Below are 41,454 nucleotides of genomic sequence, written 5' to 3'. Positions count from 1 at the left end.
TGAAAAACAAAAAGGCTAATCAACAAAGATTAACCTCATATATTGTTCTTCATAAGTATCACTTCTGAAAGTGCCTAAATAGCATTGCCTCAATGCAATGCAAGTAACACACATAAATACAAAAATATGAAAAAAAAATGCAAATGGAAGGGTTTTCCCCCTTCCATTAGAAGGCGTTTGCAAATCGTTAATCTGAGCCTTTTGCTATCGCTTTTCTTAAATGTGCATGCATCGGCCGAATTGCTGGCGCAAGGGGTCGATCTTAACGTGAAAGGCGTTAAAGTAAGGGCGGCTCTGAAGGCCCTAAAGAAACAGACGGGCTATTACATCATGTTTAACGAAAGCGATATTGCCAAAAACCTGACGGTGGAGGTTAATATTGAGAATGCCAGCCTTGAGGAGGCACTCAACAGTATCCTCGATGGTCTGCCCTTGCAATACAGTATTATTGACGACTATGTGCTGATTAAGAAAAAGGCCATGGTGAAGGCTCAAGCCAGTTCGCAGCCCGAGCGGGTGAGTGTCAAAGGGGTGATTCTTGATGAGGCCGGTGAACCCGTACCCTTTGCTGCTATTCGCCTGAAGGATACAACCATTGGTACGATGTCGAATGTAATGGGCGAGTATGAGTTGGAGTTCGATAATACAGGCGATGTGACCATTGAGGTTTCAAGCCTGGGTTTTGAGTCAAGCTTTACGGCTTATACCGGACAGGAAGTGCTGAATATAAAGCTCGAATCATCATCGGCCGGCCTCGACGAGGTGGTTGTGGTGGCTTACGGTGTGCGTAAGAAGGGAACCATTACCGGTTCGGTATCAACGGTGAAATCAGAAAAGATGGAGAATATACCCGCTGCCAGTTTCGATCAGGCATTGCAAGGCCAGGCACCCGGCCTGATGGTAACCTCCAATTCGGGTGAGCCCAGTAAGGCGGCTACCTTCCAGATCCGTGGTACTAACTCACTAAGTTCCGGCACATCACCCCTGTTCATTCTTGATGGGGTAGCCATTAGTAGTGCCGATTTTAATGCGATCAGTCCTGGCGATATTGAGTCTGTGTCGGTGCTGAAGGATGCTTCATCAACCTCTATTTACGGGGCACGTGCAGCCAATGGTGTGGTGGTTATTACTACTAAGCGTGGTCGTTCCATGGATGGTGGACGCGTTACTTTTCGCGCGCAGGCCGGTTTCTCGCAGCTAGCGCAGAGCGACTGGCACATCATGAATACAGCCGAACGTATTCAATATGAAAAAGAGATTGGACTGGATGCCGGTCAGGATTACAATGCGCTGAGTAAGATAGATATTAACTGGTTGGATATGGTGTTTAATGATTCTGCCCCCTTACAGAATTATGAGCTATCATTTAATGGCGCTACCGAAAAAACCAATTATTTTGTATCGGGCGGTGTTTACGATCAGGAAGGAATTGCCGCTGGTTCTCACTTTAGCCGCTACAACTTCCGCGCTAACCTAGAGACCCGTGCCAAAGAATGGCTGAAGCTGGGTACTAACTCCATGGTGGCTTATGAAGAGATTGAACAGGCCGATGATGGGCAGTACGCTTTGTATACCCCCATTTCAGCAACTCGCTTTATGTTGCCTTACTGGAATCCTTACCGTGAAGACGGTAGCCTGGCATCCATTAATGATGGCAGCTGGAAGGGAATTGGAGAGAACCCACTGGAATGGATGGAAAATAATCCCTTGCGTTATAAAAAATACAAAGCCATCACTACTTTCTTTGCTGAAATAACACCCATGGAAGGGATGACCATCCGCAGTTTGGTAGGTGCCGATTATTCGCATTCAACGGGTTTTATGCAGTCGTTCCCCAGCTATAAGCCTAATAATGGCTATGGCCGTGCCGGACGTAACTCAGCCGATGCTTTGAATCTGACCATTACCAATACCATCAACTATCGTTTCCGCCTAAAAGACATCCATGGTTTTAACTTTATGCTTGGGCAGGAAGGTGTTGATTACCGTTCCGAGAGTTTTCAGGTAGTTAGCAGTGGTCAAACCAACGATCACCTTACCAATGTATCATCGGGCACCCGCGCATCTTCATGGGGCGATTCCATGGGCGAGTACAGCTTCTTGTCATTCTTCGGGCGTGGCGAGTATGCACTTAACGATCGTTATTTTCTTGATTTCTCGGTGCGTACTGATGCTTCATCGCGCTTTGGTAAAGACGGACGCTGGGCTACATTTTGGTCGGCCGGTTTAATGTGGAACCTGCATCAGGAGGATTTTATGAAGCAGTTCCACAGCTGGTTAAGTAATGCTCAGGTATCGGTAAGTACTGGTACTTCGGGTAACTCGGCCATCCCCAACTACGATCATCTGGCACTGGTAGCCGGAGGTATTAATTATGGTGGTGATGCAGGTATTGCACCGCTTCATCGTGGTAATGAGCTGATGGGTTGGGAGAAGTTGTGGACCAGCAACGTGGCTTTGCGTTTGGGCTTTTTTAACCGTCTGAACCTGGATGCTGAATTTTACAATAAGGAAACCACCGACATGCTGATGGAGGTGCCTGTTTCAATGACGGATGGTGGCTTTGGTTTCCGCTGGGATAACGTGGGTACAATGATTAACCGTGGTGTAGAGGTGAACCTGAACGCCGACCTGATCCGTAACAACCATCTCACCTGGAATGTAAATGCCATGGTGTCGTACAATAAAAATGAGATTACGGAATTGTATAACGGGCTGGATGAGTATGAGATTTCGAGCTCGGGTACCAAGTTTGTTGTGGGACATGCGGCCAGTGAATTTTATATTAATCGCTTTGCCGGCGTTAATCCGGCTAATGGCGATGCACTATGGTATGATAAAGATGGCAACATTACTACCGAATACCGCGAGTCGGATAAGGTGATGGTAGGCAAGAGCTATACCGCACCCTGGCAGGGTGGTTTTGGCACAACGCTTAGCTGGAAAGGACTAATGCTATCAGCCCAGTTTAGCTGGGTGGCCGATCGTTATATGTTTAATAACGACCGTTTCTTTGAGGAGAGCAATGGTTTGTATGCTGCTTATAACCAGTCGAACCGTTTGCTTTACGACCGATGGAAGAAACCGGGTGATATGACTGACATACCTCGTCATGGTGTAACACCACAGATGGACTCCCGCTTCCTGGAAGATGCCTCTTTCTTGCGTCTGAAGAATGTGATGTTGAGCTACAGCCTTCCCGAGCGATACCTAGATGCTACTAAATTTTTCAAACAGGCCAAGGTGTATGTGCAGGGACAAAACCTGTTTACTTTCACTGATTTTACCGGTCTAGATCCGGAATCGTCATCCAATGTGTATAAGGCACAGTACCCGGCATCACAACAATTTACATTTGGACTGGAAGTGACTTTCTAAAATAATATATCAGGAACGATGAAAAGACTTAAATTATATATTCTATGTATTGGTATGGCCTTGTCGGCGGCTTCCTGCCTCGATAAATATCCGGAGCATGCCATACCGGAGGGAGAAGCCATGACCACTGTGCATGAAGCCAATCAGGTGGTGATTGGCATTTATGCAGCTTTTAAAAGCCCGGCTTTATACAGTGGTTATCTCACCCTGTTGCCCGACTTGCAAACCGACCTGGCCTATGCTGTACAGGGGTATTCTAATACTTACGGTGATATTTGGCGTTGGGACATATTGGCCACCAACACCCAAGTGTCAGCTGTTTATCAGCAGCTATATACCGTTATCGGACGTTGTAATTTCTTTTTAGAAAATATAGAAAAAGTAGCATCCAATACACATGATAATGCTGATTTGGCGACGCTTGATAGTTATAAGGGAGAAGTGTATTTTGCACGCGCTCTGGCCTATTCCGAGCTTATTAAGATGTTTTGTAAGGCCTATGATCCGGCCACTGCAGAAAATGAGTTGGGTGTTGTTTTGGTGGATAGCTACTCTAATGCAGGTCGCCCTACTCGCGCCTCTTTAAAGGAGTCTTATGCGTTTGTATTGAACGATCTGGAGCTTGCATCCAATTACTTACAGATGGATCTGTCGGGTGATGAGACCCTTTTCAATACCGGCTATTTCAACATTGGTACCGTTAATGCCCTTTATGCACGTACATACTTGTATATGCAGGATTGGGAAAAGGCAGTTGACTATTCAAGCCGCGTAATCGATAGCAACAAGTATTTCCTTTCGAGTGTAAATCAGGCTTCGTCAGATCCCAACTTCAATGCCTATGAGTACATGTGGCAGTACGATGCGGCCACTGAGATTATCTGGAAGGTACACTTTGAGGTGAACTCTTTTGGAGGAAGCCTGGGACGGATTTTCTTTAATTTCGATTTCCGCTCTTACAAACCGGACTACATACCGGCTACTTGGGTGTTAAATTCTTATGAATCAGCAGACCTACGCTACAATGCCTTTTTTGCCATGGCACAAACAGGTTACAGTCACGGTTTGGTTCATCCTTTAGTAGTTAAGTATTTTGGTAACAGAAATTTTGTAGCCAACAATATCTTGCATGTGAATATGCCCAAGCCTTTCCGCCTTGCTGAGCAGTATCTTATTCGCGCCGAGGCTTATTGCCATATGGGTACTGTGGGTTATGGTAAAGCTGCGAAGGATATTACCACATTGCGTAATGCACGCTATGCTTCTTACGGTTCCACCTCGCTTAACGCCGATAACTGGCAGCAGGTAATCGAAGAGGAGCGCGTGAAGGAATTGTACATGGAAGGTTTCCGTTTGCAGGATCTTAAGCGTTGGGGAATGGGATTTGAGCGTAAAGCACAACAGCTGACTGTAAATCCAGGTAATAACCTTAAAGTGGAGGCTGATAATCCTTTGTTCGTGTGGCCTATTCCGCAGCATGAACTGCAATCACCTGATGCCGACATTCAACCCAACGAGAGTAATAAATAATGTATACCGATAAACTGATAAAAATGAAACAAATAGTAGCAGTATTTGCGTTTATCGCTACGCTTATTATTGCCCTGCCATCCTGCGATGGTACGGCCGACCGGGTTACCTATGACGGGCCGGAGTACGTGATGTTTTCCGACACTTTAACTTACTTCCCAGTGTCCGACAGTGAGACCTACTTGCATGTGCCCATCGCTTCAACCGTGGCTAGCGACCGGGATCGTACCTATGCCGTTGAAATTGATGATGAGAATAGTAGTGCCGTGGAGGGGATTCATTACGAGCTGGCCTCCAACTCGGTGACCATCAAAGCGGGGGAGCGTGCTGCTGATTTGAAGATCAGAGGCCTGGTTGAGAATATTAGTGAAGACGATGAATTGTCCATTTCATTCAAGCTGATTGTGGAAGACGCCGTTAGATGGGAGGAGTATGGTACCCGCACTCGGGTGCAAATGCTCAAGTCCTGTCCTTTTGATATGGCGGCCTTTACCGGATATTGTAAGGTCACTTCTACCTTCTTCCGCGAGTACATGGGAAATACAGATTTTCGTTTGGTGCACTCTGATATGCTTAATGTTGAGGATAACAGTATTGTAATTCGTGATTTCTTCTATAAGGGTTATGATATAGAAATAAGTCTTGATAGCAGTAATCCATTGGAGCCTTTCGTATCTATGGCACCTCAGGTGTTAGGAAGCACGGCCGAGGCCTTTGGTACCATACATGGTAATGGTAAGTTGATGGTGGCACCCATTCCTTCTTATATATCTTACTATAACGTTTGTCAGCGTTTTGTAGTGCAGTATGCAGCTGTTTATGTTGATGATGTGGGTACTGTGGGTAACTATGTTAACGTTATCGAATGGATCAGTGATGAAGAGGCTGAGCGCCTGAAGAAACAAGGATATTAAAAAAGAAAGTTGTAACAGATGAAGAATATTAAATTTTATTTGTGGTTTCTGATTGCTTCTGTCGCGCTCATTACCTGGGCTTGCGATGATGACAGTGATGAAAGCACGCCCATTTTTCCAACGCTCCAGCAGGTAGCCGGTGATGTGGGCGAAACAAAGGCACTTAGTTTTGAGGCTAGTAACGATTGGACTTTGACTTCTTCGGCTCTTTGGTGTCGTTTTGAAGAGGAAGGGCAAGCGCGTTATAGCTGCTCCGGAAAGGCCGGGTCTGCTTCGGTGAACATTTATATTACGAATGAGGCATCGGCGGTGCATAAGGACTATAAAGCCGAACTGACCTTGATAATGGGTGGCGAGGATGCCGTCATTTTTGAAGTAACACGCCCACAAACAGGTTACGAATTGTACGCTTACAATGCCGATAAAACGGTTAAGTACAGTGCTGAGCATCCTTTTGTGCAGGATTATTCAGGCGACAGCGTGCTGCTGATCAGTGCCAATGCTGATTGGGTGCTGGAGGCAATGCCCGCATTAGATTTCTCAATGACAAATTCCTATGCTGAAGCCGGTCAGGAAGTGGAGATAAAGCCTGATCTTGCCACCGGAATCGAATACCGTAAATCTGCCTGGGAGGATGTACTTACATTTAGAAATAAAGAAGGTGAAGTAATGGCTGAGTTGCCGGTACGCTATGATGGTATGCCAGCCGATAAAATAGAGTTTAGCAACGAGAATGCAATTGGGCATGCAATTACCTTTTCGCACGATGGTGGCAGCTATAACCTGTTGGGGCAGGATGCACCCGCTCCTATGCCCTTGAGTGTTATTGCTCGCAACGATCAATATACCGCAGTGTATGTTGATTACATTGAAGGGATGAATGAGATGACCTGGGAGTATGAATACACCTTCACCATTATGGATGAGGCTGATAGCTGGATTTTTGTGGATGACGACTCCAAAGGCAATATGGATGTGTATGTCTCGCCCAACCCGGCTGATATTCGCAATGCTTTTTTAATGATATTTCCCAATGCTGTGTATGAAACCGTGAAAGCCGATTTTGCCAACCAGGTGCTTTCTACCAGCGAAGGTATCGTCTATGAATATGTGCAATATCTGGCCGGTCGTTTTAGTCAGTCTGCTAATCCCTCATTAACAAACGGCTTTGATGTTACCGATGGTAACTTCGAACCGCTCTACGATGCAGGTGGTGCAGTAATTGAGACCATCAGTTATATGGATGCTATTGGCGATATGAGTGAGGCAGAGCTGATTCAGAAATACGGTACAAGCAATGTTTCTATACTATCGTTACCCTTGGGCATAAGCTATGATTATATCATTGCTAAGCCCCGCGGATTTACCGGTTATTATATCATGTCCAGTGGTTTTGATGTGTGGCAAAATGTGGAAGTATATGGTGCTATGCTGGATGCCGAGATTATGGGCATTGGGCCTGATGTAACAGGTCCTACCATGATGGGTGTTCAGTTCATAGATCCGGAGCAGGGTTCGGTGTATGGCGTCCTTTTAATTACACGATATTAAAGTTACTGTCGGATGCCCGCAACGGTGTGTGGTATCCGACATCAATAAAAAAATAAATTTTAGACCTATGAAATCTAAAATAATGAGTATAAAAGGCCTTGTGTTATTCGGCTGGTTAATGGCACTGTCATTGACCTTCGGTGCTTGCTCCGACGATGATGTCGAAAGTTTGCAGGCCGAGTATGGATACGCTCAGTTTAAGCTTTTCAAGAGCGGTTCCTACTTAAAATCGAGTGCAATAGAAAGCAACAGGCTTCAGTATTTGGGGGAGGCCGAAAAAATGAAGATAGTACTGCTTAACAATCAGGATGGTAGTGAGGTGACACAAACTGTAAGCCTGCGTGCCATGGGCGGTCACCCGGAATTGGGTCTGCGCAGCGATAAGCTGAAGCTGATGGCCGGAGACTATGCCGTGGTAGGATTTTTCCTTTATAAAGCAGAGGGGCAGGAGCTGAAGCCTATCTTTTCGGGTGAGCCCGAGGAAAAAACTGTGCTTGGGGTTACCAAGGGAGGCTTAACGGTGCAGGATATTGTGGTAAAAGTAGTGGAGCGAGGCAGTGCCTCATTCAGCCTGAAGAAGAACATTGTTGCGGAGGCCAAAGCGGCCGCCAATGCGGATAAATATCAGTTCTCGCAGGTGCGCTACGCCACCCTTTATCTTGAGAATCAGTTTAACAAGGCTAAAAAAACACTGGGTTATCTGCCGTTTAGTTATCAGCAGATGTACAATGATGAAGGAGTGCTCACTGGGGTGGCCAAAAGCGATTCTATCCTTTCGCTGAAGGCCGGACAGTACAAAGTGCTTTCGTATACTTTATACGATGCAAACAAAAGAACTCTGGATGCTGACATGCTGTTGGATGAGACACTTTTTGAAGTTAAAGACAATGCGCACACAGGTGTTGATGTGGCTGTAAATATACATCGCAGTGCCGCCTATATTCAGGATTACCTGGCCTTACGCCAGATATGGGAAGCATTGGATGGACCCAACTGGAGCTACGAAGATCAGCAGTTTCCCGTGGGAACTAACTGGGACTTTAATAAAGAGATTGACCTGTGGGGACAACAGCCCGGTGTGGGGCTTAATGCCAAAGGACGTGTTGCAGTGCTTAACCTGGGTTCTTTTGGCGCTCGTGGTAAGGTGCCGGCTGCTATTGGTCAGCTTACTGAGCTTACCGTTTTAACGCTGGGTACACACTCCGATCCTGTAGGTGGTAATATGCCCGAGCAGTGGGAAGGCGAAGTATCGCCGGCGCAGAAGTTGGCCTGGCGCAACGATTACTACAATCGCTTTATAAAAAAGGATGTGAAAGCTTCCTTCTCTGAGCCGCTTCGTTTTGGTTTTGAGCTAATGGGTGATAATACGCCTGCTGAGGCACCGGCCAACGGCATGCCTTCTATCTCTACCAAAGATGTGGTGACGGGCACCTTGACCAATGGTATCACGGGTGTGTCAAGTGAGATATCAAAGCTTACCAAGTTACAGCAGCTTTTTATTGCCAATGGTAAGTTCAGCGATTTTGATCCGGGTACAGACTTTTCGCTGATGATCGACCTCACCGATGTGGAGTTGTACAACTGTCCTTCGATGACGGCACTTCCTGCCGCTTTGTTCACCATGCCCAATATTGAACTGCTTAACCTGGCTAATAATCCGCAAGTGCCTGCGGCCGCCTTTGAAGCAGGACTCGATCAGTTGGCACAATCGCCTACGGCGGCTAAGCTGCAGATTTTATACCTACGCAACAACCGCCTGACTACTTTGCCTGGCAGTATTCGTAATTTCAAAAAGCTGGGTAAGCTCGACTGTGCCTACAACGAGCTGGTAAGGATTCCAGCATTCGGTAAGGAAATTAATCTGGTGCAGCTTAATATGGATCATAACCAGATTACTGAAATTCCTACTATTGATGGCTATTACTGTGGTTATGAGGATGTGGAAACCTTCTCGTTTGCCCATAACAAGCTTACTGTGTTCCCCGATATTTTTAATGCGCGCAGCATGTTCACCATGGAGTCGGTAGATTTCTCATTCAACGAAATCAGCAGCATCGAAGGGGGCGATAGTTATAATGGTATTAGAGTTACTACCCTTGTACTTGCGGGTAACCGTTTATCGGCATTTCCCGCGGAATTTGCTTCCAGCAATTCAACCATTAAAATGCTTAACCTGCGTGGCAATGGCATGAAGACATTCCCCAAAGGGGTGCTCAGTGGTGAAAATAGTTTCTTTTTGGAGTCATTGGATCTTACGTTTAATGAACTAACGGAGTTGCCTAGTGATTTTAATGCAGTAACACTGCCGTATCTCTATGGCATTGATCTGAGTCATAATCGTTTTGATCATATTCCGCGTGGCCCGCTCAATGTATCACGTCTTACGGTGTTTGCTTTCCGAAATCAGCGCGATGCCGACGGTTTGCGTATCATGCGACAGTGGCCTAAGGGTATCAGCACTTGTCCGAGTCTGCGTGCCCTTTATTTAGGTGGTAATGATCTGCGTAAGGTTGACGATACCATCTCACCAAACATTTACATGTTCGAGATTAAAGATAACCCCAATATCTCCATTGATATTTCAAATGTGTGTCCGTACATAAGAGCAGGTTATTACAATCTGATTTACGACCGTACACAGGATATCAGAGGGTGCGATTACTTAGATCTTATCTAAAACGATTATCTAAAGAAAAAAATATAGCAGATGAAACGATTCTTAAAATATGCTTTCGGCCTGTTGTTAGTGTCTTGTCTGGTCATCGCTTGCGATGATTCGGATGATAACGCCATCTCAGGTTTTTCGATTGATACAAGCGAGCTGACCCTGGGTGCCGAGGGAGGTACGCAGGTAATTAAAGTAAGCTCAGGCAGTAAATGGGTAGTAAGGGTTAATCAACCCTGGATTAAGGTAGTACCTTCCAATGGCTTTGGTAATGTGGAGTGCGATGTGGTAGTTGATACCAGCTTATCCAACGAGATAAGGGAGGCACAGATCACTTTTTTACCCGCGAATCAGCCGGTGCAGGATGTGGCCGTGCATCAAACCGGCTTTGGTAAGATGATTGGCCTAAGCACCCAACAGGTGGAAGTGGCCAATATGGGAAAATATGGGAAGCGATATTTTGAAATTGACGTTACAACAAACGTCGATTTTAAAGTAGAGATTCCCTATGAATCACAGAGCTGGATTAAGCTGGAGAAACAACCTGATGTGACACTCGATTATGGAGCGCGTCCACAAACGACAAAGGTTCGTTTTAACTGGGAGATGAATACTGAGCCGCAAGCCCGTGAGGTAGCCATCAACTTTGTGCCGGTATACGAAGAGGACGTGCTAGAGCAGGAGGTTGTACTGAATGTAATGCAGGAGGCTGCACCGCTTATTGAGGATAACCGTGCCGGTGACTCGCTTGCTTTAATCATTATCAAAGAAAAGCTCAACGGTATGGTCAGTTGGGATATGACTGATAAGATTGACTTTTGGGATGGAATTAGCGTGTGGGAAAAAACAGATGAAGGGGTAAGTCCTGAAATGGTAGGTCGCGTACGCCGCTTGGATATGCGTCTGATTAATACTAAGGAAGGCCTGCCCATGGAACTGGGTAAGTTGCGTTACCTTGAGTCCCTGGTGATCTATGGTAATGCTAACCGCCATATCTTGCCCGATCGCTTGATGATGGGACCTGCGCTGGCCGAGTTAGAGTACCTGAAGCATCTTACGATTGGATCCTATGGCATTACTGATATCAATCCCAATCTGGAGTTGACAAAGCCTAAGGCAACTTTAGAAAGCTTAAACTTAACTGCCAATAACTTTACTTCGCTGCCTTACTCCATTAGCAATTACAACTTTCCAAAGCTTATTGCACTGAATTTGGGCGGTATGCGTCGTTACGATACAAAAAAAGATCTGCGCGATGATGTATGGCAGGCTAACTGGGGAATGCGTATTCCGGCATCTCAGATTACTAGACTGTTTGAGTGGGAAAAACTGGAATATCTGCACCTTTCGTATGGCTATATCTATGGCGAATTGCCGGATATGAAAGGCTGGAATGCCAAATACTATACAGCTGAGCAAATAGCGGCCAATGATACACTCAATAGTGCATCAGAAGCCAATAAGCAACGATTGATGACCGAAATACCTCGTGTGTTACCCAATATCAAAGAGCTGGCATTAAACCTGAATTTCCTCAGTGGTAATCTGCCTGATTGGTTGCTGTACCACCCGCGACTCAACGATTTCCTTCCTGATATGAAAATTTTCACCCAGGAGAATGGTTACGACCGTAACGGCAATGTGCCACGCTTTGATAATGCACCGGAAAATATGGAGTATTTCTATGAATTTTATCCGGCAGCAAGGCCTGAATATTTAGAATAGACGCTTAAAAATTAAAGAAATGAAACAATATATTTTATTATTGTCTGCCCTAATGCTGGTTCTTGTAGCTTGCAGTCGCAGTACTATAGATGATGACCTGAAGTCACTCGAACAGGAGGCAGCACCGATCATTAACGTGCCACAGGGTGCCATTAAAGGTGAAATATTGGTGAAGTTTAATGGCACTGCGACCAGTGCTTTTGAGAAGGTAGCCCTTAAATCAGCCGGTATCGGCCTTAAACACTCAGGTCTTGAGGAGGTTGATCGGGTACTTACCCAAATTGGAACACGACAGCTTAAGCGTGTATTTCCGGTAGATAAAAGCAAGGAGATGCAAACCCGCGAAAAGGGTCTTAACCGTTGGTATGTGGTGCATTTTGATGAGGCTGCCGATCTGCAAAAGGTAGCCCGTCAGCTGGCCGGCATGGAAGGGGTTGACAAGGTTCAGTACAGTCACCCAATTCGTCGTGCTTACAATCCCGAGCAACGTGCTACAGGCATGCAGCCTGCCACCAAGGCAGCGCTCAAGCAGAGCCGTGTTGCCGGCTTTAACGATCCTGGCCTGGCTGCTCAGTGGGGCTATGTGAACAATGGCCGTCTGTTGGCCGATGGAACCACCAATCAGTATGGCGATGAGATTGTTCAGGCCATTCAGGGTATGGATGTAGGATGTAAGGAAGCCTGGGAGCTTTGTACCGGTGATCCCTCCATTATTGTGGCGGTGCTTGACGAAGGAGTAATGTTCAATCATCCGGATTTGAAGGCCAATATGTGGGTGAATGAAGGGGAGACCTTCGCCTCCGATGAGGATGCTGATGGCAACGGCTATGCCGGTGATCGTTATGGTTTTAACTTTGTAACCGATCGTGGTTTGATTACCTATAACGGCCCTATGGATACAGGACACGGAACACACGTGGCCGGCACCATTGCTGCCGTTAATAATAACGGAACAGGTGTGAGTGGCGTCGCAGGAGGTGACGGAACCGTTAATAGTGGTGTTAAAATCATGTCCTGTCAAGTGTTTGATAACAGTCGTAGTGTGTCGATGTATCAGGAGGCCATGGCCATAAAATATGCGGCAGATAATGGGGCTGTCGTGTTGCAGTGTAGCTGGGGATACAACTCCGGCTTGGCCAACCCAATTGAATATATGCCCGGTTTTACCAGCGATGAGCAATGGCTGGAGAATGCACCGCTGGAAAAAGAAGCACTAGATTATTTTATTCATAATGCCGGATCGCCCAATGGTGTGATTGATGGTGGTATTGTGGTATTTGCCAGTGGTAACGAAAGTGCTGCGATGGCGGGTTACCCAAGTGCTTACCCCGATTATATCTCAGTTACCTCATTGGCAGCAGACGGTACTCCCTCGTGCTTTTCTAATTATGGGCATGGAGCAAGTATTGCAGCACCCGGTGGTGATGGCGATTATCATCTTTGCGATGAAGGTAAGATATTATCAACCGTTCCGCCCTTCGAAGGAGAGTATTACGGATACATGGAAGGCACATCTATGGCCTGTCCACATGTATCAGGCGTAGTGGCCTTAGGTCTGTCTTATGCCGCTCAGTTAAATCGTCACTTTCGGGCCGACGAATTTCGCAATATGGTGATGAATGCAGTATCAGATGCTACTTTGGAGTCGTATTTTGCCGATACCAAGACTTATTATATTAACTATGCTAATTATGGTTTTACAGCACCCATGCAGATGCAGCCCGAGTCATACAAGGGACAGATGGGTGCCGGAATTATTAATGCTTACAAACTTTTGAAAGCCGTTGAAGGAGCTGGTGTAGAAATGAAGGTACCCAATGTACTGGTGGCTGTCGAAGGCTTATCACGAATTAATTTTGCCCGCTATTTTACGGGATCTCAGGGGCTTACTTTTAGTTGTAGGGTAACAGATCAATCGGTAGCAACGGCAAGCACTGATGATCAGGTGACTTTTTCTTTCTCCGGATTAATGATTGGTTCCACCATGGTTACGGTGAAGGCCAGCGATGGTCGGGAACAAACTTTTTACATCACTGTGCGCAATGGTGATGGATGGCTTTAATGCATTAGGATGAAACGATTTGTCGCATATATAGGCATGATTATATTACTGGGTGCTGTGTCCTTTGGGGCACAGGCCCAGGTAATTGACCTGGCTGCCCGCGATGCCGCTATGCAGCCCCCTTTGCTCAAGCAAGGACGTTTGTTGAAGCTTAGTCAGAACACGTGGGAGCTTGATACCATCCATCAGTCCGACGAAGCACTGACGCAGGCTTTTGAATTGACCAATTGTGGCGACAGCAGTATGCTCATTGCCCGTGTGGATGCCTGTTGTGGTTGCCGTGTTATTAGCTATCCTGAAAAGGCCATAGCGCCCAAAGGGAGTGCAGAGTTGGTCATATTGCTCAATCCGGGTAAAATGAAGATGGATTTTAAGCGCGATATATGGGTTTATGCCGGGCTTTCTGATCAGCAGCCGGTAGCGCACCTTTCCGTTAGAGGTTATGCCAAGGAAGCTAAAGCCTTGTGTGAGCTGCCTAATAATTGATAAATCAAAACAGTACAAACTAATTAAAGAGATAAAAATGAAGTTTCTTATCAATATATTCGTCGTGTTTGCCCTAGGCCTCGGCTTTGTGTCGTGCAGCAACGACGATGATGAAGTATTTGTAGATCCAACACTGGATGTGAACTATGCTAATATGGCCGGCACCTGGCGCCTGAGTGAGTGGAACGGCGAGAAGATGGACGGTGATACCCGTTATTATTACATCACGCTGGATCGTTTTGAAAATGGGGGTACTTATCGCTATGAGATCTACACCAACCTAAACAGCTTCGTGTCGGAGCACATCACCGGTACTTATCAATTGGGCGAGACCGAAGATATGAAGCCCACTATCAGTGGTACTTTTGATTACACCCTTACGGGCGACGATGCCTGGCTGTATGACTATCTCATTACCGAGCTGTATGAGACATCAGTAAAGTGGACTGCGACCGATGATGCTGAAGAAGTGCGTGTGTATACCCGCTGCAGCGAAGTGCCTGCCGACATAGTGAACGGCATACAATTCTAGAAGATTAATAGAAAAGCCGCTTGCAAGGCTTCAATGATCGTAAAAAGGCGTACCATGGGTGCGCCTTTTTTAGTAGATGGCAGTATTATTATTTAAGTTTGCATAACCTTATATAATATTGTCCGTATCCAAAAACCATAATACCTCTACTTATCGCTTGAGTTAAAGATTTTATTTGATTGAAATGAGTATCATTATTAGTTCTGAAAGTGCTGAAAAAATAAAAGAAGGGAACGAGGCAGAGTTTAAAAAAGTATATACTCGAACAGCAGAAAATCTTTATAATTTCATTTTATCTTATGTGAAAGATGCTGGTGAGGCAGAGGAATTACTGCAACAACTATTTGTTAAGTTCTGGGAGAAAAGATCAGGCATTGATCCCAACAAAAACGTATCCTCCTTTTTATACAAAGTGGCTGCTAATCTTGTTTATGATCATTTAAGGCAAATTAGTGTGGCAAGGGAATTAATCGATGTTGATGAAATAGGTTGCGATGACGTGGCGCACAATGATTTGATGGAAAATATCGATCATTCAGAATTGCAGCAGCAAATATTTGAAATTGTAGAGCAACTGCCAGAACAACGAAAAAAGATATTTATCCTTAGTCGTAGGGAAGGTCTTTCACATGACGAGATTTCCCAAGAACTTTCTATATCACGCAGAACGGTGGAAAATCAAATTTATCGTGCCCTGCAGACTATAAAGAAGGAATTAAGCTCCAATGAAGCATGGAGCGACCTACTCACCTTTGCTTGTTTATATTATAATTTTATGGCTTACTAAAATTGTAACTTTAACTTTTATTGTTGACTGGTTTTACTTTTTGTCAATAAACAGGGGCAGATTTCATTATTTTTTGCAACTAAGCATCAACCATTAAGATGTTTTTTAAAAAAAATGTAAAAAAATGTCATTTCCGCGTGAGTAGTTGAGTCCTCTTTCACGTATTAAGTATGTAACAGATGCTAAACATGCTTAATGATGAAGGATAAAATTAGATTTTTACTCAAGCTTTATAAGGAAGGAAATTTAAAGCGTGATCAACTTCAGGAGTTGAGTGATCTATTGAAAAAAGATGACTTGGCTGATGTTTTTGAACAAGAGTTGTTCGAAGATTTAAGCAATTTTACTTCTTATAAATCATCTAAAGGTATCGACTTCGATACAACTTACGCAAAAATTCGAAAGCGAATACGCCCGGTTATTACCTTGCCTGTTTCCAAAATTAAGTTAGCTGCCGTGGCGGCTTCTATTATTGGGTTTTTGCTATTGTCATCTGTTTTATTGACGAATACTGGCTTTTATTTTGGCGACAGCATGGAAGTTTTTGCTCAGGATGAGACTAAAGAAATTATTTTGCCTGATGGGACAACAGTTATCATTAATAAGAACAGTCATCTTAAGTACGAAAGGGGTTGGTTAGCTACAGAGCGTAAGGTGAAGCTTGTAGGCGAGGGTTTGTTTGATGTTGTACATAATGGGCAGCCTTTTGTTGTTGAGGCAAATGATACAAAAATAAGGGTGTTGGGAACCTTGTTTAATGTTTATGCTCCCAAAGACCATCAGATATGCGAAACAACCTTACTTGAAGGTAAAGTAGCAATTCGTGTAAAGGAAGACTTACCTGAATCAAAAGATGTGTTTCTAAAGCCCGGCGAGCAATATGTAAATGATATTAGCGGGAATCGCCGATCGTTGAATATTGTAGATGCTAGTTTATATTCCAATTGGAGTCAACCTCAAATTCGTTTTGAAAATCAATCTTTCCATAATCTTCTTTTGGTATTGGAGCGTCGTTTTCAAACTTCATTCACAGTGAAGGATGAATCTCTTTACCAATGTCATTTCGATGGAGTTGTACGAGATGAGTCTTTGACTGAAGTATTGGAAGTTATAAGTATGATTTTACCAATAAACTATACAATCATGAATGATCAAACTGTAATTATCGATAAAAATGAATAGAAGAAAGGGGGCGTTAAAGTAAACGGCCGATGGTACCAGCATCAGCCGTTAATGGTTAAAGAATCCAAGGGTTAAATGTATTTGAATTAATTAACACACAGAGAATACTAAGTTATGAAAAAAAAACCAAATTGTTTATCCTTCCTAAAAAGGGGAAGGCAAGCTGTATGGCGTATTTTAAATGTATCGCTTCTGCTACTTTTGTTTACGCAGTTTCAGGCAGGAGCAACGAATAGTTTAGACAAAACAAAAGTGTCACTGTCGGTAAGTGATGCGCAATTACTTGAAGTTTTAAATTTGTTGGAAGATCAAACGAATGTATCTTTTTTCTTTCAGCGCGAGCAATTGGACCTGAACCGTTTGGTTACCATTGCCGTGGAGGATGTGGACTTAAATGAAGTCCTGAATATTTTGTTCGAAGGGCAAGCCGTTGATTATAATCAGGTTTCAAGTAATCTGGTGGTTTTAAAACCTTCGCAAGCGGCTTCCAACAGCCAGGAAGGGCAGGAAGTTGTAGAAATAAAAGTGAGTGGTAAGGTAACGGATGATAAGGGTGAACCAATACCCGGCGTTAGTATTGCCATTAAAGAAACAACTTTAGGAACTGCTACCGATATGGATGGACGCTACACGATTAAAGTGCCTGTTAACTCCGTTCTGGTTTATTCTTTTATTGGTATGAAACCTCATGAAGTACGTGTTACAAACCAAAAAGTACTGGATGTAGTTTTACAGAGCGGTGACGTGGATATCGACGAGGTAGTAGTGGTTGGTTTCGGAAAGCAGCGCAAAACCAGTGTTGTATCTTCTTTAAGTTCTGTTAAACCTGGCGATATTACTGTACCTACCCGTAACTTAACCAACAGTCTTGCCGGTCAGGTGTCAGGTCTTATTGCTGTACAACGTTCGGGCGAACCCGGGTACGATAATGCATCTTTTTGGATTCGTGGTGTGAGTACCTTCGCAGGGGGGACAAATCCCTTGGTTTTGGTCGATGGTGTACCTCGTAATATGAACGATATTGAGCCTGACGAAATTGAAACCTTCTCGGTATTAAAGGATGCTGCTGCTACTGCGGTATATGGTGCGCAGGGTGCAAACGGTGTTGTTTTAATTACCACCAAGCGTGGTGGTGTTGAACGTGCCAAAATTACTTTCCGTACCGAGCATTCTATTTCAACCCCCACACGTCTGCCTGAGTTTGTCGGTTCAGTAGATTATATGAACTTGTATAATGAGGCTATGACGAACGATGGCGAATCGCCATTATTTAGCGAAGAACTTATTGACAAATATCGTAACAATGAAGACCCGGATCTTTATCCAAATACCAATTGGTTGGATTTGATGCTTAAAGATCATACTTCAAACCACCGTTATACATTAAATGTAAAAGGTGGTACCGAGAGGGCTCGCTATTTCGTTTCCGGAGCGTATTATAACGAGTCAGGGTTATTCCAGCAAAACCCAACCGATAAGTATGATACAAGTATTGGGTTGAATCGCTATAACCTTCGCTCTAATATTGACCTAGACGTAACGCGAACTACCCTTGTTAAAGTGGATTTGGCAGGTCAGTATCTTGAAAACACCTTTCCGGGCACCGGTACACCGCAGATATTTAGGTCAATGCTGATTACACCTCCGCACGTGTTTCCTGCATACTATAGCGATGGTGTTATTGCGACTTATCCACAAGAGCGTGATGCCAATATGCGTAATCCCTGGAACCTATTAATGCATTCGGGCTATGCCAAAGAGTGGCGTACATCCATGCAGTCTAAGGTTGGGGTTAACCAAAAACTTGACTTTGTAACCAAAGGGCTTTCGGCAAAAGTGAATGTAAGCTTTGACTTTGACAGTAATTTTTACTCGCGTCGTACTTTTAATCCATCGCGTTACCATGCTGATAGTCGTAACGAAGACGGCAGCCTGAACTATACACAAGTTGTTTCCGGACAACCCGATTTATCCAACCCAAATACCAGCTCAAGCAATACGAAGCATATTTATATTGAGGGAGCCGTTAATTATTCCCGTACCTTTGATGATATGCACAAGGTAGGTGGTATGTTATTGTATCATCAGCGCGAATCACAACATGCCAATAATGCGCTTCCTTTTCGTAAGCAGGGTGCCGTAGGCCGTTTTACCTATGGTTTTAGCGACCGTTATTTTGTAGAAGCAAACTTTGGTTTTTCGGGTTCTGAAACTTTTGCCAAGGGGCACCGTTTTGGATTTTTCCCATCGGTAGGGGCTGCCTATTATATTTCTAACGAACCCTTCTATCCGGAAGGCTTGCGTAAGATCATTAGCAACATGAAACTGCGTTACTCTTATGGTATTACGGGTAATGATAATACTGGGGGTGAACGTTTTCTGTACCGTGCTACCTTTACCACAAATGGTCCCGGTTTCAGTCAGGGGATTGGTGATAACGGAGGTACTAACACAATTGGGAACGGAATCTATGAGAACCGATTTGCTGCACCATACCTTTCATGGGAAATTGAAACCAAGCAAAACGTGGGTGTTGAAATGAGCTTTATGAATAATAAAGTGAATTTGATGGTGGACTATTTCAACTCAGAGCGTAGGGACATTCTGCTGCAACGCCGCACTGTATCACAGGTGGGTGGGTTTCGTTCAGACCCATGGCAAAACTATGGTATTGTTAAAAACCATGGTATTGATGCGTCATTAGATGGTAAAAGGAGTTTTGGCGATTTTACAGTGGGCGTGCGCTCCACATTTACCTTCGCACGGAACAAAATTGTTGAGTATGACGAGTTGGAACAGCCTTACCCATGGATGAGCGTTACCGGTACGCGTGTAAATGAAAATACGGTTTACATTGCTGATGGCTTATACACTGATAATGATTTTATTATCGGCACCAATCCCAATGGTACAAATAACTACACCTTGCGCGACCATCTGCCTCAGCCTACTTTAGGTGGTATGATAGGACCGGGTGATATTAAATACAAAGATATTAACGGTGATGGAATTATTGATGCCTATGATAAGGTACGAGGTGTAGGTAACCCAAGTGTGCCAGAAATTGTTTATGGTTTTGGAGTATCTCTTCAATACAAGGGTTTTTATGCCAATGCCTTTTTCCAGGGAGTGGCCAATACCTCTGTGCGTTTGGGAGGTGCAACACCGGAAGGATGGTATCCCTTTGCATGGGGTGTAGACCAATCTAACTATCGCACCTTTGCATTGGATAGATGGACTCCTGAAAATCCAAGTCAGGATGTGTTAATGCCCCGTTTACATCGCAATGGATCAGCCAATGCCAATAATCAGGTGCCAAGTACCTGGTGGTTGAAAGACGGTTCCTTTTTACGATTTAAAAACCTGGAAGTGGGTTACAACTTCAGCAAAAACGATCTTCGCTTCCTGCGACTTGAGCACGCTCGTTTGTACGTGATGGGGCATAATATTGCCTTGTGGGACGATATTAAACATTTCGATCCTGAGTCGGGTAACTCAAATGGAGGATTAAATTATCCATTAGCACGCACTTTTACAGTAGGTTTAGATATAACATTTTAGAGAAGGAGATTAGAATATGAAAGCAAATAAGATAATAATTTTAGTATTCGCACTTTTCACTTACTTAAGTGCATGTACTGATTATCTGGATGTATCTGACGAGTTAGCAGATGGATTACAGGATTTGGATCAGGTATTTGATAATGTGGATTATACCCGTCGTTACTATGCCAATGTATTTACAGGTATTCCGGATTATTCCGGAATTGTGAGTGCGGGTGGTTTCTCTAATCCGTGGGCCGGTATTTGTGATGAAGTACACCCCGGTTATGGAGATGCTCGTAATTACGTGATTGCAGATAAAAACGAATCAACGGTTAAGTTTCACCGTTGGGGGCATGCTTATAAATTGATTCGTCAGGCAAATATATTCTTATCTCGAGTTAAGCCCATTGAGCCTGATGGGCCTCATGCGGCTGATTTAACCGAAGAGGAAGTAGCAGAAATGAAGGCGAATGTGCGTTTTATGCGTGCTTATTATCACTATCTTCTCTTTGAACAATACGGATCTATTCTTTTGGTGAAAGATCATATTTTTGATGCCAATGAAAATCTGGATATCCCCCGTGCACCGCTTGATGAGGTAATTAATTATATCGATTCAGAACTTTTAGCTGTAGCTGAGGAGCTCGAACAAGAGCCCATTGAGGATCAGCAATATCTTGCCTTGCCTACTAAAGGGGTGGCTTTAGCTGTAAGAGCTAAGCTATGGATGTATGCCGCCAGTCCATTGTTTAATGGAGGATATTCTGAAGCATTACGTGTTATGACACCTTATGGTGAGTCTGGCCAGGATGTTAGAATGTATCCCGATTATGACGCAGAGAAATGGGTAAAGGCAAAGAATGCCTTGAAAGATTTTATCGACTATGCCGATGCCGGACGTTATGCCCTCTATGATACGGATAACCCCATGGAGGATGTTTATGAATTATTTCAGACTTATAACGAGGAAATAATCTGGGCGACAGCTAATAATAACTGGGGTGGTATGAACGGTGATGCTTTTGACAGACGTTGTACTCCGCGCAGTGAGCCCAATGGTATTAGCAATATCGGCATTTATCAGGAGCTGGTGGATGATTTCTACATGGCAGATGGTCTCCCAATTAAGGATGAAGACTTTTTACCGGGGTCACCACTTTATTCAGAAGAAGGGTTTTCTACTGTTGATGGTGACGAAATATTTAATATGTGGGTGAATCGCGAACCTCGTTTCTATAATACAGTATTTTTTCAAGGGCGTCGCTGGCATATTTCTGATAATGTTATAGAATTTCATTTTGGTTCTGGCAATGACCGTACCGGGCAGCATACAGAGACAGGTTATCTGTTGTATAAGCGCTTTAACCGTACGGTTCATAAGCGTCATCCGGGAGTTGCTGCTCAGTTTCGCCCTTCAATTATTTTCCGCTTAGCCGATTTTTATTTGCTTTATGCCGAGGCATTGAATGAAGTTAATCCGGCTGATCCTAATGTATTGGACTATTTGAATCGCGTAAGAGAACGTGCCGGATTACCTGCTATTGAAACTCTAAATGCGTCGATTGCAGGGGATAAAGAGCTACAGCGCTTAGCCATCATGCGCGAACGCCGTGTTGAACTAGCCACCGAAGGACAGCGCTATTTCGATATCCGTCGCTGGATGATCGCTGATCAGTTATTGGGGCAACAAAACAGAGACATGCATGGCATGAATATGGCTGGCGATAAATCCAACTTCTTTAAAAGAACCAAGATGCAGCGCAATATTTTTAAGCGTAAGATGTATTTGCAGCCTATTCCTTTTCATGAAATGCAAAAGTCAGATGGTGCACTGGTGCAGAATCCAGGATGGCGCTAGAGATAATGTGGTGATTTATTAAAAATTATAAACTATGAAAAATCTATTATATTATACATTAACGATCTTTCTGCTTGCAAGTGCCTTTGGCTGTAAGGACAATTTCGACGCGGAGGGAATGGCACCCGGTGTCCTTTCCATTGCAACGCCGGGCCTGAAAAAGATCGTGTCCTACGATGTTGGAGAAACTTATTCTGAGCCAATTTGGATTTCAGTAGGTGGCCTTGAGAATGGTGACAGTAAGGTTTTGTTTACAATTCAGCCTGAATTATTGGATTCTTTAAATGATTTTGAGGGTAAAAACTTTGAAATATTGCCGGAGTCTTGTTACTCTTTGTCTGATGAACCAGTGGTAATTCCGGCTGGTGAAAGCAATGTGCAAATTAATTTGGAGTATTACCCTGAGGAAATTCTCAAATATCAGGCATACGGAGATGAAAAGTTTGTTTTACCCATTGTTATGAAAGAACTTGATGGTTTTTCGATTGTCGATGGTAGAAATGAAATGTTTTTAAACTTCGTTGTTTCTGAGCCTAAGGTGAGAATTTTAAATGCTGGTATGTATGAAATTGACGTAACTGCCGATAACCTAAGTTCTATGGATGTCGCACTAGGTGTGGAGTTCACCAATAAATGGGATATTCATATTAATCTTAATGTAAGCCAGGAGCTCGTAGATGCGTACAATACCGATAATGGAACCTTTTACTCATTGTTGCCCGAAACGATGTATACGGCACCGGAAAGTATCGACTTGCCCAATGGAACGAAAGAAGTAATAGCGGCTTATCAGTTGCATAAGGATAAGATTATGCCAGGCAACTATATGATGCCTTTTAAAATTGCTTCGCTCGAAAGTTCACTGGATGGTGAACCCACCGATGTCATAAAAATTGAAGAAGATGATGAGTTATACTACACCTTTTCTTTAATGGGCGACCTTCTTCCTAAAGCCGCGTGGACGATTGAGTCATTTACTACTCAGGAGCCTGCGGAAGGACAATGGGGCAATGGAGGTTTGGCCATTCATTTGATTGACGATAATCCAAGAACATTTTGGCACAGTGCATGGGCCGGTGGTTCCGATCCACTGCCTTATCAAATTACAATCGATATGGCTAAGGAGTGTCTGATTTCTCAAATAGAAGTATTGCCACGGGGTGGTAGTACCAACAATCCAATTTACTTATTGGACTTTGAAACCAGTATTGATGGTCAAAACTGGGAGTTTGTTGGACGTTTCGATTTTGAAAATACAACCGAGCCGCTTGTATATGCTGTAAAGGCAACCCAGGCACGCTATATTCGTATGATTGTTCCCGATTCGGGTGGTAACCAAACTATTGCCGCTATCCGAGAGTTAAGTGCCTACGGTAAGGAGCTGTAGCTCTTAAAAATTTAGTCATTTTATTGTGGAGGCTGTCTCGAAAGAGGCGGCCTCTTTTAATATGCACCACAATCATCATTAAATAATCTCATCATGCAGACGGACGGTTTTACACTGTGTTTTATCATAGCATAAGTTGAGAATATGCTTTACTTTCGTAGTTTGGCCTTGCGTGAATAGTACGTACGATAAAGGCTGATAAGCCGAGTTAAGATACATTCAAATATTATATATGCAGATGAGAAAAATACCATTACTTCTTTTATTGTGTGTTTACACAACAAGTATTTTGGCGCAGCGCCAAACCGATTGGGCCACCTGGAAGATGGCGGGGGTGCAGCAGCTGGCTAAACCGGCCTTTGCCGACCACAAAACCGTGGACAATCAGGAATTTAAGATGAGTGATTTGCTGACGAAGACCCAGATTGGAGAGGGGCAGGAATGTAATCAGTTGCCAAGTATTACTGTGGCATCGGATAGCCTGGTTCCGGGCATCAATGCGCCCCATCAGTTAACACGTTTGTGTGCTTATATCAGCAGCGATCGTTATACCAAAGCCAGCCTGTCGGTAGTCAGCAACGGACTTTTTGAAGTTTATCTTGATGGAAAGAAGGTAAAGACCCAGGCTGCAGTTGCAAAGCAGGTGGTTAACACTGATCTTACCCTGTTACAGGGTAAGCACCATTTAATGCTTAAAATGCTGAGTGCCGACAGTACACTTACTCTGGCAACTTCACTTAAAGCTACGGGTGATACCACTGCCAGTATTCGGTGGAGCCTCGATCCGACGCGTACTATGAGTATAAATGATGTGATGAACGGGGATTATGTGCAGTCAGTGCAGGTGTCGCCCTCCGGCAGATATGCTTTGATTAATGAGGCAGAGGTGCTGGCTGGCAGTGGCAAAAACATTAGCACTAAGCGCCTCTATGATCTCACTAAGCAAAGTACTTTGCGCTTATTTCGTAACGGTGATCTTGCGGGGGCGCAGTGGCTGCCATCTACAGACCGTATCTCCTATACGGTAAAACGTGATGACGTAACCGACGTGTATCTTTATGATGTGGCTGCCAACACAGAAGAAAGGGTAGCTGCCGGACTTAAGAATCTGGGTCACCTAAACTGGTCACCCAACGAAGATTATGCCATCTTTAGCCATGCCGATAAGGCGGATAAGGCCGGTGACATGAAAAGGATATTTGGCAATGATGATCGCCTGCCCTATTTCCGTACCCGTTACTTTCTCTACAAGCTCGATTTGGACAGTAAGCTGGTGAAGCGTATTACCTTTGGGCATCTCAGTACAAGCCTGCACGACATTAGCCCCGACGGTAAACACCTTCTTTTCTCTACCTCGCAGCGCGATTATACGGCTGTACCTTTCTCGCGGCAGAACCTTTATCAGATGAATATTAATACACTGGCGTTGGATACCTTGTGGAAGGATAAACTTTATGGGGGTACTTGTCAGTATTCTCCCGATGGGAAACAGCTTTTGGTAAGCGGTTCGCCAGAGGCCTTCGGAGAACTGGGTGTAAAAGTAAGCACCGGCCATCAGCCCAATGTCTATGATACGCAGTTGTACCTTTTCGATTTAAAAACCCGTGAAGCTCGTGCCTTAACGCGTGATTTTGATCCTGCCGTAAAACAGGCTTCCTGGCACGATGAGAATACCATTTATTTAACGGCTACCGATGAGGACTATGTGAAGTTGTATCAGTACGACCTGAAAAAAAATCGTTTCACCCCATATAACTTGCCCGTGGAGGTGATTAGTCGTATCGACATGGCACAAAAGGCACCGGTGGCGCTCTATAAGGGTACTAGCATCAACACTCCCGAGCAGCTTTATGCGCTGAATCCTAAGAACAGCAAAAGCACACGCATTAGTTTCCCCAAAGAAAATCTTTACAAAGATATACAGCTTGGGAAAACCGAAGACTGGAATTTCGTAAATAAAAATGGCACCACCATAAAGGGTAGCGTTTATTATCCGCCCAACTACGATGCCGCTAAGAAATATCCTGTAATCGTCTATTACTACGGGGGTACCACTCCAACGTCACGTACTTTTGGTGGTCGTTATCCTAAAAATATATGGGCCGCTGCCGGCTATATGGTTTATGTACTGCAGCCCAGTGGTGCTATAGGTTTTGGGCAGGATTTCTCATCGCTGCATGTGAATGGCTGGGGACGCGATGCCATTGATGACATTATTGATGGCACCCAACAGTTTTTGGCGGCGCATCCTGCTGCCGACAGCGAAAATGTAGGATGTATTGGTGCTTCCTACGGTGGTTTCACGACCATGACCCTGCAAACACGTACCGATATTTTCAAGACGGCCATATCTCATGCCGGTATCAGTGATATTACCAGTTATTGGGGCGAAGGCTACTGGGGCTATTCCTACAGTGCAGGCGCCACAAAAAATAGCTATCCCTGGAACCGGAAGGATATTTATGTGGAGAATAGCCCGCTGTTTAATGCCGATAAGTTCCAAAACTCTATCCTCTTGCTGCATGGCACGGCTGATACCAATGTGCCGGTGGGTGAGAGTCTTCAGTTTTATGCTGCCCTAAAGATACTGGACAAGGAGGTGGAGATGGTGCTGATCGATGGCGAAAATCATATCATTATGAATTATCATAAGCGTCTGAAATGGCACAATACCATCATGGCCTGGTTCGATATGAAATTGAAAAACCAAGGGGAACAGTGGAAAACCCTTTACCCCGATAAGAATCTATAAGATTGAAATACAAACTTGTTAAAAAGGGAATGAGCTACGGCGAGTTCCCTTTTTTGGTCTAATGTTGTGACTTGCAATTTCGCATAATTACTTTATTTTTGATGCGCTAAAATCCGTTTATATCCTATTATCAGCTAATTATTCTATTGTGAGACCATGTGTTCTTTTTTTACTATCCTTGTGTGTATTTCTGCCCATTAAGGGGCAGCATCTTTCAACGTATTCCCGCTCATACTACAGTACCTCCAATGGCCTTACCCAAAATGAGGTGACCTCCATTGCCCGCGATAAATACGGTTTTATGTGGTTTGGCACGCGGGGAGGTCTTAATCGTTACGATGGTTATACCTTTAAGCAGTTTAAACCCCAGGAAATTGGGCAGGGTGGTTTATCCGGAGCTTCCATAGAAACTTTACGGGCCGATGGTGAGGGAAATATTTTAATTGGAACTAAATCGGGCGGTTTCTGTAAATACAATAGCCATACTGAGCAATTTGAGCCGCGCCGGAATGATGGCCATCAGCCTAAGCGGCTTATTGCCTTGCACGAAGATAGGGAGGGCAACCGGTGGTTTGGTGGGTGGTACAGCGGACTGTGGTGCCAGATGCAGGGCACGGATAGCTTAGTTCAGCTGATGGATAATGAAAAAGTGTCGTCCATTGTACAAACTACCGATGGCACAATATGGTGCGGTACTGGCCTTGGGTTAATTAAAGCAGTGGATGGTAACATAACACAACCCCTGGCGTTAGAGGGTGACCTCACAGAAATTATTGTGGATGAACAGGAGCCTTTTCTTTGGCTGGTGGGATGGGAAACGCATCTGATACGTTATAATTACCTTGATAACACTTACCAGCAATTCAAGTCATCGGATCCTTCCTTTACCCTGAAAGATGCTTATTCGCTTGAGCAATTGGATGATGGAAATATTCTTGTCGGCACCTGGGGACAAGGACTCTTTCTGTTTGATAAGGAGATGCAGCAGTTTCATAAGATTAATATCGCGCCAGATAGGGGATTGGGCGCTCGCCTGGATTATGATGTGATACTGGATATTTTTGAAGATGATAAGGACAATATATGGCTGGGTACCGATGGCGGTGGTATCGTGCATCTGTATAAAAAGTCAAATTTTAATGTGCTGCATATTGAGACAGCCAATAATGTTCTTAAGTGCCATATTAATGCAGTTTATAGTGATGATTCAAGCCGATTGTGGCTGGGAACTAAGGGTAATGGGCTTTTTATCTCAACAAATAACAAGGTTTTTCGCCCGGTTGGTTTCGCTGAAGATGATGCGACGATAGCTGCCCAATCACTGGTGATAAAAGCCATAGTAGGTGATGAGCAAGGGCGTATTTGGGTGAGTGCCGATGAAGGATTGTTTGTGGTTGAGGAAAGCAGGCAGGGACAGCCTCAACTAAGTCCGGCGGCAAATCGCTTCAGTAGTCCCGATCTGGAAATGGCTGAGAAGGTGCAGTCATTGTATTTCGACGGTAATAATTTGTGGTTGGGTACGCAGCAGTGGGGGCTCTATCATTTTCAAAAGCAGCAGGAGATTTATCAGTTGAAGCAACATTTTAGCCGTCGCAATGAAGATGCTTACCTTCCTGAGAATCGTATTACCGATATATTTAAATGGAAGGAAGCGCTATGGATTGCCACCTACAATGGTTTGTTTAAGTATGACAGTAATCGGGGGACTTTTAGCTCACTCAACACCATGTTGATAGCCGATAAGGGACTCTTATGCGATATCGTGCTGTGTACACATATTGATGACCATGATCAGCTATGGCTCGGCACTCCTTGTGGACTCAACCGCCTCACGCAGGTTCATGCCGATAGCTGTGCGCTCCGTTATTATGGAAAAGCCGATGGTTTTATTGATGATTATATCAACAGCATACTGGAGGATGAGCAGGGGCGAATATGGATCAGCACCAATGGCGGATTATCGGCACTTGATACCGTGAAGGGACAGGTGCTTAATTTCGATAACGCGGACGGAGTGGGAGTTTCTAACTTCTCAGAGGCAGCCTGCTTTAAAGCAAAGGATAATACTCTCTTTTTTGGAAGCTCTGAGGGTGTTACTTCTTTTGTGCCCGCAGATATTGGGATTAATAGAGCCCGCCCAAAGCCTGTATTCACCGCTTTTAAAGTGCTCAATAAAGAAGTATCCGTGGCCGACGATGGTTTGATTAACGTTTCCTTAAATGCCATCAAAAGGCTGGAGCTGACTCATGTTGAGCGGGAGGTGTCTTTTCAGTTTGCTGCCCTTGATTTTAAGGCGCCGCATAAGATACAGTATGCTTATCAAATGGAAGGTGCTGATGATGAATGGAAGATAATTGGTCCGCGTCGTTTCTTATCTTTTAGCAATCTAAAACCTGGTGATTATACACTACGCCTGAAAGCTACCAATTCCAATGGTGTTTGGTCTGACCAAATAAGCAGTCTGCCCATCGTGGTTCACCCTCCTCTGTGGAAAACATGGTATGCTTTGCTCCTCTATCTTATCATTATTATTTTGGTTGTTATGCTAATTATGAAGTTTCAGTTGCAGATGGAACGGCTGAATAATACGATCAGACTAGAGAAGATTAATGCTGAGAAAGAGCATCAGCTCACCGAGTATAAACTTAACTTTTTTACCAATATTTCGCATGAGTTACGCACGCCGTTAACGCTGATCACTGCTCCTCTTGCAGAGTTAATGGCCAGGGATTTAAAAACCACTCCCGTGAATTACATAAGCAATAAGTTGGGTTTGATAAGTAAAAATACCAGACAGCTGCAGCGTTTGATCAATCAGCTGATGGAGTTTCGTAAGATAGACACGGGTAAAATAAAGCTGTGCGTGTCATCATTTGATGTGGTGCCTTTTGTGAACGATGTATTGGCTAAGTTTAGGGGGATGACCGAAGTATCCGCTCAGGTGCTGAAAATCGATATTAAGGTCGGCATGCAAGAGGTATATGCCGATCAGGAGCGTTTGGAGCTGATACTCGATAACCTGCTGTCCAACGCTTTTAAGTATTCAGGTAAGCCCGGTAAAGTTGGGTTTCACCTGGAAGTGAAAGGTGAGTCACTGGTGATGAGTGTGACCAATGATGGTGAGGGCTTGTCAAAGACAGAGATGAGCCATGTGTTTGAGCGCTTCTACCAGGGGGGCACAATGCGTTTGGGTGTCGGATCGGGTGTGGGCCTCGCCCTGGTTAAGTCCTATGTTGATCTGCACCATGGAAGCATTGAAGTGGATAGCCAGAGGAATGAATGGACGCGCTTTACCTTGACTTTACCCTTGGGGAATACTCATTTTGCCACCGATGAGGTGAAGCTTAGTGAAGAGGTATCAACCAGGCAGCAGCCCGTGCATGAGGCAGTGGCCCAAACTGCCGTTGATTTGCCATCCTTGAAGTATAAATCGGAAGGACATACTATTGTGATAGTAGAGGACAATGAGGCCGTGCGAAATTATCTGCTGGAGCTTTTGAGTCAATATTATCAGGTATTCGTTGCTGCCGATGGCATGGAAGGTTTCAACTGTGTAGTGGAGCATCAGCCTGCCCTGGTTATCTCCGATGTGATGATGCCTTGTATGGATGGTTATGAACTGTGTGCCCGCATAAAAAAGGATGAACGACTAATGCACATTCCGGTGCTGTTGCTTACCGCCAAAGGTTTACCTGAGGATGAACTCTATGGCGCAAGAACGGGTGCCGACGCCTACCTCACAAAGCCTTTTAGTCCCGAGTTACTTCTTGAGAAAGCACGGCAGCTCATTGCCCTGCGTCAGCAGCTAAGCGATAAATATGCCAAACAAGTGCGGCTCGAAGCTTCCCAGATAGATCTGTCGAATACCGATGCTGTTTTTATTGAGAAAGCCTTGAAGGCGGTAGAGCAAAATATGGATAACCCCACCTTTGACAGCGAACAGCTGGCCGTCATTTTAGCCATGAGTAGTTCAACGTTCTACCGGCGAATCAAAAAAGTGACCGGGCAGACACCACGCGATTTTATCATGGGTATTAAAATGAAAAAGGCAGCACAATACCTGTTGGAAACCAATTTTACTGTGACAGAAATTGTGGAGAAATTGGGCTATCAGGAAGTCAAAACATTCCGTCGTCATTTTAAGGAGGCCCATGGGCTTACTCCAAGCGAGTATCGTAAAAAGTAATAAATGTCCTTAAATGTGAAATTTACTCTCGCTTCTGTTTTTTATTTTGTTGCTTGAGTTGTCCTGTGTATTGGGCTGTATCATAGTGTTTAATATTTTCTCACTGCATGCCAATGTCCCTTTTTTGATAAGAATTTCCCTGCAATAATTCATGGTTTATGCCTCTTCTTTGAAGTTATTGGTCCCTTGCTGACAACATTTATTAACAACCTTGCCACTGTAAAAGTTAATGAATTCTTATGTCCGTTAAAAAACAGCAATCGCACCTTTTACATAAGCGAATGAAGCAACTAAAGCGCAATATGTATTTACTCTATTTACTATTGATAATTATAGTAGGCAGTTTGCTTTATAGTCTTGTTTGCTGATGAGGTGTGTAAAAAAGTTTACCCAAATGACTTACAGAATGATTAAAAATTAAACGCATGAAAACAACACGCAGAAGATTGAAACAGTTTCTGGCCTTTGTGGGACTTGTAATGTTTATAACATTCAGTTCGTATGCACAAGGGCTAAGTATTTCCGGTAATGTGAAAGACAAGGCCGGCGAGCCTGTTCCGGGAGTAACGGTGCTGGAGAAAGGCACAACAAACGGTACCATCACCGATTTTGATGGTAATTATGCTTTCACGCTTCAGGGCGATGATGCAGTATTGGTATTCTCTTTTATTGGAATGAAAACCACTGAAGCAGCTGTCGCTGGTCAGTCGCGCCTTAATGTGGTGCTGGAAGCTGAAAACATTGGCATGGATGAAGTGGTAGTGGTGGGCTACGGTTCTCAGAAAAAAGTGAACCTAACAGGGTCGGTTGCCGCTGTTAAGTTCGATGATGTGGTGAATACACCGGTGGCCAACACAGCCAATATGCTGCAGGGTCGCTTGCCCGGAGTAGTACTTACCAACAATGGGGGTCAGGCCGGTAAGGACAGTCCGCAGATTCGCATCCGTGGTATTGGTACCCTTAGCGATAACAACGACCCCATGGTGTTAATCGATGGGGTGGAGAGCACCGTGTCGCAGATGTCGCAGATTGGCCCTAACGACATAGAAAATGTATCGGTACTAAAAGATGCCGCCTCTGCCTCTATCTACGGGGTGCGTGCTGCCAATGGTGTGATCTTAATCACCACCAAGCGCGGGCAGAATCAAAAGCCTACCATTAGCTATGCCGGTAGTGTGGCTATTCAGCGCCCTACAGTATTGGCCGATTATTTGAATAGCGCCGACTGGGCCGTCGCTTTTAACGAAGCCAAGGGTGCTGATATTTACACACCTGAAATGATTCAGAAGCTAAATGACGGATCTGACCCTGATAATTTTGCCAATACCGATTGGCTGGATGAGATGTTTCGTACGGCACCCATGCATCAGCATCACCTGTCGATGCGCGGAGGTAATGAGCATACGCGTTATATGTTTTCTACCCAGTACAGCGACCAGGATGGTATAATGCTGAATACCGGTAGTAAACGTTACGGTTTTCGCTCTAATATCGACTCGCAGGTAGGCATCCTTACTTTTGGGCTAAACGTGTCGGGTAGCAAGCAAGATGTTCAGGAGCCCTTAACGTCGGTGTCCGGCGAGGGTTTGATGCGCATGATTACCTGGTTTACACGTCCTACCGTGCCGGTGAAATATAGTAATGGTCATTATGCCTATATGGATGGTACCTCCTTGTCGCACACTATTTTCAAGAATCCTATTCATGATATTTACGCGGGTAACAAAACTCAGGAGCAGACGCATTTCGACGGTAAAGCTTTTGCAAAGGTCGATATCCTGAAAAATCTTAGTTTCAGAACTAACCTGGCGTATAAACTATACCGTCAGGATGTTTCAGCCTTTAAGCCTACCAGCAAAAAGTATGATGTTAATGGCAATGTGCTGGCCGAGGATAAGACCAACCGATTAGCAGATTCGTATGTAAAGACTTCTACCATATTGAATGAGAATGTTTTCGATTATCAGGTAGACCTTGGCGAGCATGATCTAACTGTTATGGTGGGGCACTCCACACAGCAGTCGCGCACCGATTTGGGATCGGCTTCCATCGAAGGCTTCCCAACTAACAATATTTATGAACTCGACGGAGGTTCTGTTAACCCTACAGTGTCAGGCTCGGCCTACGAAAATAGTTTGCAGTCCTTCTTCGGACGCGTGGGCTATAATTTCAACTCAAAATATCTGTTTGAGATGAATATTCGCCATGATGGTTCTTCGCGTATGCCCAAAGCAAACCGTTATGCTACCTTCCCATCTTTCTCAGTGGGCTGGAATATCGACCGAGAAAGTTTTATGGAAAACCTCGATTTCCTTACAGCCTTGAAGCTGCGCGGTAGCTGGGGTAAGTTAGGTAACCAGGAAATTGGTAACTATGCCTATATGCAGTCGCTGATTGTGGGAGCCAATTATTATTTTGGCGATAACCTGGCCGCCGGATTGAAAAAGCCTAATATTGCCAATGATAAACTGAAGTGGGAAACAACAGCCATTACTGATATTGGTTTGGATGCCGCCTTCTTCGATAATAAGCTTACCCTTACAGCCGATTGGTTTAATAAAGAAACTTCTGACATCCTACTGCGCCTGGCCATGCCACCATCATTCCTGGGCGCTTTGTCAGCACCCTATCAAAATGCTGGGGTAGTGCGCAACCGTGGTTGGGAGCTGGCGGCTAATTATCGCGAAATAAAAAACGACTTTAGTTGGCAAGTGGGTTTTAACCTGTCATCGGTAGATAACGAGATTGTTGATAACAAGGGGATTGCCGATTATGGTTTTAACACCGTGAATCGCGAAGGATATGCTATTAATTCTTATTACGGACTGAAGTCTTTAGGTCTTTACCGCACCGAGGCCGATCTGCAACGCACTACTGTTGTTGATGGAGTTGAAACCGTGATTACCCAATATGGTAATGCACCGCAACTTGGCGATATTATGTATGAAGATGTGAACGGTGATGGTAATATTAATGACGATGACCGTATGATTATCGGTAATCCATTCCCTAAATTTCAGTATGGTATTAACCTGGGCTTTAGCTATAAGAACTTCGATTTGAGTATGTTTTGGCAAGGTGTTGGCGGTATCGACCGTTATAACTGGGAGCAAACCACCCTGTCCAACGGCGGTAACATGACTACCCGCTGGCTCGATCGCTATTCGTCTGATAACACCGACGGATCCATGCCACGCCTGGGTGAAACCAATAACGATAAGTATTCATCATTTTGGCTCACCAAGGCCGACTACCTGCGTTTGAAGTCGCTGGAGATAGGTTATAATTTTAAGCCTGAGCTACTCAGTGGATTAGGTGTGCAGTCCTTACGCGCTTATGTGGCCGGTTCGAACTTATTAACATTTACCAGCCTTGATAATTTTGATCCGGAAAAGACAAGTGGTGATATGCGCAATGATGTGCACCCGAATACACAGACTTTCTCCTTTGGTGTAAATGTTTCATTTTAAAGACTATTAAATAATGAAAAGACATAATTTATTATATTTCGCCCTTTTACTTTCGTTAATCAGCTGGAGCTGTAGCGATGATTTTCTGGATAAAAAATCACTGACGGGCTCATCGAATGAAACCTTCTGGCAAACACCCGAAGATGCAATGATGGGACTGGCGGCCTGTTATGATGGCTTGCAGAATGGTTTTCTGTATAACGGAGGCCCCTGGGAAAATGGCTTTTTCTTTATGGATGCCATGACCGACAACGGTGGTCACTTTAACTGGGACGGCTGGATGGCCGGTTATGATATCACCAATGGTATTCATACGCCCAGCAGTTGGCAGGTGGGTGATTTCTGGAAGGCAAGCTATGAAGTTATTAATCGCTGTAATGCGCTAATAACTCGCATTGAAGGTATTGATATGGATGCTTCAAAAAAGGCTACCTATAAGGCAGAAGCGATTGCTATTCGAGCCCTTATGTATCTGAATCTTACGATGACCTATCAGGATGTACCTTTTCTAACACAGGATCGTGGTATGGATGAGGCTGAGACTGGCAAAACAGATCGTGCTACCATTGTAGATGCCATCATCACAGACCTCAAAGAGGCCGCCGATGCACTACCTGTTGAGCCCGAGAGTCGCGGACATATTACCCGAGGAGCTGCCTGGAGTCTGCTGGGCCGTGTTGCGCTCTACAATGAAAAATGGGAAGTAGCCATTGAATATTATAATAAGGTGATGACGCTGGGCTACGACCTGGCCGATGATTATGCTGCTTTGTTTACTCGTGAGGGTGAGGCTGATAATGAGGTAATATTTGGTGTGCGCTTCGAGGGCCCCGGACTAAAAGAGGGATCATCTTTTGCTGCCCACTGGGATACACCATTGGAAGCCATCAATGGATCGCTTGACCTGGCCAAAGCCTACCATTGCACCGATGGATTGCCAACCCACCAATCGCCGTTGTATGAAGAAGGAGAGAATGACTTGCAGAATAACCGTCCCGACGCCCTGCGCTACAATAACCGCGACCCACGCTTAAAGGCGACTTTATTTGTGCCGGGCATGAAATGGGGCAATAACACTGCTGAGTTTTATGGTGGTGCGGCTGCTTCACGGTCAACGGTTTATGTTTATAAATATTTTGATCCTTTTCAATCTTCAAGTGATTCATGGGATAGTGGACAGGATTTTTATGTCATCCGCTATGCTGAAGTGTTACTGTCACTGGCCGAAGCCATGGTGCAGAAAGGAGACTATGTATATGCCGATGTAACCCACCTTATTAACGAGGTGCGTGCCCGTGTGGATATGCCATCGGTGGAAGAAGTGGAGGGTACAGCGCTCGATCGTGATGCTTTACTGGCCTTGATTAAGCACGAGCGAAGAGTAGAGACCGCTTTTGAAGGTTTGCGTCTGTTTGACCTGTATCGCTGGAAAGAGCTAAAGCAGGCGGTGGATAATATTGAAGCTGAGCGCAGCCTCTTTTCGGGTATCCACCAATACTTCCTTTATGAGCAGCGTAACTACCGTGGCGAGAAGGAATATGTTTGGCCCATTCCTCTGGCTGAAGTAGACGCCAATAAAAATATTGATCAACATCCGTTGTGGAAATAATAACATCGAATTGATGAGTGGTTAAGTATGTGACTTATCGGATGACTATAGACATAGTCGTCCGATAAGTATTTAATACATTTTCATAATGCCACCAATAGTTGATCCATCATCCTTAAGCGTTAGTTCTTATTAAAATGTATTGAATGAAAATAAAATTAATTAATCTCATTATTATGTGCTTTGCAGCACAGCTTGGACTTGCTCAGACAAATCCTTACAAGCCCGATGTCAGACCTGCACCACAGCAGGTAGATGGTAAGAAACTTGTGTGGCACGATGAGTTCAATATCCCCGGTAAACCTAAGTCTGATAACTGGTCCTACGAGGAAGGATTCGTTCGAAATCGTGAGTTGCAGTGGTATCAGCCTGACAATGCTTTTTGTGCAGATAATCGTCTGGTACTCGAAGGGCGAAGGGTGAATAAGCCAAACCCTCAATACGGATCGGATAAATTACCCGATTGGGCTCGTCATCGCGAGAATATTGAATTTACATCCGCCTGTGTAATCACAAAGGATAAGCACAGCTGGAAATATGGCCGCTTTGAAATACGTGCCAAAATACCTACCGAGCTTGGCTCCTGGCCGGCCATCTGGCTGCTTGGTATCAATCCGCAAAAGGGATGGCCCGACAATGGCGAAATTGATATTATGGAGTTTTATATCAAAAATGGCTCTCCATCCATCTTAGCCAATGTGGCCTGGGGTACAGGTCAAAAACATGTTGCCAAATGGGATGAGTTTTATCAGGCTATATCTTTTTTTACCGATAAAGATCCTGATTGGACCAATAAATACCATATCTGGCGCATGGAGTGGACACCTACTGCCATTGAACTTTACCTCGATGATTACCTGCTGAATCGCACATCACTGGACGAAACCATTAATCCGGATGGATACCGACCCTTTACCGAAGAGCAATATCTCCTGCTTAACCTGGCCCTGGGATCCAATGGTGGTGACCCCACCGACACTACTTTTCCTTTACAGTATGAAATTGATTATGTTCGTGTATACCAGGATGCCACAGGTACCTATAATGGTAAGAAACAAGATGAGGGTAGAACCAACGAGGCGGTCAAGGCCTGTTGTACTCATTAAACAAAAAGATAAAGGCTTATTCTTGGATCAATACTAAGGATAAGCTTCTTTTTTGCATTTTATTGATTAGGGAGGCCAGTACTAAGTTTGGTAAGTCCCATGTTAATTAACCATCTATGGAAGAGTCTTTTATTAAGTGTCTTGTGATAAAGAGCAGTACCGTAAAATATCTTGAACGCTCTACCAGGTTTTGTTAAAGGAATTATTATTTAACACGCTGAACAAAAATGGTGTAATGATGAGGTAAAGGATCTGTGTTGCGAATGGATTTATGGGGCTAATATAAGAATGCTAATACTATTTTATTTACTTTTCGGTTATCAATAAATGATTTTTAGATAATAGTTGGTGATTTTTGTATCCTTATGGAAGTAATTGGCGTATAGTGTTTTTTATATTAACAAAATGTAATAACATTCACGTTTTATTTAAAATTACCATGATGCGAAAAATAGCTGCTTTTGGATATATTGCTATCCTCGTTTTACTATTGTTTACCTCTGGCTTACAGGCGCAAACCGCTATCGCTCCAGCTTCAGGTGATGGATCACAATCTAATCCATATCTCATTACATCTCTCGAAAACCTCTACTGGATCAGTCAAAATGAGGACACATGGAATAAGTATTTTTTGCAAACAGCAAACATTGATGCAAGTCCGAGCCATAGTTGGCATCCGTATGATCATGACAATGACCCGGGCACCGCGGATGTTCCCATGGGCTTTCCACCCATTGGATATTTCAACTTTTCCTCTGTGGCTTTTATGGGTCATTATGATGGTGGCGGTTTCACCATAAGTAATGTGTATATGCATAACCCTGATGCCTATGCTCTTGGTTTATTCGGAAATACAAGAGAGGCCTCTATCACCAGGTTAGGTCTTAATGACCTTATCATCATTGGTGGAAATTATGTAGGGGGTATTATAGGCACCGCGAACAAAACCGATATAAGTTATTGCTATGCTTCGGGCGAGCTAAAAGGATATGATTGTGGACTTTTGACAGGTGAATTAAATTACTCTAACATAACCAACTGTTACGCACGGGGTAATATTGCTGAAGGTAGATCGGACGGCTTGTTAGCATCGGGTTCTCAAAGCCAGATAACCAATTGCTACAGCGTGGTTTCTTCCTCAACCAACAATTCGCCTCAATTATCGGGTAGTGTATATTATAATATTATAAATTCGTTTTACAATACAGATGTCGCCGGAGATAATCTTACTTTCATTACAGCACGGAGCACATACGACTTGCAGCAATCTTGTACTTATCTGGAAGCAGGATGGGATTTTATGCACGAAACTATCAACAACAGTAAGGGCATTTGGGGAATGAATCCATTGGTAAACGATGGCTACCCCTTTTTATGGTGGCAAGGGTTTGAAAGTACAGCTAATCTAGATGATTGCTGTTTTTATCCTGAGCTGTCTATTCAAGGCGACGGGACAGTAGAAAATCCATATCAAGTAGAAAATGCCTGTCACCTGAAATGGATCTCGCAAAACCCGGGTGTATGGGATAAACATTTTATTCAAATGTGCTCAATTAATCTTAGTAAATCTCAGACATGGAATTATGGCGATCACGATAACAACAACAAAACCCCACTGCTTCCTTTGGGCTATCGACCAATAGGGGAATACATAAAGAATAGCAATGGAACCATAACAGCCAATGGCTTTAGCGGAGTATACGACGGACAGGGATTTACAATTGATTCAGTATACATTTATCGTCCGGAAGAATCTAATATCGGATTTTTTGGACTGATTAAGTCGGGACATGTTAAAAACCTGGGCCTTACTAACGGCCGGGTGGTAGGAGGCAGTAGCACGGCCATTTTTGCTGCCAATATCGCAGAGGCAAGTGTGGAAAACTGCTTTTCGGAAGGAAACGTGACAGGCGGAACTGCTTACGATGGATTTGTGGGCGGTTTTGTCGGATACGCAAAGTGGAATGCATCTATTTACAATTGCTATGCAAACTGTAATGTGTATTCCGATTTCAGCGATATTGGTGGTTTTGCGGGTTGCTTTGGAGGTTCTGAATTGAGTCATTGTTATGCGCTGGGCAGTGTTCAAGGAGAATCCATCGTAGGTGGATTTGTGGGTTTTCTGAGCACAACCATCAAAAATTCTTATGCCCGAACCACCATCAAAGCCGCCTCAGCTTCTTCTATTGGTGGCTTTGTGGGGTGGGGACATACCGATGGACTCACCGAGCATTGTTATAGTGCCAGCACCATCGAATGCCCCGAAGGTGCCAATGTGGGTGGTTTTATTGGGTCACGTACTGAATTTTCCATGCGCAATTGTTTGTTTGATAACACCATTGCCGATTACTCTAAAGTAGGTGATGGGATAGCCTACAGTTCCGAAATGATGAAGAACATGTGCACTTTTACTTCAAAGGCATGGGATTTTGCCGGGGAAAGTGAAAATGGCACACTTGATCATTGGAAAATAAATCCGGAGTTTAACAATGGATATCCATTTTTATTATGGCAGGATGGAATGCACACAGGTTCATGCAACCCATCCTGGGTCAACCCGGTGAATCCTGAACTAAGCATTGATGTATATCCAAATCCAGCCGCCTCGGTAATTAATGTAAAAGGATACCAAACTCCATTCACTTATGTTATTATTGATATGAATGGACGAGTTCAGCAGGAAGGTTCTGGTATAAAAGATATACCAATACATAACTTGTCAAATGGTACTTACACGCTGGTTGTTTCGGATAGCAATAATAGTAGAAGTACGATATTTATTAAAAAGCACTAACTAATATATCTACGGTCGGTTTCAGCGCATGCAGAACCGACCGTAGTATTTCTAATTGATTGATCTTCTTGTAGTATGGCAGTATGCCTAGATTATGGTTTGCCTCCTATTACTATTTAACTGTGATCTCTCCGGCTTAGTTATTATTACAGTTTCTTTTTCGGTGTTGATAGATTTCACGTTTCATCTTTATTAAAGCTACCTCTATGAATCTCAAGTCATCTACCCATTTGGTCAACTTATAATATGCATCTATCAATACAGAGCAAGCTCTCCTGTCAAATCAATTAATTTAGCATTCGCTAATCAGTTATAGACACCCAAGGGGAGAATCATAAGGGGTGGAATCAAAAAAAGGAAATTGTAATGATTAAACATTTAGGTACGGCTGTATTGTGTATGTTTTGATTGGTTACTTGATGAATAATTAGATTCTCGCGTAATAAATTGAATCGATTGCATGTGCTGTATAAATGATAACTCGGTGTAAATAAGATTTATTAATACTCCATTACAATAATCCGAACTTAACAAGATAAATATAAACCAATTTTTAGCTATGAAAAAAAATTACGTACTAACGTTATTGCTAATCTGCTCATTGGCAGTAAAAGGGCAATATACTCTAACGATTGATGATGTAGACTTTGATGCTGCCACCGGTACAATAATAAAATACTATGATACCGGTGAATTTCAGATTAAAATTCCAGATAGTTTTAGTGGAGTAGAAGTTAGAGTAATCGGGGATAATGCTTTTGCTAAAGCTGATGCCGGGCCTTTAATGAAAGTCGTTTTTCCAAATACTATTACCTCAATAGGGAATAGTGCATTTAGAGATAATACTAATTTGCAATATATGACATTGCCCACTTCGCTAAGCACTATTGGGGCGAGTGCTTTTTATCGCACGGGTATAAGAAGTCTTACCATACCTAATTCTGTTGTTACACTTGGGAATTATGCTTTTGGACATAGCAATTTAAGTAGTGTTACTATTAGTAATTCTATTACTGAAATTGGCGACGGTGTTTTTACTTTTAATCACTTAAGTAATGTTACCATTCCTGCTTCAGTGAATAGGATTGGAAATAACGCATTTACTTCAAATGAGTTAACAAGTATAATCATCCCCGCTACAGTTACTTTTATTGGGAAAGGGGCATTTTCTTACAACAAATTAACCAGTGTCACTATTCCTTCTTCAATAACTACTATTGAGGAAGCTGTGTTTCATAGCAACCGTCTTACTAATGTTACCATTCCCAATTCAGTAACGTCTATCGGAGATAAGGCTTTTTACAGTAATGATTTTAGTCAATTTACTATTCCCAATTCGATATCATCTATTGGTGCTCAGGCATTTGATTATAATGATAATCTGACTGTAATAGACTTGCCTGCAGATGTTTTAGGATTTAAAAATGAAGTGTGGAAGGATCAAAATAGTAAGATCGTTACTGAGATGACGGGATTTTATAGTAGTTATGCCGTGTATGGTGATGCTGTAGTTATCCACACTGTTACATTTGTAGATTATGATGACACTTTGATTGAATCTGTAAAGGTAGAACAAGGATCCTCGGCAGTTGCTCCAGCAGACCCGATACGTGCTAATTTTGCTTTCATAGGCTGGGATGCAAGTTATGATAATGTTGTTGCCGATATGATTGTGAAAGCTATGTATGAACCAGGTCATTCAGTTGTTTTTAAAGATTGGGACGGTGAGATACTAAAGAGAGAGGGAGTTCCTCATGGCTCATCAGCCACGGCCCCAGCAAATCCAACACGTGTTGGTTATACCTTTACGGGTTGGGACATCGCATTTGATAACGTTACGACAGCATTAACCGTAGCGGCTCAATATACGATTAATACCTATAGCGTGCGTTTCGAAGATTGGGATGGCAGTGAGCTAAAAACAGAAAGCGTAA

General features: G+C 43.8%; 21 protein-coding genes. All 21 read left to right on the top strand.

The genetic code is table 11. The features are described 5' to 3' along the window. Window positions 1-126: 126 nt before the first annotated feature. Window positions 127-3,378, top strand: a complete 3,252-nt coding sequence (locus ACRD7A_RS15105; RefSeq protein WP_430812797.1) for a TonB-dependent receptor — start codon at window positions 127-129, stop codon at window positions 3,376-3,378. A gap of 18 nt (window positions 3,379-3,396) precedes the next feature. After that, window positions 3,397-4,908, top strand: a complete 1,512-nt coding sequence (locus ACRD7A_RS15100) for a RagB/SusD family nutrient uptake outer membrane protein (RefSeq protein ID WP_430812796.1) — start codon at window positions 3,397-3,399, stop codon at window positions 4,906-4,908. Window positions 4,909-4,931: 23 nt separating this feature from the next. Then, a complete protein-coding gene (locus ACRD7A_RS15095) occupies window positions 4,932-5,822 on the top strand; it encodes a DUF4984 domain-containing protein (protein WP_430812795.1) in 891 nt (296 codons plus the stop codon). Window positions 5,823-5,840: 18 nt separating this feature from the next. Next, the gene (locus tag ACRD7A_RS15090; RefSeq protein ID WP_430812794.1) at window positions 5,841-7,373 is read left to right on the top strand and encodes a DUF8477 domain-containing protein; all 1,533 of its coding nucleotides are present in this window, start codon (window positions 5,841-5,843) and stop codon (window positions 7,371-7,373) included. 67 nt (window positions 7,374-7,440) lie between these two features. Beyond that, the gene (locus tag ACRD7A_RS15085) at window positions 7,441-10,050 is read left to right on the top strand and encodes a DUF4458 domain-containing protein (RefSeq protein WP_430812793.1); all 2,610 of its coding nucleotides are present in this window, start codon (window positions 7,441-7,443) and stop codon (window positions 10,048-10,050) included. 30 nt (window positions 10,051-10,080) lie between these two features. Beyond that, window positions 10,081-11,763: a hypothetical protein gene (locus ACRD7A_RS15080; protein ID WP_430812792.1), complete on the top strand. Its 1,683-nt coding sequence runs from the start codon at window positions 10,081-10,083 to the stop codon at window positions 11,761-11,763. Between the two features lie 19 nt (window positions 11,764-11,782). Continuing rightward, on the top strand, window positions 11,783-13,825 hold the full coding sequence (locus ACRD7A_RS15075; protein ID WP_430812791.1) for a S8 family serine peptidase: 2,043 nt from the start codon (window positions 11,783-11,785) through the stop codon (window positions 13,823-13,825). Window positions 13,826-13,834: 9 nt separating this feature from the next. Further along, window positions 13,835-14,311: a DUF1573 domain-containing protein gene (locus ACRD7A_RS15070; RefSeq protein WP_430812790.1), complete on the top strand. Its 477-nt coding sequence runs from the start codon at window positions 13,835-13,837 to the stop codon at window positions 14,309-14,311. A gap of 37 nt (window positions 14,312-14,348) precedes the next feature. Then, window positions 14,349-14,843, top strand: a complete 495-nt coding sequence (locus ACRD7A_RS15065) for a hypothetical protein (RefSeq protein ID WP_430812789.1) — start codon at window positions 14,349-14,351, stop codon at window positions 14,841-14,843. 184 nt (window positions 14,844-15,027) lie between these two features. Next, a complete protein-coding gene (locus tag ACRD7A_RS15060) occupies window positions 15,028-15,630 on the top strand; it encodes an RNA polymerase sigma factor (RefSeq protein WP_430812788.1) in 603 nt (200 codons plus the stop codon). A 195-nt stretch (window positions 15,631-15,825) separates the two neighbouring features. After that, window positions 15,826-16,812, top strand: a complete 987-nt coding sequence (locus tag ACRD7A_RS15055) for a FecR family protein (protein ID WP_430812787.1) — start codon at window positions 15,826-15,828, stop codon at window positions 16,810-16,812. Window positions 16,813-16,926: 114 nt separating this feature from the next. Further along, on the top strand, window positions 16,927-20,373 hold the full coding sequence (locus tag ACRD7A_RS15050) for a TonB-dependent receptor (RefSeq protein ID WP_430812786.1): 3,447 nt from the start codon (window positions 16,927-16,929) through the stop codon (window positions 20,371-20,373). 16 nt (window positions 20,374-20,389) lie between these two features. Further along, window positions 20,390-22,216: a RagB/SusD family nutrient uptake outer membrane protein gene (locus ACRD7A_RS15045; RefSeq protein WP_430812785.1), complete on the top strand. Its 1,827-nt coding sequence runs from the start codon at window positions 20,390-20,392 to the stop codon at window positions 22,214-22,216. 34 nt (window positions 22,217-22,250) lie between these two features. Further along, complete coding sequence (locus ACRD7A_RS15040; protein WP_430812784.1) at window positions 22,251-23,603, top strand: BT_3987 domain-containing protein; 1,353 nt, start codon at window positions 22,251-22,253, stop codon at window positions 23,601-23,603. A 238-nt stretch (window positions 23,604-23,841) separates the two neighbouring features. Then, complete coding sequence (locus tag ACRD7A_RS15035; protein ID WP_430812783.1) at window positions 23,842-26,355, top strand: S9 family peptidase; 2,514 nt, start codon at window positions 23,842-23,844, stop codon at window positions 26,353-26,355. A gap of 148 nt (window positions 26,356-26,503) precedes the next feature. Then, on the top strand, window positions 26,504-30,541 hold the full coding sequence (locus tag ACRD7A_RS15030) for a hybrid sensor histidine kinase/response regulator transcription factor (RefSeq protein WP_430812782.1): 4,038 nt from the start codon (window positions 26,504-26,506) through the stop codon (window positions 30,539-30,541). A 425-nt stretch (window positions 30,542-30,966) separates the two neighbouring features. Continuing rightward, a complete protein-coding gene (locus ACRD7A_RS15025) occupies window positions 30,967-34,011 on the top strand; it encodes a SusC/RagA family TonB-linked outer membrane protein (RefSeq protein ID WP_430812781.1) in 3,045 nt (1,014 codons plus the stop codon). Window positions 34,012-34,024: 13 nt separating this feature from the next. Continuing rightward, a complete protein-coding gene (locus tag ACRD7A_RS15020) occupies window positions 34,025-35,620 on the top strand; it encodes a RagB/SusD family nutrient uptake outer membrane protein (RefSeq protein WP_430812780.1) in 1,596 nt (531 codons plus the stop codon). 146 nt (window positions 35,621-35,766) lie between these two features. Next, the gene (locus ACRD7A_RS15015) at window positions 35,767-36,726 is read left to right on the top strand and encodes a glycoside hydrolase family 16 protein (protein ID WP_430812779.1); all 960 of its coding nucleotides are present in this window, start codon (window positions 35,767-35,769) and stop codon (window positions 36,724-36,726) included. Between the two features lie 439 nt (window positions 36,727-37,165). Continuing rightward, window positions 37,166-39,520 carry a T9SS type A sorting domain-containing protein gene (locus ACRD7A_RS15010; protein ID WP_430812778.1) on the top strand — a complete coding sequence of 785 codons (2,355 nt, stop codon included), beginning with the start codon at window positions 37,166-37,168 and terminating at the stop codon, window positions 39,518-39,520. Window positions 39,521-40,079: 559 nt separating this feature from the next. Further along, a partial coding sequence (locus ACRD7A_RS15005) for a leucine-rich repeat protein (protein WP_430812777.1) occupies window positions 40,080-41,454 on the top strand: 1,375 nt, incomplete at its 3' end.

This window comes from Carboxylicivirga longa, from assembly GCF_050589825.1.
GTDB classification, from domain to species: Bacteria; Bacteroidota; Bacteroidia; order Bacteroidales; family Marinilabiliaceae; genus Carboxylicivirga; species Carboxylicivirga longa.
Note: the sequence above shows the minus strand (reverse complement) of the source record. Positions and strands in the feature narration are given on the sequence as shown.

Excerpts from the sequence above, each read along its gene's own strand:
- ACRD7A_RS15075 (WP_430812791.1), top strand. The coding sequence starts at position 11,783 with ATGAAACAATATATTTTATTATTGTCTGCCCTAATGCTGGTTCTTGTA.
- ACRD7A_RS15035 (WP_430812783.1), top strand. The coding sequence starts at position 23,842 with ATGAGAAAAATACCATTACTTCTTTTATTGTGTGTTTACACAACAAGT.
- ACRD7A_RS15105 (WP_430812797.1), top strand. The coding sequence starts at position 127 with ATGAAAAAAAAATGCAAATGGAAGGGTTTTCCCCCTTCCATTAGAAGG.
- ACRD7A_RS15015 (WP_430812779.1), top strand. The coding sequence starts at position 35,767 with ATGAAAATAAAATTAATTAATCTCATTATTATGTGCTTTGCAGCACAG.
- ACRD7A_RS15025 (WP_430812781.1), top strand. The coding sequence starts at position 30,967 with ATGAAAACAACACGCAGAAGATTGAAACAGTTTCTGGCCTTTGTGGGA.
- ACRD7A_RS15085 (WP_430812793.1), top strand. The coding sequence starts at position 7,441 with ATGAAATCTAAAATAATGAGTATAAAAGGCCTTGTGTTATTCGGCTGG.
- ACRD7A_RS15050 (WP_430812786.1), top strand. The coding sequence starts at position 16,927 with ATGAAAAAAAAACCAAATTGTTTATCCTTCCTAAAAAGGGGAAGGCAA.
- ACRD7A_RS15020 (WP_430812780.1), top strand. The coding sequence starts at position 34,025 with ATGAAAAGACATAATTTATTATATTTCGCCCTTTTACTTTCGTTAATC.
- ACRD7A_RS15070 (WP_430812790.1), top strand. The coding sequence starts at position 13,835 with ATGAAACGATTTGTCGCATATATAGGCATGATTATATTACTGGGTGCT.
- ACRD7A_RS15040 (WP_430812784.1), top strand. The coding sequence starts at position 22,251 with ATGAAAAATCTATTATATTATACATTAACGATCTTTCTGCTTGCAAGT.
- ACRD7A_RS15045 (WP_430812785.1), top strand. The coding sequence starts at position 20,390 with ATGAAAGCAAATAAGATAATAATTTTAGTATTCGCACTTTTCACTTAC.
- ACRD7A_RS15060 (WP_430812788.1), top strand. The coding sequence starts at position 15,028 with ATGAGTATCATTATTAGTTCTGAAAGTGCTGAAAAAATAAAAGAAGGG.
- ACRD7A_RS15055 (WP_430812787.1), top strand. The coding sequence starts at position 15,826 with ATGATGAAGGATAAAATTAGATTTTTACTCAAGCTTTATAAGGAAGGA.
- ACRD7A_RS15065 (WP_430812789.1), top strand. The coding sequence starts at position 14,349 with ATGAAGTTTCTTATCAATATATTCGTCGTGTTTGCCCTAGGCCTCGGC.
- ACRD7A_RS15090 (WP_430812794.1), top strand. The coding sequence starts at position 5,841 with ATGAAGAATATTAAATTTTATTTGTGGTTTCTGATTGCTTCTGTCGCG.
- ACRD7A_RS15095 (WP_430812795.1), top strand. The coding sequence starts at position 4,932 with ATGAAACAAATAGTAGCAGTATTTGCGTTTATCGCTACGCTTATTATT.
- ACRD7A_RS15010 (WP_430812778.1), top strand. The coding sequence starts at position 37,166 with ATGATGCGAAAAATAGCTGCTTTTGGATATATTGCTATCCTCGTTTTA.
- ACRD7A_RS15100 (WP_430812796.1), top strand. The coding sequence starts at position 3,397 with ATGAAAAGACTTAAATTATATATTCTATGTATTGGTATGGCCTTGTCG.
- ACRD7A_RS15080 (WP_430812792.1), top strand. The coding sequence starts at position 10,081 with ATGAAACGATTCTTAAAATATGCTTTCGGCCTGTTGTTAGTGTCTTGT.